We start from the raw sequence: 57,671 nt of genomic DNA on the forward strand, positions 1-57,671 counted from the left end.
CGTGTAATACCAGTTAATTCAGGATTTTTCCAAAATTCAGCAGTAGCCTCATTATGCTTTAACATATTTTCTCTTGGAAACTTTGCCCAATCATCTCGATGAGTAGTTGGCCAATCAGGAGCTGATTTTACACTATTTTTAACATTTTCGATATGACGCTTTTTAATTGCTTCTAATGTACTACCCGTAGCAATATAAACCTTCCAAGGTTGTGAATCTACCCAAGAAGGGGCGTGCTGCGCTAATTCAACTATTTTTTCTAAGCTTTTTTTAGAAATTTTGTCGTTTGGATTAAAAAGACGAACTGCATGCCTCGTTAAAATTGCTTCTTCCACTTCCATGTCTTTCTACCTTCTTTATTAACTCGATAATCTAATTCTAATACTTTTTCTTCATAAATAAAAAGCTACAACCATTTCTGATTGTAGCTCAACATGATCTAATGAAGAAAAATAAATTGTTACACTTCTTAGGAGGAGAAGTTTCGATCAGTTACTTATATCTTAGTTCAATTATTGCTATTTGTTAAATCGTATCTTAAGACGTTGAAAGATCAATCTATTATTTAGAAGACTTATTTGCTTTAGAACTAACCTTGATTAAATCGGCAATTTGATTAATATCAGCATTATTTTGGGCAGTAATCAAATCTTTATTAGATCTAGGATAATCAATAACTTGCCCATGATTTGCAGCAAAAGCCTGCAAGAAAAGTTTACTGCTTCTACCATTTCCCTCTCTAAAGGGATGCAAATAGTTCAACCTATCAAGTAAAAAAGCATAGTCAGTATTTTCAAGTTCCTTTTTGCTAGCTAATTGTTTCATTTTTTCATCTATCTCTTCAATTCCAAATTTTATGCGGGAATATTCTAAAAATTCAGTCTCACCTTTTGTTAACTCATAATCTCTAATTTGACCAGCCCAATTATATAACCAACCAAACATAATTTTATGAATTTTCTTCAGGTCTTCAACACTAGTAATCTTTTTATTTTTTCTCAAAAAAGCAAGAGCACGAACAGCAGACCCTCTATACTCTCTTTGGGCTAATTCAGTCGGATCAGTAATATTAAGCTTATTTTTTAGCGTTCCGTTTGGATACAAAAATTTCTTGCGATACCATTCTGTATCTCTCACTTCTTCATTCATCTTCCTCACCCCAAATCTGATTAATTTCAGTTTGAAGTTCACTAGAAGGATTAATAGCCTCATCGAGTAATCTTAAAACATCCTCTTCATCTGGCTGCCAGCCTTCTAAGTGTTCACTTTCGATAACAAATCTAACTTGTTCGTAAATTTCTGGATCCTCAATATAAATTCCTTGAATCATTTGATTAGAATCATTAATTTTCAAAGAATAAACTGGATCAAGTAATTCTAACAAATCTCCTGGACGCATGTTTAAAGAAGATGATAAGGCAGATAAAACTGAACTTGACCAATTATTAGGATTTTCATGAAATGCATTTTTTAAGTCTTGTTCTCTTAAATCATTTTTTTGAGAAATATCTTTTAAAGTAAGTTGATGGTTCGTAAGTAAAATTGATATTTTTGATAACATGATTTTCCTCGTTAATCTTTAACCTACTCTTATTTTAAATCAAAAGTATTTATTTTCATCAAAAAATACTTAAATCGAAAAAATAGCGAAACAGTACTATTAAATATACTGATCCGCTATTTTCATTATTTATTTGAAATTTTATTCAACCGTAACACTCTTAGCTAAGTTACGAGGTTTATCTACATCTAAACCTTTATCCTTAGATGCATAGTAAGCAAGAAGTTGGGCAGGTACAACCGTTAATAAGGCTGACATGTAGTAGTTAATTTCTGGTAAAACTACATCATCACTTTCTCTAGCAAAATCTTTACCAACAATCGTAATAATATTAGCTCCACGAGAAACAACTTCTTGAATATTCCCGCGAGTTAAATCAGCGGTTGCAGGATCGTTGATTAAAGCAATCACTGGAGTTCCCTTTTCAATAAGTGAAATAGTACCATGTTTTAATTCTGCTGCTGCAAAACCTTCAGTTTGAATGTAAGAAACTTCTTTAAGTTTTAATGCACCTTCAAGTGCAACTGCATAATCAATTCCACGTCCAATATAAAATGCATTACGAGAATTAATTAAGTACTTATCTGCAATTTCTTTTAATTTCTCTTTGCTATCAACAAGTTGTTGCATTCCTTCAGCTGCAATTGCTAAATCATGTTTCAAATTCCAGTTTTTAGCTTCTTCTTTATTAAGAGCTTCCCCTAATGCTTTAGCTAATACAGCTTGTACAGCAATTTGAGCAGTATAAGCCTTAGTAGAAGCGACAGCAATTTCAGGACCAGCTTCCAATAACATTGTGTAATCGGCTTCTCTAGATAAAGTAGAACCCTCTACATTCGTAATTGTTAGACTTGGAATATTGCGTTTATTCACTTCTTTTAAAACAACCCGGGAATCAGCAGTTTCTCCTGATTGAGTTAAAAAGATAAAGAATGGATTTTTACTCATCATTGGGAAATGATAGCCCGCTTCAGAAGCTAGACCCACCTCAGTTGGAATGCCAGTGTAATGCTCTAATAATGTTTTACCTACTAAACCAGCATGATAACTAGTTCCAGCTGCATAAATATAAATACGATCTGCTTTTGAAATAGAATTAATAATTTGCGGATCAACTTTTACAGCTCCATTTTCATCAAAATAAGTTTGAGAAATTTTACGCATTACACTTGGTTGTTCATCAATTTCCTTAAGCATGTAAAATTCATATGTTCCCTTTGAAGCAGCATTAGGATCAATATTCAATACGTGAGGTTTACGTTCAACTTTTTCGCCGTCAACAGTTTCAATAGTATAAGAATCTTTGGTAATATCACCAACATCACCATCTTGTAAATCGACAAAAGTCTTAGTTTGGTCTAAAACAGAAATTGCGTCAGAAGCAATGATGTTAAAGCCATCGCCAAGACCTAACATCATTGGTGATTTATTTTTAGCAATAAAAACATGGTCCGGTTCAGTATTATCAACTAAGAGGAAAGCATAGGAACCTTTAACAAGCTTTAAAGCTTCCTTAAATGCGGAAAAGCCGTCTAAACTTTTTTCACGAGCAATTTTACCAATTAATTGAACAACTACTTCAGTATCAGTATTTGAGCGAAATTTAACATCTTGTAGGTACTTCTCTTTTAATTCAGCATAGTTTTCAATCACGCCATTATGAACTAAATAAAAACGTTTGCTTTCATCAAAATGAGGGTGGGCATTATCTACAGTTGGTTTTCCATGAGTAGCCCAACGAGTATGACCAATTCCAACTAAGCCCTGCTCATCTGGAGTTAATTTTTCTTTTAAATTAGAAATTCTACCAACTGCCTTGGTTAAATATTCATTTCCATTTAAGTCATTTAAATATATACCTGCTGAATCATAACCACGATATTCTAGGTTAGTTAAGCCATTTAAAATAATATCTCTAGCAGGTTTTCCAACCACACCGACAATTCCACACATAAGTTTTTCTCCTTTGGTATAGTTCATTTAAAATAAATGGACTATCTTTAATTCGTTGTTGTATTAGTAATAATAACCCTATAATTCAAATTGGTCAAGAAGTTTTATTTGCAATTGGTCTATATCAAAAAGAAGGAAAATTGTACAAAAAAAGACGCTCCATACGGAGCGTCATATCAGTGATTTGGGTGAGATTCGAACTCATGATTATACATATTATTATATATCTAATTTTGATATAATTATTTTTGGCAACTATTACCTCCCATCGAAAGGAGGTGAGCGTCTTGAAAGACTTCCTTACTTCGGTTGTCGCCCCTATCCTTGTGGGGATAGTGCTTGCACTATTCGGTCACTGGTTAGATGATCGGCATAACAACCGTAAACATTAATAGTTGCCTTTCTACCCTCAACGCTTAGCAGGTTGCACTAAGCGATAAAAAAAGCATTACCTTTTGTGACGACTAGGTAATGCTTTTTGAGTGCTTGAAATATTAACTTCCTTACTTCGTTGCAAGTAAAGTATAACATGTTTGAAACTTGTTATACAACTTATTAATTAACCTATCGCAAAAAATACTACTACAGAAAAATATGCTTGGGGGGCATTTTGAGAGTCTGGAGGTAAAATAAAAAATTGCACAAAAAAAGACGCTCCATACGGAGCGTCATATCAGTGATTTGGGTGAGATTCGAACTCACGACCCACGGTTTAGAAGACCGTTGCTCTATCCAGCTGAGCTACCAAACCAATTCCTTAACAGAACATATTCTAGTATAGGGAAAAGGATGGTAGATGTCAATTATTTTTCGAAAAATTTTTTATTTTTTCGAAAAATATCTTATTACTATTTATATCAACTTATAATGCATACTGGCATTGTATATTCCATCTTTATTAATATCAGTAGTTACATAGTCTGCGATTTGCTTAACGTGCTCTTCTCCATTACCCATAGCAACTCCAACTTTAACAGCTTTAAGCATCTCTAAATCATTTTCACCATCACCGAACGCCATTGCATCATCTAAAGTTTGATTCTGTAGCTCAAGATACTTTTTAATACCAGCCAACTTACCACCATTTTTTGAAATGATATCTACTGCATATTCATTCCACCAACTTAATTTACAATTAGGCAATTCATCAACCAAAGTCTTTAATTCATTGCGATCTCCGTAAGCAATAAACTGATAGACTTCTTCACCATGATATTTGCCAATTGGCGCAACTTTACTAGAAACTGCCTTTTGAGCAGCAACGACTTGATCAGTTACAAAATTAATGTATGGTCCTTCTTTACCAATAGTAGTAATAGGGACCCTTTTTTCTTTAATTAATTCAATCATCTTTTCAGTATCTACTTCATCGATTGGATTACCAAAAAGTTCTTTTCCATTTTCATCTAAACAGAGCTGTCCATTCATCGTCACATAACCATCAAATTTTATATCTCTGACCGGCAATTTCTTTAATTGACTCATATCACGCCCAGTAGCTAGTACAAGTTTTACTCCATTTTCACGTAAAAGCTCCAGTGTCCTTTTAGTACTGGCTGGTACGCTATCTGTCTTATGAGAAACTAATGTCCCGTCAACATCAAAAAAGATTGTTTTTATCAAATTATGTCACCCCCCCTATTTCATAAATTATACCAAAAATGCGCTTTCAAAACTGAAAGCGCATCTTTTTGTAGATTTAATTTTTATTTTTAATCAACAGCCTTAGCAATTGCCTCATTAACTGCTGCTTGTTCTTTCTTAACTAAGTTCACTTTAGTTTCAATGACCTTAGTATCCATCTTAATTTCACGAGTTAAGCCTGGAGTATTAATCTTTGGTTCAAAGAAGTCTTTGAATTGATCCAATCTTTCTTCAGTATGGAACACATTTGCAGTAACAGTGATAAATGTTGCAAATTCCATATCGCCACCAACAGTTGCTTCAAGCCATGGCCACTCTAATCTAATCCAATTCCAAGCTTGTTCTTGACCAAATGGGTTAGCTAAAACATTACGGTACCATGCACGTAAATCTTGTGGCTTAATAATTTGAGCATCCTCAAAATCATCGACAATTGCATCAACAATTTCAGGCATCTTAGTTGAAGTAATACCAGCACAGAGATCTTGCTTCAAACTTGCATCTGAAGTTTCTTGATATTTCTTAAGCAATTTATCAAACAAAGTCATATTGCCAAAGTTCTTAACTTCATTAACTAAAACTGAACTTCTAATATCAGCCGAAATATTTTCTAAATTATCAGAATTTTCTGAATAAATCGCATGCAAGCCATCAATTGTATCATCGTTATCTGCATATAGCGAAGCTGCCACAACATATGGTCTAGTTAGGTTGTCATCATTAGATTCACCAGCTTTTGGAAGCAACCCTAAACGCTTAACTTGTTTTTCAGAAAGTAAATTATAAAGCTTCTTTAATTGCTTTTCTTCATCTGAACCTGGGGTTACAAAATTACGTAAAGTAGACATAATTCTGTATAAAGCATTATTAACAATTGGTGAAGTAGAATCTGCAAACTTAGGAAGAAGGGGAACAATATCTGCATAAGACATTTGACCACCTTCTGCTAATAATCTGAAGTCTTGCAATAATTGTAATTTATCAACTGCATCTAATTCATCGATATGACTTAGGATATCATCAAGCAATGTTTGATCATACTTAACAATGAAGTCTGAATTATTACCTACATTTAAACGGAATGGAACCCCATTATTAGCAAGTAAATCATTGTAGTCACCAACAACTAATTTTTCATCCTTCATGATCTTAGGGACAGCAGCATAGTTAGAATTCAAAGGAATTTGCCACTTACGACCTTCATCTTTGCCTTCACCGATAAAGAATTGTTTTTGAGTTAAAACTAACTTACCATCTTCAACTTTTGCGTTTACTACTGGGTAACCTGGTTGTTCAAGCCAAGAATGCATAATTGCACCAATATCTAAGCCACTTGCTTCACCAAGTGCCTTCCATAAATCGTCACCTGTTGCATTGCCATATTTATGAGCTGCAAAGTAGTTCTTCAGTCCTTCACGAAGAGCCTTATCACCTAATAAAGCACGTACCATGACCAACATTCTTGAGCCCTTTGCATAAACAATAGCCGAGTCAAACAAGGCATCGATTTCAGCAGGATCGTTAACCATAACGTGAACTGATTGAACACCATCAGTAGCATCTCTTTGAAGAGCAGCCGGAACTTCAGAAGTTTGGAACATTTCCCAGATCTTCCAATTTGGTTCTAAAGCGTCTATTGCTACATACTCCATCATATTAGCAAAACTTTCATTAAGCCATAAGTTATCCCACCACTTCATAGTTACTAAATCACCGAACCATTGGTGAGCTAATTCGTGAGCAATAACTGTAGCTACTAATTGTTTCATTTTTAATGAGGTGTTATCTGGATCAAGCAATAAGTATGCTTCACGATAAGTTACACAACCCCAGTTTTCCATCGCACCAGCTGAAAAGTCTGGAAGAGCTACTTGGTATGAATGCTCTAATGGATATGGTGTTTCATAGTAATCTTCATAGAATTCAATTGAACGCTTAGCAATATCTAGGGCGAAATCTAATTCTTTTGCTTGGTGTGCTCTTGTAGCAAAAACACCAATTTCAACGCCAGACTTAGTCTTAGTAAGTTTTCTTTGCATATCACCAAAGACAAAGGCAACTAAGTAGCTAGACATACGTACAGTTGGTTTAAAGTAGTGAACACCGTCTTTAAATTTTTCTTCTGGTTGATTAGAAATAATTGTTTCGCCAGGTTTTTCATCAAACTTAATTGCTAATGCAAAAGTAGCCTTAGCTTCTGGTTCGTCAACACATGGGAATGCTTGACGAGCAAAAGTAGTTTCAAATTGGGTACCTACTAATTGCTTCTTTTCACCATCAACTTCGTAATAAGAAGGATAAATGCCCATCATTGTATCAGTTAATTTACCTTCAAAGTCAACTTCAATCCTCATTTTGCCAACTTTTCCAGCTTTAATATTAACTACTTCATCTTTATCGTTATAGTCAAAATCAGCTTTCTTTTGATCTACTCTAACAGATGTGATCTTTAAGTACTTCTGATTTAATTTAACTAATTCTTCTTGAGCATCTCCGACTACAACAGTCTTACCGTGAAATCCCTTTTTTTCGCGACTAATATCCAAATAGATATCATAGTGATCAGGATGAAAAGTTTCATAAAAGCGTTTAACTTCTGCCATATTATGACCTCCAATTTTTTAACTTCTCAACTATTTATTATAAGAAATTAAAATCTTACTTACCAGTTTTTGGATTAAATTAAAAACAATTTAGGTGATTCAATATATTTTAAAATATTGTTTAATTCTTCTTTTATGCAATTAAAACTAGTAAAATAAAAATTAAGAGAAACAGAAAAAAGGAGTGTTCTTATATATATGAAATATAATCAATACGGCTATTTAAAAAACGATTTTGACCAAATGGTTAAAGAATTAGAATCTATTAACTTCTTACCTAATGATTGGAAAGAAAATAGTTTTTCTGACCTTTTAGCAACGCTAGTTGAAAACTCCATTGCCGAAGCCAAAACTTATGGTGCAAAAGAAGCTAAATTAGCAGAATTTGCAGTTAGTGATCATAAAAATTTAAAAGAATTTTTAGTTGAAAATCCTAATTCAATTTCACGTAACCAATTTTATAATGTTGGCTTGCAATTACTCGACTATCATGTTGGCTACGATTATGATTTAAATGATCCACTAGCACGAATGAAGGCTAATGCCCTTCCTTATACTGATCAAGAAGAAATTGATCGTAATGAATTAGTTAAAGTTTTCTACCGCCTACTTAACACTCGAGCTAAAAATGGCCAAACTTTCATTGATAATATGGCTGGTAAGGGTTACTTCACCCAGTTTTACGGTAATAATAAATTTATGTACTTTAATGGGAAGTCACTCCCAGTTTTTGATATGAGTAAGGTTATTCGTGAAGTGGTCTACGTTGAAAGTGATCTTGATACTGATGAAGATGGTAAGCCTGATTTGCTTCAAGTAACCGTCTTTCGTCCCTACCAATCAAACAACTTTAAGTTCCCTGCACTCTATACAGCTGATCCTTATTTTGGCGGAATTATTGCTAATGAAAAACGTAACCACAATGTTGATGTTAACTTAGAAGACGCTACTAAGAGCACTTACCCTAAATATGAATCAATGCCAACTGCTAAGGCCAAAAAGCCAGCTAGCGAAGATCAAGCAGCAACCGAAGAAGCAGTTCATAAAGCAGCTTACTCTTTAAATGAATACTTACTTGCACGTGGATTTGCAAACGTTTATGCAGGTGCAATCGGAACCCGTGGTTCAGATGGTTTAAGAATTACGGGAGCTCCTGAAGAAACTGAATCTGCTAAAGAAATCATTGAATGGCTTCATGGCGACAGAGTTGCTTATACCGACCGTACCAGAAAACACGAAACCAAAGCTTCCTGGTGTAACGGCAATATCGGAATGACTGGTCGTTCATACTTAGGAACACTTCAAATTGCAATTGCTACTACTGGGGTAGCTGGACTTAAGACTGTAGTTTCAGAAGCTGCTATTTCTTCTTGGTATGATTACTACCGTGAACATGGACTAGTAGTTGCTCCAGAAGCTTGCCAAGGTGAAGACTTAGATATGCTTGCTGAAACTTGCCAGTCTAATCTTTGGGATGCAGGCGACTATTTAAAGATCAAGCCTAAATTTGATGCTATGCAAAAACGTCTTTTAGAAAAATCAGACCGTGAAACTGGTCAATATTCTGATTTCTGGGAAGCTAGAAATTACCGTCACCATACAGACAATATCAAGTGTTCTTGGATCTCAGTTCATGGTTTAAACGACTGGAATGTAAAGCTAAAGAATGTTTACAAGATTTGGCAAAAAGTTTCTAAACTACCAATTGCTCATAAACTATTCTTGCACCAAGGTCCTCACTATAATATGAACAATCTTTTATCCATTGACTTCTCTGACTTAATGAACTTATGGTTCTGTCATGAATTATTAGGTATTAAAAACAATGCCTATAAGCAATGGGAAGATGTCATGATCCAAGATAATTTGCAACCAGATATCTGGCATGAAGAACCAACTTGGAATAATGAATTAGGAAGCAAAGAAATTTACTTCCCTGATAAAAAAGGTAACCTCTTAAAAGATGGCGGTGAAGATAATGATAAAGTTTCATTCACCGACCAAGGAGGTAAAGTATTTAAAGAAGCTAAAATTTCTGAAAGTAAATGGCAATATGACTTTATCTCTGGTGAAGAAAAATGGCTTAACCAACAATTACGTTTTGTAACCGATGAATTTATTCATCCAGTAACTGTAGTTGGTCGCCCTAAGATTAAGATGAGTGTTGCTAGCTCTCTTCCTAAAGGACAAATTTCTGTTGCCTTAGTTGATTTAGGAACCAGAAAACGGCTTACCCCAATTCCTAAGTCATTTAATGATCAAATTCAAGAATTAGGCTACCGTTTTGGTACTGAAGTAATGAAAGAATTTGTTCCTGACAAAGAAACAAAAGCTAAGTTAATCAGTAAGGGGCACATGAATGTTCAAAACTATGCTGATATGAAACATGCAGAAAAAATTGAACCTGGCAAATTCTATGACTTAGAATTTGAATTGCAGCCTACCTTCTATCGCCTACCAGCTGGTGCAAGATTAGGCTTGATTGTCTATTCAACCGATCAAGGGATGACTAAGCGTCCACTTGAAGATGAAACCTATACAATTGATTTAGATAATACTCAATTGATTTTTCATGAAATGTAAAAAAAGGAGATAATTTAGATGGAAACTTCAAGTTCAACCATGTATTGGATTCATTTTTAAGATAATAATTTAAAAAATATAATATATACAAAAAAGCAGCTAGTCTTCACACCTGAAAACTAGCTGTCTTTTTATCTCGTATTAAATTTAATAGTTAAAGAAAGATTTAGTAAAGTTACCAAAAATAGTTTGTGCCTGACTAATAACTTGATTCTTAAGAATTAAACAAACTACCCCTGCTACTACTAGCATAATTATCACATAGATAATAACACCCCAGAAAGAATCACGATTCTCTCCATGCCCTTCGCAAATAGAAACTGCCCCGGCAATTAAAAAGAGCAAGCCAGCAAATAAGGCTAAAAGACTAATAATTGAAATTAACCCTTTATAATCAATAAAGCTTAAAAGCGTTACGACTAAAACTACAATGGCATTAATATTACTTAATTGAACAATCTTATTGGTATAATCTAAAAATGCTGGACTTTTTTCATTAACAAATTTATGAGCAAAATATGATCCAACAACTACCCCAGCTCCTAGTAGGAAAATTGCTAAAAACAAATCAATTGTAAGGCTATGGAATACCTGGTTAAAGTTATTTTGAAATTCAGTATTGTTCGAGGTATTGATTCCAGTAATTTGAATTATGGCTTTCTTAATTCCAAAGACGGTTCCCCAGATGAAAAGAACCATTTCAATTAAAATAGTAACAATTCCATACCATTTTTCGCCTTTTTGATTGGCACTTGGCGTTTTCCAAGAAGTAAGAAACCAATTCCACAAGCTATCTTTATCAAAATTTTTAACTGCTGCTGTCACTCTTGAAAATGTTTCATTTTCTTGCAGTTTATTTACTGAATTAGACTTAGACGAATCCTTAGATTGACCGTTTAGATTCTCTTGATCGTTTGCCGCAGAAACATTTCTAAGATCTGTTCCACAAACAGTACAAAAGTTTACATCAGCTTCCATTTCAGATCCACAATTTGGACATTTCTTCACAATAAATCCCACTTTCTATTTTCTTAAAATATGTATGTCATTCCACTGTTTATTTTTGTATCTTTCAGCTTTAATCATCATTGTCTGAATCAGAATCACTATTGGTATCAGTATCATTACTACTGTCTCCAGTAGTCACTTTATGATCTTTAGTTAATTTACCTGTACCAATCTTTTTAATTTTAGCACCTGATTCATTTTTTTCATTAGTTAAAACGGCATTTGTATATTGCATTACTTGAACACGATCATAATCATCATGAACAAAAGTCCATTTAACGCTATAAGTTACTTCAGATGAATTATTATCATATGGCGTAATTGATTGAACACTTACTTCTGATTCAATATTACTAATATCATCTTGATCCTTATAACTATCAATCATCTTCTTCATTTCAACATAGTCGCTATTATCGCTACCATCGACGAATTGGTCTGGATCAGGAATATCAAAAGCATCACTTAATACGCTCTTTGCGTCATCCTTATTTACTAAACCTTTCCATTCAGGTTTAATTACATACTTATTACCATCTGTACTAATAGCATCAGTGCCATCAGACGCATAATCAAGACCTTCTGAAAGATTATCAATAGTTTTCGATTGAATAGTTCGATTATTTACGGTAGCACGAACATAAAGATTCATATTACCAGAAATTGGATATTCTTTCAGAAGTAATTTTCCCTTGCTATTTAATGTTCCAACTTTTTTATCATTTATGTAAACAATTCCATTGGGCAAACTTTTAATTTCAAGTGTTTCAGTCTTAATATTTAAATTGACCGTTTTATTAGACCAAATATCTGTTTCAGCAGTTGTAGAAAGTTTTCTTCCTTGAACTGTTGATTTAATTGAAAAGTTATATTGGCCTGGTAAAATAGGTTCCAATTTCTTTGAATAATCGCTTGCACTACCTGCTAGTTTACCAATGTTTTTACCATTCATTTTCACTTCTGAATTTGAATGGTTAGTACGGACTGTTGGTGCAAATGCTGGAACTTGCAACTTATATTTGGGAAACAACAAAAAATATCTGCCAGTTTGTTCAAAGTTTACACCATAACTATCAGTTTGATGCTCAAGCGCATAAATTGCATTATCTGCTTGTGTTTTATGATTAGAATAGTACCTTTGAAGTGGTTTAACATTTTCATCTGTAACCTTCAAATCAGGATCAGTAGAAGTAATATACTGACTTACCTTTTTATTTGGATCTTTCAAAGCAGAAACAATTCGTCTCACTTGATTATGTTCACTATAATAACTAGATCCCCATGCATAGAAACAAACAAATAAGACAGCAAGCACGCCAACAATGCTAAGAATAATTTTATTACGTTTACTCATTGGTTTCTTTTTTGAGTGCCGAATTTGCGAGCGAGTTTCATCCCCATTTTTCTGAATTATTGGCTGTGATGGTTTTGAAATCTTTTCTTTCTTTAATTTATAACCACAATTTGGACAGAAGTCTGCTTCTCCTTTTATTTCTTTACCACAATTTGGACAAAATTTTTCCATTTCTTACCCCCCTTTAGAAAAACACTTTAATCAAAATAATTTGATTAATTCCCACAGTATTTTCGTTAAAACACACCTTTTCTAATAAAACATAAGAATTAAAAAATGTACATACTTTTTTTAATTTAACACAAAAAAGCAGTCAGTCTTCAACAATGAAAACTAACTGCTTTTATTTTGCTAATCTTAAAATTACTGTGAAAACAATCATGTCATCTTTATGACTAACGTGAATCTTACCATGGAAAGTTTGTACAATCTCTTGTGCCATTGCTAAACCAATACCAAATCCAGACTTCTTTGAATTATGAGATTCATCTTCACGATAGAATCTCTCAAAGAAATGAGAATAATCTTTTCCCTTACCTTCTTTATACGTATTAGCAACTTTTAAAATTGCATTTATTCCAAGCTTACCTTTAACAAGGCTTATCCTAACTTCTCCATCTTTATCACAATACTTACGTGCATTATCGAGCAAAATATTTATCAATTCACTCAAGATATTACTTTCAGCTTTAATATACAAATCAGGCATAATCATCGCATTATACTTCAAGTCATTTTGCTGCATTACGGACTTAAAACTTGTAACGTTCTTTTTGACTATTTCAGAAAAGTTAACCCTATTTAAAACAACTTCTCCAGTTTCACCAGTCCTAGCTAAAGCAATTAAACGATTAATCAATCTAGTTAAGCGATCAACCTGCTCTTTTGTACTTTTATTCCATTCTGAATTATTCCCCAGCATTTCTTCCATTTCAGTATTAGCCGAAATAATTGCTAAAGGAGTCTTTAATTCATGTCCAGCGTTAGTGATAAATTCGCGCTGTTTACGATAAGTGGTAATAATTGGGCCGATTGCCTTCTTTGACACCAAAATCAAAATCAGAGCAAAAACAATCAAGGCAATGATTCCAAGTACAATTGATACCCTAACAAGTAAAGAAAAACGATGGTATATCAATGATTCATTTAAATAAACAATGAATTTATATCCTTCTTGACTCTTACCTACTCGATAAGCATATTGATTATTACCGATATCAATGGATCCGCTAGTCGATTTATCTTTAAAAATTTGCTTACTAGTTTTAAGAATCTCCGAGCGACCTACATCATACACGTTATCGTCATTTACAATACGAGGAGTATTATTGCGAGTATTAGCTACAGTAAAATAGCGATACTGAAAAACCGCTTCGGGATTATATTCACCAGATAAAAAATTTTTATTAATTGGGGCCTTTTGATTACCAAAAACTGGCTTAGCATTTCTAGGATTCAATTGACCCTGATTATTAACCAAAACTGTTAAAACGCGGTCAACTTCACTATGACTTTGTGTATAGCTAACCCCTAAAAGGGCACCTAAAGTTATTACTAAAACTACAAATAATGCAGCAATTGACATTCCAATAAACTTCCAGCGAAATTTTTGAATCATTAATCTCACCTACCTAATTAAGGAAAAACTACCACCTTTTTCACCAACGATTTGAGCTGTACTTTGAATCGATTGCAGCTTTTGTCTCAAGTAAGAAATATAAATCCAAACTGTATCTTCATTAGCGTCTTCATCATCTTTCCAGACATGAGCTAATAAATCAGAAGTTGAGAACTCTTTACCTTCATTAAGCATTAAGTAATTTAAAAGTTGCGTTTCTTTACTGCCCAGACGAATTGAATTATGACTTACTAATTCCTGTTCAGCAACATTTAAGGCAAGATCCCCCACTTCAACTTCATTGGGAGTATATTTATCATCTCGTCTTTCTTTTGAACGCAAACGTGCAAGAAGTTCTTTTAATGAAAAGGGTTTGGTTAAGTAGTCATCTGCTCCACTGTCTAAACCAGTTACTCGGTCATCAATTTCTGCTTTTGCAGTAAGCATTAAAACATAGGTCTTATCACCACTTTTGCGAATTTGTTTCAGCGCAGTGATCCCATCCATAATAGGCATCATGATATCTAAGACAATCACATCGTATGAATTCTTTTTAGCAAGCTCCACTGCATCTCGACCATTAAAAACTGCATCTACATCATAATTAACGCTCTGCATTGCTGCTACTAAAACACGAGATAATTGTTCTTCATCTTCTGCCAGCAAAATTTTCATTAAGTCAATCTTCCTCTCTAATCAAGTGACGCAAAGTTTGCATACTTACATCACAAGAAGCTAATTCATCTGCAACTCGCTTTAACTCTTTGCCAATCATTTCAGGATTCTTTATTTTGTGCTTATATTTCATTTCATGTTCTAAACTTGCCCAAGTATTCATCGCGATCGTTCTAAGCTGCACTTCGACAAAATAATGGCCTGGAGTATTGCCTTCAATATCTTTTTCTGCTCGTTCCACATCTAAAATCATATGATATGAACGATAACCATTTGGTTTAGCATTTGTAATATAGTCTTTTTGTTTAACAATTGTTACATCATCCCAATTATTAATTAAGTCAATGCAAGTATAAATATCATCAATAAAGTTACAAACTACGCGAATTCCAACACTATCCCGATTTACTTTCAAAGCCGATTCAGGAGTTACTGGAAGATCCTTTCTCTGACATTTTTCAATCATGCTTTTCGGCTGCTTAACTCGGCCAATAAGATGCTCATATAGACTGTCACCTGTTTTTTCTTGGTACAATTTGTTTTCAGTTCTAAAATATCCCAGCATCTGTTCAAGTAACTTATTTAAAACTGGAGTATAGCCTCTGTAAATATCCATATAGATCCCTCTTTATTGATTTACTAAATATTATAGCAGTCTATTCAAAATAATTATCAGCCAGTTACTTTAAAGAATTTTTGTTTTTTATATAAAATCCTAAGAAAAATACTAAATTCCAAATTAATAGGCAAATAGCAATTACTAATTCAGATCCTATTACAAGCCATAAGTAACTTACTCCTAATGCAAAAATAAGCAATAGGTAAAGAAAGTCTCGAATACCAAATTTACACTTGTTTTTGTTATATACCTGATTTATCACTAATGAAAAATAATACAATGCTATTGACCCAATAATTAAGAAAAATAAGAAGTTTTTATTTATATTTCTAATTTGTAGGTAAAGAATAGTACAGTTGTTAATAAGATTGATATGACAATCACAACATGACTATACACAATACAAAACCTTTACTAATCTGATAATGATTAATTAACTTATCTGATAAAATCACATAGCGTGCGAACATTAATACTAAAGATAAAAACAAAAAACTTAATTAACTTATATCTTGCCTTATATTTGCCAAAAAATCAAAAATGCTCCTAGTCATATTGACTAAGAGCAAATTATTTAAGCTTAATTTTCTAATTCCACATAAGTTTTAATACTTTGTGACACTGTCTGATAAACTGTTGAAACATGTAAAGTGTGAGATAAGAAATCTTGCTTTTCTTCTTGAGACATAGAGCTATCAAAAGAAACTGAAATTAACATTTCACTAACAACGGATTTTCCATGGCCCAATTTGGTAGTAATTGCTTGTGTTGTAACTTTGAAATTTCTTACATCTAAATGGTGGACATTTGCAATCATCCCTGCAGAAATTGAAATACAAGAATTAACTGCTCCTGCCAAATACTCTACTGGATTAGGAGCAACATTTTTACCACTAGCTGATTCATCAGCCATGAACTTATGCTTCTTAGTTCTATTTTCGATTTGCCAAGGAGTATCTGTTAACTCACTTTTTACTGTATATTTTGTCATAATTATACTCTTTTCTAAATTAATCCATGTTTTACTAAGTACTCATGAGCTACTTTAGCTGGTTTTTCATGCTCAACATTAACCTGATAATTCATTGCCTGCATTTCTTGAGTTGTAATTTTACCAGCTAATTTATTTAATGCTTTTACAATTTGCGGATTTCTTTCTGCAAACTTAGCTCTCATTAACGGGGCACCCTGATATGGCGGGAAGAATTTTTTATCATCATCTAGCATTACCAAATTATACTTCTTAATTTCTGCATCAGTTGTATAACCATCAACAACATTAGCTTGATTATTAGCAATTGCATGATAACGAATGCTCGATTCTGTACTCTTAATTGAAGCAAAATCTAGTTTATAAACATCCTTCAAACCTGGATAACCGTCTTTTAATGAAGTGAAGTCGGGATCAAATGCAGCATGAACTTTTTTATTTACTCGATTTAAATCACTCATCTTAGTTAGGTGATTATCTTTTGCAAACTTCTGAGTTGTAGCTAAAGCATAGCCATTTTGATATGTCATTGGCTTTAAGTACTCCATATCAAATTGACTCTTTAAATCACTTCGAGCTTCTGCATAAACCTGATTTGGATCATTTCCAGTCTTCTTACCCGTTTTAACTAGAGTCTGCAAAACTGTTCCAGTAAATTCTGGATAAATATCTATCTTGTCTGTCTGGAGAGCTTTAAATAAAAATGTCGTGCCACCAAAGTTAGGCTTCAAAACAACTTTAGTATTCGGATCATTCTTTTCAATTAATTCCTTATACATATTAATCAAAATTGCAGGTTCAGATCCCATCTTGCCGGCAATCGTAATAGTTTGCTTAGGTTCAGCAACATTCGTGGAACTAGTAGTAAAGTGTGAATATAAACTGCTTCCACCCCAAATTAACAAGCAAAGAGCAATCACCGCACTTCCCCACTTTAAGCGCTTATTGTTTTTTGAAATAAACTTCAAAATCCCACTAAATACTAATGCTAATAAGGCAGACAAAATTGCACCCATTAAAATTTCAGTATTATTATTTGAATTAATACCTACATAAATATAAGTACCTAGTCCGCCTCCACCAATTAAGGCTGCTAGAGTAGCTGTCCCAATAATCATTACAAGGGCAATTCTAATCCCAGCAAAGACCATCGGCATAGCCAGCGGAATTTCTAAACGTTGTAGTTTCTTCCATTTAGTTAAGCCAAAAGCAGTAGCTGCTTCCTCTAAATTTTCTGGAATCTCAGTCAATCCAGAGTAAGTATTTTGAAAAATCGGCATAATCGCATATAAGACTAGTGCAATAATTGCTGGAACTGTCCCAATTCCAACAAACGGTAACAACAAACCTAAAACAGCCAAGCTAGGAATTGTTTGAATGATTCCTGCTACCTGTAGAGTAAACTCTGCTGCCTTCTTATGTCCTTTCAAAATAAAGGCCAATGGAATGGCAATTACCATTGCAATTAATAAAGCAATAAGTGAAATCTTAATATGAACAAGTGTTGTAGCCCAAATTTGATCATGTTCAGTTAATAACATCTGCCATAAAGATTTAATCATGTCCAGCCACCCACTTTAAAAAGAAATTCCAAACTCGTTTTGGCTCAATTAAAAAATTGCCGAATTCAGTTTCTGCAATAAATAAGGCATCGGGGTGATTTGAACAATCTTTAATTAGATCTTCTACACTATCTACGTGATAACGAACTAAGGTGTCAACTTTCGGATAAAACCGAGGATCAACTCCCAGCTCACTCTTGAGCAAAGTTTCAAGATCAAGCTTTTGATTAATTCGATTTCCGGTAAAAAATTGTTGAACAAATTTGGTAGCTGGATGACGTAGAATTTCTCTAGGCTTTCCTACTTGCTCTAATACGCCATCATGCAAAACACCAATTGTATTGCCTAGTCGAATTGCCTCTTGCATATCATGAGTTACAAACATTACTGTCTTGTTAAACTGCTCATGAAGATTCATTAGTAAATCCTGCAATTGTTTTCTTACAACCGGATCAAGAGCAGAAAATGGTTCATCCATTAAAATAACTTCTGGATCAGCTGCTAAAGAGCGAACAATTCCAACTCTCTGTTGCTCTCCACCAGATAATTCATTTGGCAGGCGATCACAATATAACTTAGGATCTAAATCAACAGATTTTAATAATTGTTCTTGTTTCTGACGTCGTTCTTTTCGACTTACGCCCTCTTGTTCTAAGACAATAGTAATATTTTCACCAACCGTTAAATTTGGAAATAAACTAGCAGTTTGCAAAACATAGCCAGTTTTTTCTCTTAATTTGCGCAAATTATATTCTTTTATTGATTTATCATTGAGAAAAATTTTCCCTTTTGTCGGTTCAATGAGTCGATTAAACATCTTTAATAAAGTTGTTTTTCCACTTCCACTAGGACCAACTAAAACAAAAATATCTCCTTTTTTCACTGTAAAAGAAACATCTTTTAAAATTTCATGATCTTGATATTTCTTTGAAACATTCTTATATTCAATCATCATTTTACCCTTATAATAAAGAATTATTTATATTTTCTCACTTTTTATAAGAAGTTGGCAAAAAGATTACACTTTTTTACTAAAAAAGAAGTTATCAATATGATAACTTCCCTATAGTTTTTATCTAATTAGAATTATTTTTTCTTATTAGTATTTTTATCTTCATTTTGTAATTTTTGACCCATTGCAATGATGTACTTACGTAAATCATCTTTAATTTGTGGGTGAGATAAACCATATTCAATTGATGTTTCAAGGTAACCTTCCTTGTTACCAACATCGTGACGTTCACCGTTAAATACGTGAGCAAATACTCGTTGAGTCTTATTCATAGTATCAATAGCGTCAGTTAATTGAATTTCGCCACCACGACCAGGTTTTTGATGTGCTAAAATATCAAAAATTTCTGGAGTTAATAAGTAACGACCAATGATTGCGTAATCACTAGGAGCTTTATCAACGTCTGGCTTTTCAACAAAAGCTTTAACGTTAATCAAGCCTGGTTCAATTTCGTTATCTGGATCAATAACACCATACTTAGAAACTTCTTCGTGTGGTACAGGCATTACAGCAATAGTTGATGCATGAGTCTTATCATAACGATCAATCAATTGCTTAGTTAGTGGAACTTTGTCGTCCATTAAGTCGTCACCAAGCATTACAGCAAATGGTTCATCCCCAACGAAGCTACGAGCTCTTAAAATCGCATCTCCTAAACCAGCTGGGTGTGGTTGACGAGTGTAGTAAAGGTTAACACCTAAATTAGTAATTGATTGGGTCAAGTGTAAAAGCTCAGTCTTACCCTTTTCTTCCAAATCTTGTTCTAGTTCTGGGTTAGCGTCGAAGTGGTCTTCAATTGAGCGCTTGTTCTTACCAGTAACAATCAAGATATCTTCAATTCCTGATTTTTTGGCTTCTTCTACGATAAATTGAATTGTTGGTTTATCAACAATTGGTACCATTTCCTTAGGCATAGCCTTAGTTGCAGGTAAAAATCTAGTACCTAATCCAGCTGCTGGAATAACTGCTTTTCTTACTTTCATTTTATTCTCCTCACAAAAATAAGCTTTCCATAATATATTTTACCAAACTTACGTCAACTTATTTAGGTAATTCTTTGTTTTTTCTAAAAATTCTCAAAATCGGGCTTTGACTGTATTCAATCTTCCTACCTTTTAGTTCATCTCCTGCTGCATTAATACAAATACCAAGCAATAATAAGAATGAACCTACGTTAAGCCAAAGCATAAAGATAATGAATGAGCCTACAATCCCGTAATTCTCCCAGCGTGTCCCAAATTGTCTTAAGTATAAACCAAAGAAATATGATAAGGCACTCCAGCTTATTACAGTAAACCATACTCCTGGCCAAACCACACGTTTTTGAACTCGAATATTTGGAATTACATAATTAATGTACAAATTCACTATCACTGTCATTAAAATTATGATCGGCCAACGATAATTTTCTAATTTATAAACCCACCATAAGGATAGATTAAAAATTGGAGCCAAAAATTCCATAATTTGTCTACCAAATGTGAAAATGAAAATTATTACTGAAAATCCAACTACTAAAATTACTGATAAAGCAAAAGTAAAAGTTCTGGCCAGTAAATAATTCCACCATGATTTTCCCTTTTCTTGTTTATCAACACCGTAAATTTTATTTGCGGCCAAGCGAATCGAATTAACCAAACAACTCAATGACCAAATTGCAACTACAATACCCAAAGAAATAAATCCACTTGAATGCTTCTTCAATAAGGCATTAATAATCGGCATAACTAAGCTTGAAACTTGACTTGGAAAAATCAATTCTAAATAGCGAGCAATTGGCTTGGTATCAATACTAAATAAAGGTAAAACATTTCCAATAATAATTATGATTGGAAAAATACTTAACAATACATAATAAGCAATAATGATGGAATTTTGGTTTATTTCACCCTGGCTAATATATTTTGATAGTAATTGAATAAAATTTGCTGTACGGTTCCTAGTCTGATTGAGAAAAGATTTCATAAAATATTTTACTTATTAATCTTCATCTAAAAAATGAGGAAGATACTTTTCGTAGCCATCATATGGCTTTTGCAAAGTCAAAATCTTTGGACCATCTGGAGTGATAGCAAAAGTATGTTCAAATTGAGCTGACTTTGAACCATCTGGGGTTGCATAATAAACCCAATCATCGTTAGGATCAGAAACAGTCTTTTGTTCAATTCTCCAATCACCACCAGCTTCGACCATTGGTTCAACAGTAATTGTCATACCTTCACGTAAACGTAAACCGTGACCAGCCTTACCCCAGTGAGGCACTTCTGGGTCTTCATGAATAGATGGTTGAATTCCGTGACCAACTAATTCACGAACGTCTCCGTAGCCATTTTCATTTTCAACGTAGTTTTGAATAACGCTACCAATATCACCAATACGATTACCAACTACAGCTTGATCAATTCCCATGTACATTGCCTTTTTGGTAACATCCATTAACTTTTGATCTTCGGCAGAAATTTTACCAACACCATAAGTAGTGCAGGAGTCAGTTTCATAACCATCAACGTTACAAGTTACGTCAACGCTGACTAAGTCGCCTTCCTTTAAGATCTTATCTTTTCTCGGAATCGCATGGGCAATTTCATCATTTACACTAATACAAGTACCATATTTGTATCCTTCAAAACCTTGTTCTGAAAGACGACCACCATGTTTTTTCATAAAATCTTGAGCAAATTCTTCGATTTCCCAAGTAGAAATTCCAGGCCTAATAACATCACGTAAGCCTTCAAACATTGCTGCTAAAACGCGACCTGATTTTTGCATACCCTGAAGTTCACGTTTTGACTTAATTGTTATCATTAAAAAATCTCCTTTTTTAATATTTATATACTATTAGCATACCTTAAATAAACATAATTTAGTAGTCATTGAGAAAGTCTCAACCATTCATTATAAAGCTTTTCTTAAATAATTTCTCTTAAGATTTACAATCTACCCACCTTCTTTAGTATAATAGGAGAAAATGTTATAGAAAGAAGTTTTTTACATGAAAGCACAGATTGTCTTTGCCAGTATGACTGGTAATGATGAAGATATGGCAGAAATTTTAGAAGAGAATTTACAAGATGCAGGTTTTGACGTAGAAAATATTGACGTTAGTTTTGCAGATGCTTCTTCTTATCTTGATGCTGATCTTTGCGTAATGGTTACTTATACTTACGGCGAAGGTGTGATGACTGATGAATTAAAAGACTTTTATGACCAATTAGTTACTCTTGACTTATCGGGTAAAAAATTCGCCGTTATGGGGTCTGGAGACAAAACATACAAAGATCATTATTGTGAAAACGTAGATGACTTTGAGAAGGCATTTATTAAGTGTGGCGCAGTTGAAGTAGCAAAACCAGTTAAAATCGAAAACGCTGTTGATGACGAAGATATTGATTTAATTGATCAAGCTACTGAAGAAATAGTCGAGGCATTTAATGACTAAAAATCATCATAAAAGAAGGGGGCAAAAGATTACCCAAGTCCAGTTACGAGAGCTTGGAAGTAAGCTTGTTGCCAGGCACCGAAACTTTTATGTTTACGTTATCTTTGGTTTCTTAGCAGCAGTTATCAATATTGTCTGCTTTCTTTTATTTCATAATGCTTGGAAAATTCCAGTAATTTATGCCAACACAATTGCATTTATCATTTCCAACTTGGCCTCTTTTTCTTTTAATAAGCATGGCGTATTTATTCAAAATGTAGATAAAAAGCACGGCGTTGTCTACCAACTATGTTTATTTTTCATTTATCGGATAATCAGCCTGATTCCAGATAACTTAATTATGCTAGTTGGAATTTCGTGGTTACATTGGAATTCATTTTTCGTAAAAGTAATTGATCAAATCCTAGTAGGTATTTTTAATTACTTAACTACTAAATCGATTTTTCTTAATACTAGTAATAAATTTGCTAAAAAATTTAAAGATCATTTCAATAAAAGATAATCATATAAAAACTCCAGATATTACACAGTATCTGGAGTTTTACTTTATTTAAAATCTGTTGGTTTTTGATTATTTTCTTTATCAAAATAATAAGCAATTGCATCCATAATTCGATCAGAAGCCTTGCCATCGCCATAAGGATTTTTGGCATTAGCCATTTTACTATAAGCATTTTTATCTTCAAGTAGCCTAATCATCTCATCATGAACCTTATCTACTTCAGTTCCGACAAGTTTCAGGGTGCCAGCTTTAACACCTTCTGGTCGCTCAGTTGTATCACGTAACACTAATACAGGCTTTCCAAGAGAAGGTGCTTCTTCTTGCACGCCACCTGAATCAGTCATAATGAAATAGCTTCTTTTAGCTAAATTGTGAAAATCAACTACATCGAGAGGCTTAATCAAGTGGATACGTGAATCCCCACCAAGTACTTCATTTGCCACTTCTTGGACTCGTGGAGACAAGTGAACAGGATAGATAATTTCTACATCTTGGTAATTATCTACAACCTGCTTCATTACCTTAAACACGCGCCTCATCGGTTCTCCCTGATTTTCTCTACGGTGCATAGTAACTAATATCACTTTATTACCGGGCGTAATTTCGTCAAGAACATCATGATGATAATCCTTTTTTACAGTTTGTTTTAAGGCATCAATAGCAGTATTACCAGTAACATAAATATTTCTGGAAGAATGATTTTCTTTTATTAAATTATTCCTACTTAACTTAGTTGGTGCAAAATATAGGTCAGCTAAGTCATCTGTCATTTGACGATTCATTTCTTCTGGAAATGGGGAATATTTATTCCAAGTTCTAAGACCTGCTTCCACATGTCCTAAAGTTATTTGCTCATAAAAAGATGCTAGTCCTGCTGCAAAACTAGTAGTAGTATCTCCATGGACTAAAACAATATCGGGATTTTCCGCTTTAATTATCTGAGCCATATTGATCATTACTTTTGAAGTAATATCTTCTAAACTTTGATTTTTATGCATGATATTAAAATCATAATCAGGTTTAATTTTAAAAATATCTAAAACTTGATCCAGCATCTCGCGGTGTTGCGCACTGACTACCGTTACTTCATCAAAGCGTTCATCCTGCTTCAATTTTAGTACTAAAGGTGCCATTTTAATTGCTTCTGGTCGAGTACCAAAAACTGTCATTACTTTTATTTTTTTCATAGCATTATTTTCCTATTCTTCTTCGCTTATTATACTATATCTTAATTCAATTTTCTTTGGTACTATCTCTCTAATTACTTTATACTTAACTATATAACGAAAGTGAAATACATTATGTTTAGTTTTTTATCTTTAGCAGCAATTTTAATTACTATTATCATATTTTGTCTTGTCTTTCTATTAGGTAATTCCTATCCCAAAAAGACTAAGCATATTTTAATCAGTATTATTGCAATTTTACTAATCATTTTTCTTTGGGTGGTTTTAGAATTATTTATTAATCCATTGAAATATGTTTAATATCAAATTAAAAGCATTACCTTGTGAGTTAATCAGGTAATGCTTTTTTAATACTTAAAATATCACGTGGAGGGGTCATTTGGGGAACAAATTCAATTTTTGCTTATTTTTAATGTCCCACAAATGGCTCTATATCAATATGACCCCGGTGAGATTCGAACTCACCTCTACGGTTTAGGAGACCATTGTTCTATCCAGATGAACTACGGGGTCGAAACCAGTTTCTACTTTACCATAAAAACTGGTTTTTAACTATTAAAAATTTAATACTGTGGCAAATAAAAATTACGTTGATTATTATCTTGCTTGGCAATTTTATCTGCTGCAAAAACAAATGGCATCCAAATAAGAAGTGCAATAACCATATTAATAAGCGCTAAAACAATAGCTCGCCAGTCATAATTACATGCTAAAAACGGTCCAATAAGTGGCGGCATAACTGTTGGAACAAATATTTGAACCGGATTAACTAACCCTGCCTGTGTAGCCCAATAAGCAAGCGATACATTTACCAATGGTGCTACTACAAAAGGAATCAAATATACGGGATTAAATACAACAGGCAAGCCGAAAATAATAGGTTCATTAATATTAAAAATCCCTGGTGCGACTGCCATCTTTGCTATAGTTCGGTAATCTTTACGTTTAGAAAACATTAAAATAGCAATAATCAAGACTAAAGTTCCACCCGCTCCACCAAACCATGCAAAAACATTAAAGGAATCTCGTACCCAAATATAAGGGACATGATCGCTATTTCTAACTGCTGTAACGTTAATGTTTTCTGGCGTTAGCCATAAAGAATCCATTACTGGGGTTAAGACACTGATACCATTGATCCCAAAGAACCAAAATATTTGAACTAAAAATGTAACTAATAAAACCACTCCAAAACCCTGTCCTAAATTTACTAAAGGTCTTTGGATAGTAGTAAGCAGCCAATTTCCAAAGTAGGTTCCCGTAAGGCGTTGAAAGGCAAAATTAACAAATCCAACGATAAAGACTGAAAGCAAAATTGGAACTAAGGTGCTAAAGGCAACCCATTCTGCATGAGGCATACTACTATCAACTTTTAAACGAATTCTCGCCTTATAAAACATAATAAATAGCGCTGTCCCAATACAACCAAAAATAATTGCCGTAAATAATCCCATCGTTGAGAATTGCTTGATATCAAAGGCATTTTTAATATCAACTACATCCCCATCAATACGTAGTTTTACTGAATCACTAATACTCATTGAAAAAGCAACTAAAGACGCAATTGAACCAGCAAAGCGGTTTACCTCGTAAGTTTTAGCTAGATGATAGCCCCAAGATATCGCAAAATATACAGCAAATAGAGCGAACGTACCTTCCCAAACAATATTATCAATTGCCATTACTGGTTGCATTAAAGAATAAAAAGTATCCCAATGCATTTGCACTTTAGCTGCTCTAATAATGCTATTAAATAGCATTGCGATAGATCCAGCCATTGTAATAGGCAATAACGAAACAAAAGTATCTCGCATCGCAACTAACCAACGTACTTGTGCTAGACGAGACGCAGGTGGTAAAACATACGTTTCTAGCCATTTAACTAAAGATGACATTACTTATTTCCTCTATTCTTTCGAGGATGGTATCCCTTATTTTTTTTATTACGCCAACGTTTCTTCTTATGTTTTGATTTAACTTTGACTTCTTTAACTTTAGTTTTCTTTTCTTCCTTTTTTGAAAGTGGCTTCTCAGTCGTTAAGCTATAGCCTGCAAAATATGCTCTTTTAACTTCATAAGTACCATCCAACAATTTTTTAAGATTTCTAAAATCGTGATCGTCCCCCAGTGTCACAACAGTACCAGACTTATTCATTCTTCCAGTTCTACCGCTGCGATGAAGATAGGTATTAACTTCACTAGGTATTTCAAAGTTAATCACGTAGCTCACATCTGGTAAATCCAATCCGCGTGCTGCAAGATCAGTTGCAAACAAAAATTTAATTCGACCAGCTTTGAAATCACTAAGAATTTTTTCACGATTTTGTTTATTTGTTTCATTACTTAAAACTGCAAACTTGGTTTTACTGTGACTAAAAATTCTTGCAAATCTCATCTCAGTTTCTGTACTATCAAAGAATAAAATTCCTTTAAACTTATCTAGCTTTGCTAAACGTTGCAAGAATTGCATCTTATATTCATTTGAAACCTGCAAGAAATAATGTTTAACCTCAGATTTTTGTTCTGGGCGAACATCAATTAATAAAAATGTCCGTTTAAAAAGCTCATCCGCATCTTTAGTAATTTCTGATTCAGATGCTCCAAATAACAAAATCTGTGCAGTTGAAGATAAATTTTGTCCTAAAGAGCTTAATAAATCTAGCTTAGCAAATTCCAAAATATCATCTGCTTCATCAATTACTAAAGCATTAATATCCTGATACTTGATTCTATTTTCAGATAAGAAATCAAAAAATCTACCTGGCGTAGCAATTATAATATCTGACTTTTCTTTCTTTAAACGTTCTAACTGCCTTTTTCTATTACCAGCTCCAACTAGAGCAATAGTTTTTAAACCTAAAGCTTTGGCATATGGCAACAAATTATTTCTAGTTTGAATAGCAAGCTCAGTAGTAGGCTCTAAAATTACACCTCTACCACTAATTTCTGCAATTCTTCCCATTACTGGCAAACCATAAGCTAAAGTTTTTCCAGTACCAGTCTTAGCTAGCCCAACTACACTAGCACCATTATAGATAGCATCGTATGTTCTTTCTTGAATTAAAGTTGGTTTATCTTTATGTTCTCTTTCTAAAACTTGTGTAATTGCTTGTGAATACATTCTAATTCCTCTATTGTACTTTTTGTTGTCCATATAATTGCTCATACTGCGTATTAGTGCCAATATAAGCAAACATGGTTACATCACGATTAAGATTATCGATATTTTTTACTCTTCCATTTTGAGTGTAACACCAAAAGGCATAATGACGTCTATCTTTTAAACTTGCTCCAGTATACAAGAATCTAGTTTCTTCTGGAAAATATTTATGATAGTGATAATTTCCTGCAATCATTACCCTTTTTCCTAAATTATTAATCATTTGAGCGAATCTACCCATGCGTTGCCAATAAGTTTTAGTTAAATTGCTAGTTGCGGGAACAATCATTACTGGCAAAGTCCCGGTATTAGTTCCTACCTTATTCAGAAAATATTGATATTGTTCTTCATTACTTGTTTCATCACTATAAGAAATAATCGTTCCAAAATTTAAATTAGTTCCCTGAAGTTGATCGCGGTAAAGTAAATAATTATCATCAAAATAGGACTTTCCTTGTGTCGAACGCAAATAAACGAAAGAAATTCCGTTTTTTTCTAATTTATGTAAATCAATATAATCTTTGGTTTGATCTAATTCAATTCCAAGTACGCTCATATTTGAACCACGGGGCACGGTCGTATTTTTCTGCATATTAAAATATCCCCATATTAAGCCCAAAATAGCTAATACGAGCAGAATAATAATACTTGGAAAAGTATACTTATGTTGATACCGATGCACGATCATCCCTCCCATAGCTATTTTAACGAACTTCTGCTTTCCATACCACTTTCACTGTAATTTAGTATAAAATGATATCAATAATATACTTATCGTTAAAAATCGAAAGGAAAGCAATATTGAAAAGAGAAATTAGCTTTGGACAGGCTCTAGCCACAGTTGTCGGAACTGTAATCGGTGGAGGTGTCTTCTTTAAAATTGGAAGTATTAGTCACGAGACGGGGACTCCATCCCTAACTCTTTTTGTTTGGATCTTAGCTGGAATCGTCTCTATTGCGTCCGGCCTAACGGTTTCTGAAATTGCTGCTGCACTTCCAGTTACTGGTGGATCAATAAAATATATCGAATATACTTATGGAAAAGTTTGGGGATTTTTATTTGGTTGGGCTCAAATGTTAGTTTACTTCCCAGCCAATATCGCCGCTTTAAGCGTAGTTTTTGGACAGCAATTCGTTGTTCTATTTGGCATTCCAACTAAATATGCTACATTAGTAGCATTACTGCTCGCACTCTTTTTAATGGGGTTAAATCTCATTTCAACTAAATTTTCAACTAAAATGCAGTCTGCAATGACGATACTTAAAACTATTCCAATTGCCTTAATTGTACTTTTTGGTCTCTTTAATTCATCAAAAGTCACTGTTAATCTTCTTCCCTTAAGTTCTGGTCATAATATTTCTTTCTGGACTGGCTTGAGCGGTGGTTTATTAGCTGCCTTATTTGCTTATGACGGCTGGATCAATGTAACAAATTTAGCGGGAGAAGTTAAAAAACCAGAAAAAAATCTATCAAGAGCTATTATTATTGGACTATCCGCAATTACTTTAATCTATGTATTAGTAAACTACGCTTTCCTAACTACTATTCCTTTTAAAGAAATTATTGGAAATCAAAACACAGCATACCTCGCTTCATTAAAACTATTTGGCAGTTTAGGCGGCAAGTTAATTACTATTGGAATTTTGATTTCTGTTTACGGAGCAATTAATGGATTTATGTTAACTGGGATGAGAATTCCATATACTCTAGCTAAAGATAAAATGTTGCCATTTTCACACAAAATCGGTCGAACTAACGTTAACACAGGCGTCCCAACAATTAGTGCACTAATTATTCTTGGTGTATCTTTAATCATGATCTTACTAGGAACTTTCGATCTATTAACCAATATGCTCGTTTTTGTAATGTGGACTTTTACAACACTAATTTCAATTGCAGTTGTAATTTTGCGCTACCGCGAACCTAAATTAAATCGCCCTTATGTTGTTCCCTGGTATCCAATCATTCCCATCGTCTCAATCGGTGGTGGTTTATTTATCGTAATTAGTACAATAATCAACGAGTTTTGGTTATCTATCACTGGAATTGGACTAACAGTATTAGGTTTACCAGTTTACTATTACATGAAAAAACATAACAATAATTAAATAATAAGAAACATTAGAAAAAGGGTTGAAAATTCTCGCTACATAGCGAACAATTTTCAACCCTTTTATAATTCATTAATAAGTTTATCTAATTAACGATTTAAGTTTGCTTGGATAACTTCAGGTTTTAAAACTCCAACGTAAGGTAAATTACGATAAGCATTCAAGTAATCTAGACCATAACCAACCACAAATTCATTCTCAACTTCTGAACCATAGTAATCTACAACTACATCATCTTCACGACGCTCAGTCTTGTTAAGTAATGCGCAGCACTTAACACTCTTAGCACCACGTTCAATTAATAGATCTTTCATAAATTTTAAAGTATGACCAGTATCAACAATATCTTCAACTAATAATACATCTCTGCCCTTCACCTCTGCTTGAACATCAATATCTAGTCTCACTTTACCTGTTGATTCAAAACCATCACCATAACTAGAAACATCCATGAAGTCATTTTGCATTTTTACATTCATGTGGCGTGTTAAATCAGTCATGAAGTAAACAGCACCCTTTAATACTCCAACAACTAATGGAAACTTGCCAGCATAGTCTTCAGTTAATTGCTTACCAAGTCTTTGACAGATTTCTTCAATATCATCTTGACTAAATAAAACACGATCAATAATGTTGTCAATATTATCACTATTTTGCATCTTAACCCTCTATATCTTCTACAAATGCTTTGTTATTAGTAGAATTATAACATTTACTGACTAAAAAAAGCACCTATCTTAGGTGCCTTTTTCCGATTATTCATCTTTTTCTTTACTATTTTGATCGCTATCTTGCAAATTAGCACTGTTACTATCTTTATCTAGCTTAGAAACAATAAACCAACGCATGAAACCTTGTTCAATATTCACTAGCTTAAAGTTAAAGCCTTCTAATTCTACAGACTCGCCCTTCTTTAAGTTAGGATAGTGTTCCATCATATAGCCACCGATAGTGATAATGTCGCTATCTTCAAAAGCCTTGAGCTTGGTATGGAAGTAACGTTCAAAATCATACAAAGTGGTTTTTCCAGAAACGTGGACTTCACCATGATCATCGCGGACAATGTATTCATCAGAAACATCATCAATCTCATCTTTAATAGATCCAAAGAGTTCTTCGTAAATATCTTTATCCGTTACAATTCCGCTCGTACCACCATATTCATCAACAACCAAAACAATTGGTGTATGCTTTTTAATCATTAACTTCAAGATATCTTGAATTAGCATTGATTCAGGCACAGTGATAATCGCTCTAATAATTCTAGTAATTGGTACATCAGGATTTTCTTGGTCTTGACTAACAATATCATAGGCATAAACATATCCAACGACATCATCTTTATCATTATCACGCACAACTGGAAAACGACTGAAACCATCTTCAATATATTTCTTTAAAGCAGTCTTAACATTATCAGTTGCATTCAACACTTGAAGTTGTGTACGGTCAGTCATAATATCTTTAGCAACCTTATCATTTAATTCAAAGGCACGCTCCATATACACAAGATCATCCTTATCAAGGGAGCCTCCTGTTACGGCATTACGTGATAACCGTAAAATTTCTGACTGTGAATAAACTTCGCTCTCTTCATCTGCTGATTGCATTCCTAATAAATGAAGCAAACCATTAGCACTGTGGTTAAGTAACCAAACAAATGGATACACCACGGTATGGAAAACAGCTAACGGAGTAACAACTGCCATTAAACACTTAACTGGCATATCAATGGCAATATTTTTAGGAACTATTTCAGTTACAACAACCTCTAAGTAAGTTAACAATACAACACCTAGAGTTGCGCCTAATACTCCGCTCGTTTTTGCACTAAACCAAGGTGTCATTTTAAATACATCAGTCAATAACTCTTCAATCGTTCCTTGACCAATCCAACCTAAAATAACACCAACTAAAGTAGTACCTACCTGTGTAGTAGATAATGATTCATTTAAGTTATGAACCATGTGCAAAGCACGCTTTAATTTCTTAGGATTTCCTTGACCATTGGCCAGCATATCTTCTAGCTGACTAGATCTAGTCTGCACTAAAGCAAATTCAGCAACAACAAAGAAAATCGCAATTAAAAACGTTATGAAAATAACAATTAAATTAGTAGTTATAGTACTTGTAGACAAGTGATTTTCACCTTTTTATATATTAAATAATTACATCTCTATTTTAGCATTATTTCTCCGAATCAGGGATCCAGTTTGCAACTAATCCAGGATGATTATAATTTTCCTCAATATTTTTTGATACTTTTTTATTATAAACCTCTCTAGGCAACTCCACTTTATCACGTAAATTATGTTTTAGATCAATAAAACCTAATTTCATAAATTTTTTATTCCTTAATTTAAAATGATATCCTGTAAAGTACGCCTTACTACCAGGGATCTTTTTACAATCAGATAAGCTGAATTTCATCACCACATTATCTAATTTCACAAAGGCGTAGTAGTCATTCTTACCAAGATAGGTAACTTCTTGCTTAACTGGTATCTTTTTATAAATGGATGGCAAATGAGAGGGAGTATTAATATCAGCAATATATTTAAAGCTCTCTATTTCATCTGGATCATAGTATTTATTAGAGAAAATTTGAGCATCATATTCTCTAACCATAGCTGTCAAATAATGATTTTCTCTTACATATTCGGTTGATTCCTTATTTTTAAAATAAGATATCCCAAGAAAAGTTACCAAAACTAAAGTTGTTACACCAAATAAAATATAAGTTATTTTTTTACGTACACATAAAAATGGAATTAAACCAACAAATAAAAAAATTGTTCCTAAAATTAAAATATAACCTGGCAAAGTATAATTGAACCATTGATCCCAATTAGCCCATTGCTCTGGAGAAACTAATAGCGTCATCTTCTTATTTATCCTTTCTCTATTTTTATAATTATGCCATATTTTAATTTTATTTTAAACAAGTATATAAAAAACTCCTAAAAAGTTTAAAGCTAATAAATTAGACTTTATCTCTTCAGGAATTTCAAATTTAGATATTCTTTTTAATTTTTAAAATTTCATCTAAAGATACACGTTTAGACTTATAGTTATTAATTGTAGCTTTTTTGTTAGGATATCCTAATCCAATACCAATACCAATTGATTCATCTTCTGGTATATCTAAGTACTTTCTAATTACATCCGGATATTTAACAAAAGCCTGTGCAGGCATTGTACTTAAACCACGATTATTTGCTGCCAACATCAATGTCTGAGAAAATGCACCAAGATCAAAAATTGACCAAGCTGGAGATTTTTTAGGTATAGTTAAAAAGACAATTATTGGAGCATTGAACAATTTTAATTGAGCTCGATCAAAATCATCTGATTCCCCACGTAAGAAATAATCTAAAGTTTCACTCATTGTTGCCATATTCTTACTTGGAAATGTATTCCATTCGACTTTTAGCAAAGAAGCAAAGTCTTCGTGTGGTTCTTCATTAGCTAAAGTCTTTTCTTCATGTTCTTGTCTTATTGCCTTTGCTACTTCACCCTCAGCCACATATATCCGCCAAGGTTGTGAATTAAGTAAGGATGGAGTTCTTTGTGCTTCTTCTAACACCTTAATAATAGTCTTTTCACTTACTCTTTGATCAGTAAACTTTCTTGTTGCATGTTCGCGCGCTAAAACATCTTTAAATTCCATCCAATCATCTCTTTCTATAAAATTCCTTACAAATAAAATTACACTTACATTTTACAAAACCATTATAACAACAAACAGCTTAGTAAGCATAGAGCGAATTTTCAATAGCTTTAATCAAAAAAGACCTAAACTCAATTAGGTCTTTTTGAAGAATTATTCTAATTTTATTTCAAGCCTTCCCATTGCCAATCAGTAACTTCCGGCATATCTTTACCATTATCACGAATATATTGGTGATGTTTAGCAAGTAAAGTATCCATTTCGTCAATAAAGGCAGCATTCTTTTCACTCAATTCAGGGACGCTTTCTACTACCTCTTTAGCTAAATTATAGCGATCAATATGGTTTAAAACACGCATATCAAATGGAGTAGTAATATCACCATTTTCTTCGTAGCCATGAATGTGAACATCATCTTTACCACGTCCACGGTCAAACCAAATCGATTCCATCATTGATTTAAAGCCGTGCCAAGCAAAAATTACTGGTGTACCCTTTGGGAAGAGACGATCAAATTCTTTATTGCTGATTGCTTCTGGATTCTTTTCAGGTGACATTAACTTCATCACGTCAATAACATTAATATATCGAATCTTTAAATCTGGAAACTTCTTATGGAGCAAATCAATTGCTGCTAAAGTTTCAATTGTTGGTTCAGTACCAGTTGAGGCAAAGACAACATCAGGTTTTGCGCCTTTATCAGTTGATGCCCAGTCAACATAACCAAGTCCCTTGTCAACTAACTTCTTTGCCTCTTCAATTGAGAACCATTGAGGACGAGGTTGTTTAGAAGTTACTAAAACGTTAATGCATTCACGATCTCTAAACGCCTTATCAGATACTGCAAGAAGCGAGTTTGTATCAGCTGGTAAGTATTCATGGATTAAATCTGGACGATTCTTCTCATAAAGGTGAGTAAGCATACCCGGATCTTGGTGAGTATATCCATTATGATCTTGTTGGAAAACAGTTGAAGTATCAACCAAATTTAAAGCTGGATAATCATGTCTCCAGGCTTGTTCTTTAGCCTTTCTAAGCCACTTCATGTGTTGAGTAAGCATTGAGTCAACTACACGACCAAAGGCTTCATAGGTAGCAAAGAATCCATGACGGCCGGTCAAAACATACCCTTCAAGCCAGCCTTCATCTTGGTGCTCAGATAATTGTGAGTCAATTACGCGACCTTCACGAGCCAAGTTTTCATCATTTGGAGTATGAATATTTTCCATCCATTGACGCTTTTGATTGTCTAAAAGTTGGAATAAACGGTTAGATTTTGTTTCGTCTGGACCAAAACCACGGAAATTATTTGGATTTAGTTCAGCCATCTTATCAAGATATTTAGCCCATTCAGCCATATCTTGCTTTTCAACAGAACCAGGCTTATCAAATTCAACGGCAAAATCACGATAGTCCGGCATATTCAATACCTTAGGATCAATTCCGCCATTAGTTATCGGATTCATTGCCATTCTTTGATCGCCAGATAGCGTATTTTCTTTAACAATGTCTTTTGGCGAACCATCTTCGTTAAATAATTCTTCAGGCTTGTAGCTTTCCATCCAATCAGTAAGCATTTCCTTATGAGTCATGTCGCCTTGAGCAACAGGAATTGGAATTTGGTGAGCACGGAAACTATTTTCAATTGGATTTCCATCTAAATCAAACTTAGGTCCAGTCCAACCCTTAGGTACTCTGAAGACAATCATTGGCCATTTCACTAATGAATCATCATTATTTTCACGAGCATGCTTTTGAATAGCCTTAATTTCTTCAACTACTTCATCCATGGTCTTAGCCATTTCTTGGTGGACTTCCATGTGGTCCTTATAACCATTAAATTCACCATCTTTATATGCAGAAACAAAGTAAGGCTTCCAGCCCATTCCTTCGAAATATTTAGTCAGATCTTCATCGCTCATTCTAGAAACGATAGTTGGATTGGAAATCTTAAAGCCATTGATTTGTAAAATTGGAATGACAGCACCATCTTTAATTGGGTTAATGAACTTACTTGAGAACCAAGAAGTAGCAAGTGGACCAGTTTCTGATTCACCATCACCAATTTCAACAGCTGCAATTACAGCTGGATTATCTAAAATTGCACCAACACCATGAGAAAGTGAGTAACCTAACTCTCCACCTTCATGAATTGATCCTGGAGTTTCTGGTGCAGCATGAGAAGCAACACCGCCTGGAAAACTAAATTGCTTAAATAATTTAGCCATTCCCTTTTCATCTTGAGTAATTTCTGGATAACGTTCAGTATAAGAACCATCTAAATAAGAATTAGATACCATTACCTGACCGCCGTGACCAGAGCCTTCAATATAAAACATATTTAAATCATATTTTTTAATTGCACGATTTAAATGCGCATAAATAAAGTTTTGTGGAACGATTGTGCCCCAGTGACCAATTGGCTTAGGTTTTACGTCTTCAGCCTTTAATTCACCCTTTAAGAGGGGATTATTCATTAAAAATAATTGACCAACTGATAAGTAGTTAGCTGCACGCCAGTATGCATCAACACTCTTTAAATATTCTTGAGAATCGTAATTTACTGCCATACCAAAATATCTCCTTGAAATAGTTTTCATTGCTTATTACAGTACTAATCATAGATTATTCAATCCAAAAATTCAATCTTTTAGATTATTGGGACGGTCCAATTCTAATTGCTTAATAATATCTTTAAAAATTATCTATTTCTTTGCTCTTCTACTAGCACTTCAGGAATCTTAATATTTTTTCTAAGGTACTTTCGATATTGAGATTTTAACTTATTATCCCTAATCAATATATCGGCCTAGTCGCAATCCACCACTTTATATGGTGAAGAAGGATCTTCTTTAAATTTATATTTTTCTGCTAGTAAAATAACTGTTTTGGTTCGTTGAATAACTTCTCTTTTAATTTGTGCATCAGAATGATTAACTACAAAAACACCATTTTTATTAACTGAAGATGTCTCAATTACTGCTATATCAAATTCATATTGATCAATTTCTTTCAAACAATTTTAAAAGTTATAGTCAAAGCCCAAGATCATGATGACGCAGCTGTCACCAGTTGATGATAGTTTACAATTTGATTAAACTATCTTATTTATCAAAAAAGACATCGCTTCTCTCAATCCCCCGAGAAAAACGATGTCTTTATTTTTATTCTTGACTTAAATTAACAAAGGTATTGTATTTCATATATTTGTAGTGGATACGCATATTTGAAACTTCAAACGGCGTTCCATCATCTAAAAAGAAAATCCCTTCCATCACACCCACTGGTTCATTAGGAGCAAGCATCAGCTTTGATTGATCTTCTAATGTTGAAGGTTCAACAGTAATCGTTAAGAATGATCGTGTTACTGTTTTGTTTTGTGTGTCTTCTAAATAATTGAACAGCGATCCCTTTAAAATATCTGGATTTAATTCTGGTGTAATCTTAATTGGGATAAAACCAGTTTCAATCAAAAATGGTTGATCATCCAATAAACGCAGCCTCTTAATTTGGTAAACAAAATCTGATTCTTTTAAAAATAGATCTTGTCTTAAATCTTCATCAGCCTTAATTACTTGATAGTCTAATAGCTCAATACTTTGTTTTTTACCAGGAACGCTAAAAGAATCCGTAATACCTAGATTTGAGCCCTCATATTTAAAGAGAGCTTGATTCTTTAAGTAAAGAGGATTAATAAAAGTGCCACTGCCCCTTTTTTTGAAAACTATTCCCTGCTGAGCAAGTAATCCTAAAGCTCGCTTCATAGATGAACGGCTTACATGGTAATAGTCGCTTAAACTCCGTTCATCTGGTAAGCGCATATCTTCATATTCATTATTAAGTATTTTTTGTTTAATATCACGCATTACTGAGCGATAGACTAAATCAGTCATTATTTTCTCCCATTATTGGCAGCTTGGATACTCTGAATGAACCAAGTCGCAAACTTCTCTGTATCGACGTCGGTTGCAATTTGTGCATTATGTTTTTCACTTAAGAAATCCATTACGCTAGCGCCATATGTATAGCGTCCAGCTAATTCAATCTCAACATTGGCTGGTTTTAAGGTGAAAAATTCAGGATGAAGCATAATTCCTACGGCAGTTGGATCATAAATCTTAATTCTAGTATCTCCATCAGGTTCATGAATATGTGAAAACATTGAATACAGCATATTTCCAACTTCGCCACATTTTTTAATTTTATCCATTTGATCTTGGGTCAAATGGGCCTTGTCTCCAATTTCTAACGGTGCAACATAAACGGGCAAACCTGAATGAAAAACAATCTGCGCCGCTTCTGGATCTCCAGCAATATTGTATTCTGCAAACGGGCTATGATTTCCATGACCAATATTTCCACCCATAATATAAACTTCAGCAATATTCTCTACTACATCAGGATATTGCTTAAACAAAAGTGCGAAATCAGTTAAGGGACCAACACCTAAAAGAGTTACTTTTTCAGGACTATTTTTTATTACTTCATACATCTTAGTAGCAGCAAGTCCTTTTTCAAGCAAATCATCATTTGCAGTTTCAAATTCAAAACCAGCGATCCCTGTTTTACCATGAACAGAAGCTGCACTAATGGCTGGACGCACTAGTGGTTGATTAGCACCTTTAACTACAGGCACTTTAGTATGTAAAAAGTTCTCTAAATCAAGAGTATTTTGTAGGGTATGCTCTAAAGAAACATTGCCCCAAGTTGGTACAATCATCTTAACATCTAATTCATCTGCAAATAAACTTACTGTCATTGCAGCAACATCATCGATTCCAGGATCTGTACTAATAATCAAGGGCTTTTTTGACATAAAGGTCCTTCTTTCTAAAATTACGTATCATCTTTATTATGAACTAAGATTAACAACAAAAAAAGACTTGAAGTGGTCAAGTCTTTAAAAGTTAAAATATTTTTTGATTTTCAATTTTCTTTTTAACAAATCCATACTTATCAAGGAGCGCATCATTTATATGATGCGCACTTTCAATAATTGTTCCGGGTACTTGATATATTAGTTCTCTAATCTTCTCACTATTCTTATCATCTAAAGCCGCAGTAATTTCATCAAGTAAAACAATAGATTTATTTCTTAAAAGTGCACGAGCTATTATTAATCTTTGCTTTTGTCCGCCCGAAATATTTTCCCGCGTTGGATTTATTTCTTTATTAAGGATATTTTCTCCTAATTCTGCTACTAATCCTACTTTTTCCAAGATTTTCATTAGCTCTTTATCAGAATAGTTTTCGCCTAAAGATAAATTATCCCTGATTGTTCCCTCAAAAATCCACGGTGTCTGCGCAATATATGTTACATCAGCTAAACTTGGCTTTCTTTTGTCAATCAACACTTTTCCTTTATTAGGCTTAACCATACCAGCTATTAAATTCAGAAAGGTACTCTTCCCTGCTCCTGATGGACCTTGCAATAATATTTTACTTCCATAAGGAATATTTAAACTAAGATTCTGATAAATTTGGTGCTCATTATAATTCACTTCAACATTTTCTAACTCAATATTAGAATGACTTAAACTATTTTCTTGTAAATCAAGCACCCTTTGATTAATGCTTTTAATTTTTCTCAAATTAGTTGTTCCTGTTACTTTTGACCAACATTGCATCAAAATACGAAAATTTTGAACTACACTATTTGCAGAAAGAGTTAAGGAAAGAAGTGCACTAATAGTGACACTAAATAAATTATTAATAACAAAGTAAAAACCAATTGCCCATGGTCCTATTAAAGCTAAAATTGTAAATAATAAGTTTGCATATTGAACAAGCCATTGCAAATTTTCTTGTTTTAGAAGAATAGTTTCATTTTGATCAATAGAAGTAGAAACACGTTTAAAAAATAATTTTTGAGCATTATATTGCATAATATCTCGAAATCCGCGTAGCCAGTCACCGGCAGTGTGCATTACTTTAGTATTGCTTCTACTCCATTCTTCTCCTAATCTTCCAAGTTTTTTCTTACCAAAAAGCATTGGAATTAAACTTAAGCAAGAAAAAGCTACAAAAATAATTCCCATTAATATATTAACCTGTAAAACATAAATTGTTGAAATTACAGCAGCCACGGCAGTAGATAAAATCTCCGCAATTAGAGAGAAATAATTCTCATCGATCTTTGCAGCAACATTACTAATTTGATTCAACCCTTTTTCTGGTTCTTGATAATTTGAAAAACTGCTTAGAAGCATCTTCTTTTTAAGAGAAACTCTTAAAATTTTCCGTGCATAATTTAAGAGTATATTTTTCAAAACTAAAGCTGTATAGACAATGAAAAAGATGATAGTGCTTTGAATTAAAAATAAGATTAATTTATTTGAAGACACACCAACTAAATTAGGAAATTGTCCTAAAATAATTCCATTTACTACACCTTCAAAGCCACCAGCAATTAAAAATATTAGAATCAGTAATATCAACCACCCAGGAAGATTTTTAACTATCCACTTAAAGTTGATCCTCATAGTTTTTTCTCCTGAAATATACAAAATAAGAATGCTATCACTAACATTCTTATTGTCAAACAACTATATTTTACTAATGAATCACAGAACAACCACAACTTAGACTACTTGCAAAATGATTATGTTCTATTTTCTAATCAAATTAATATCCATTATTTTCATTCTTATCATCTCATTTCTTTAATTTATTTATAGTGGATAGCACGGAATAAACATATAATTAACCACATTTCTATTTTTAATTAACTTTATATGTTCATAATAAACATAGTTTTTATAAAAAAATGAAAGTGTTAAATTTAACACTTTCATTTTTTGTTTTTGAATATTCCTTTCATTCCACTATCTTTCATAACGCCAATAATTTCATCAATTTTTTCTTTGTTTCCAGTAAAATACTCTCGATAATATAAAGTCATTATTTTTGCGAAACAATTATCGGGTTCTCCATTTAAATTATCTAATACTTGAAACACTTTCTTGATCAATTGAGTATCTGAATTTTGAACTTTAACAGAATAAGATAAAAAGTTTACTAGTATTGCGGATAAAACTAACCTAAATTCCTTTTCTTCCAAATTCAAATTAAAATGGCGACTAATAATGGATTTTACCACCGAATTCAATTCAGAAATATCAAAAAGTGATATAGCAATCGCAAATAGCCTTAAATCTTCTACTTGCCATTCATCATTACTAAAAATAATCTTTTTAATATTTTCTTTTGACTTATCCGATAATGTATTAATACTATTTGTAAGGTAAGCTTTCAAAAGAGATGCTTGTGCCTCTAAGTTTTTTAATTCTGGTGTTTGGAGTTGTTTATTTTTTAATTTACTACTAGTTTGTTCAATTTTCTTAATATTTCTCGTGTAATAAGCTGCATGAAGCTGTGCTAAATAGGCTTTCGTATTTTCTTCTTGATTAGTAACAGAAATCTTTTTAAAAAATTCAACCACATCAATGTTATGTAAATTTAAAATTGTTAATAAATCATTTGTTCTAATGTCAAACAAGCCACGTTCAATTTTTGAATAATGTGATTTCGTTATTAAATTTCCTGTCATTTGAGACTGGCTTAATCCCAATCTCTTTCTTTCTGCTTTTAAAGCTTCTCCAATTGTCATTTTTATACCTTGATTACTACTTGATTAAACAAATAAGGACTCATTTTTTTCAATGAGTCCAAATAATTACTTTCTCTTCTTATCTTCAATCGTACCATCGCTATGAGCAATAATTACTTCGTCGCACATATCAAGGAACAATCCATGTTCAACAACACCAACTGTATGATCCAAATAATCAGCTAAACCATGTGGTACAGGAGTTGGATCAGCAGCTAAGTCAATAATGTAGTTGCCATAGTGCGTTACATAACGCTCGCCATTCTCATCTAAACGCCATTGCGGCTTTAATCCTTCTTCAAAACGCTTGAAATTCTGTTCTGCAGAAACAGGTAGAACTTCAACTGGAAGCGGAAAGCCACTTAAATGATGAACAAGTTTTGATTCATCAACAATCCAAATAATCTTTTTAGAATTAATAGCTACGTTCTTCTCTAAAGTTAAGGCACCACCGCCACCTTTGATTCCATCAAGATTATCATCTACTCGGTCAGCTCCATCAACCGTTAAATCAGCTTGATCAATATCTGCTAATTCATCAACTTTAAAGCCGAGTTCTTCAAGTTGTTTCTTACTACGATTAGAAGTGGTAACAATATGCTTTAAGTTAAAGTCCTCTTTTTCTTTACGTTCACCCAACGCATCGATAAAGAATGCAACTGTTGAGCCAGTTCCAACCCCCAACACGGAATTAGATTTTACCACTTTAGCAGCCTTTGTAGCAGCTTCTTTTTTTAATTGATCTTGTTCAGTCTTATCCATTGCTTAATCCTCTTTTAAAGCTCTTTCAACAACATCTCTAGTAGGAATAGATGGGAAAGCTCCTACCTTTTGTACTGTAAATGACGATGATTTAGACGCATAAACCACGCTATCTTTTAAGTTACTTATATCAGCTTTTAACTCGCTAGCTAAAGCTCCTAAGAAAGTATCGCCAGCGGCGGTTGTATCAACTGCTTTTACTTTAAATGCCGGTACTACTTCCTCAATATCTTTATAAGAAATAAAGGATCCACGTTCACCAATTGTAATGATTACGCCTTTAATACCCATCTGATGGAAAATTTCACTGCTCTTTTTCATTGATTCTTCACTATCAACCTTAATGCCAGTGATACTTTCAGCTTCCGTTTCATTAGGTGTAATAATATCCGTTAACTCTAATAATTCTTGTGGAATATCAGTGCGTGCTGGCGCTGGGTTTAAAATAGTGGTTTTCCCAGCATTTCTTGCTATTTTAAAAGCTTCGATAGTTGCTTCAAGTGGAGTTTCAAATTGAGCAATTACAAACTCACTGTCTTCAATTTGATCTTTAGCATTTCTAACATCTTCAGCTGTTACATCAAAATTAGCACCGTGCTGAATAATAATCGAATTTTGTCCCGTTTCTTGAAGTAAAATATAGGCTTGACCTGTTTGTTGATTGGGAATTACAACTACATGCTCAACATTAACTCCATTATCCTCAAATTGTTCAAGCATAAAACGGCCATTATCATCATCACCAACACGGCCAACAAAGATTGTCTCATTTCCTGCTCGACTGCTTGCTACAGCTTGGTTTGCACCCTTTCCACCAGCAGCTTTGGAAAATTCCGACATAGCAATTGTTTCTCCTGGTTGAGGAAGCTTTTTAATGTGCATAATATTATCAACATTAATTGATCCAACAATCGTAACTTTATTCATCGCCTTTTCCTTTCACGTACGATCTTTTTCTTTTAATTATAGCAAAAAGAACCATTCATTATTTGTCTAAAACTATAAAGAAATTGATTTATAAAAATCATCCGCTTGTACAACAACAATTTGTCGATTCATTTTATTTTCTGATTCTTTTTTAAAATAATAGTAAGTCATGATTAGTTTATTTACAGTATTTTTCTTTATATCATAATTGATCGATGGAATTGCTGCCATAGGATTACTTGTGTTACCGATGATGAACATAAAAGCTTTATCTGATTACGATAACTTCTTAATTGCCTCTTCAACTTGCTTTGTACTATTAACTTGTCCTGGCTTGTATGCTAGATGATAATCATACCTTGCTTTAATGGCAGCATCCCTAGTTTGCTGATAATTAAACAAATCCATTCTTATACCTAAATTTTCTATCTTATTTTAAAATACTGCAGTCCACAATCAATAAAAAAGGAGCACATTAATTTCGCACTCCTCTTTAAGCTTCAAAATTTATTCACCTTCACCTGGACGTTGACCAAGTTCAGCTGACATCATCCAGATTCTCTTTTCAACAGCTGTATGATAGGCGATAAGTAAATCATTAGTAGAGTCATCGCCCTCATCTTCACTAATTTTTATACCACGTTCATAGTCATCACGCAGTTGCTTATAAGCATTCACAATTAATTGAAATCTTTCTTCGATTGATAAATCCCAGCTACCTAGTTGATCAGGAACATTTGTCTCTTCTAATACCTCTTCATAAGTAGAAATTGGACTACCATTAATTTCAATTAGTCTTTCAGCAACACCATCTTGCTGTTCTGCCAATTCATCCATTACTTCATCTAAGTATGGATGTAATTTCAAAAATCCACGTCCTAGCATATACCAATGATGTTGATGTACAAGCATATGAGTTTGAGTTAAATCAGCAACAATTTCATTCATAATCTTTTTAGTTTTTGGATAAGTCATAATATAACTCCTTAAAAAATATTAAACACTGATTACACGTAAATCATATCTAGAAACGTTTCTAAAAGCTATTTATTTGCTTATTAATAAACAACTAAGCCAATAGCTAGGAAGGCTAAACAAATACCAAATTCAATCACTAATAATTTCCAGCAGAATTTAAACCACTTGTTAAAACCAATATTTACCATCATTAAACTCATTAAGATAAGACCTGTTGGGGCTATTAAACTAATAAAGCCTTGACCCCAGTTATAGGCATCAATAATGCTTGCGCGGTCAATTCCAACTACATTGGCTAAAGGAGCCATAATCGGCATTGATAGAACAGCTAAGCCAGATGACGATTGAATAAAGAAGCCTAATACAACATAGACCAAGAACATAAACCAAATAAATAAAAGTGGTGGCATTCCGGATACTTGTTGACTAAAGAAATTCATAATCGTATCGCTTGTATGACTTTCTTCCATCACAATTGAAACAGCCCGTGCTAGGCCAATTGTTAAAGCAACTCCTAACAAGTCTGCCGCACCATTCACAAAGCTTTCAACAAATTTATGCTCATTCAAACCAGAAATAAAGGCAAAAATATATCCAGTTGCCAAAAAGACAACCGCAATTTCAGTAAAGTACCATCCTTTTTGTTGCACACCCCAAATCATCACAATAAAAGCAATTGCAAAAACTAGCAGAGTTAACTTCTGACGCCAAGTAAATTTCTGCTCTTTTACGGTGTCTTCTTGATTCAAATACTCCTGATCTTCTTTAACAAAATCATTATAAACATATGACGCTTTTGGATTCTTTTGAACTTTTTTAGCATAGACAATAACATAAATCATCCCTACAATGACACATGTTGCCCACATACAAATGCGAAGTGGTAAAGCGTCAGTAAAGTTCACACCAGCAGTATTAGAAGCAATCACAGTTGAAAAGGGATTGATAGTTGATGCCATCGTACCAATACTGGTTCCTAGAAAAATGGTCGCTACTACCGTCATCCGATCAAATCCAGCAAGTAAGAAGACTGGAATTAATATTGGATAAAAGGCCATTGTTTCTTCTGCTAACCCAAAGGTCGTTCCACCAATAGCAATTAAGCCCATAACGAGGACAATTAATAATATTTGCTTACCCTTAATCTTTTTAGAAAGTGCCTGCATTCCAGCATCAATTGCACCATTAGCATGTACTACACCGATACAGCCACCTAAGATTAAGACAAAGGCAATAATATCAATACTTTGTGCAATCCCATTTATCTGAGAGGACAAGAATTCATAGATTGCTCCAGCAAGCCCAGGCTTTTTCTGATCAATCTTTTTATATGAATCAGGAATCGCTACAGGTTTATAAATTGTACCATTAGTAAACTTCTTAACATCAATTTTGACTTTATATTTATCCAAAGTCTTCTGTGTTGCAGCTTCTTTATGTTTACTTCCATCAGGTTTTGTAATCACAAATTCTTTACTTGGTTGATCATACTCAAGCGTTGTATAGTTACCGGATGGTATAAAAAACGTTAAGATTTGCACCAATAACAAAACGATAATAATAACTGTATATGCTGTCGGAAATTGATGCTTTTTCTTTTTTTGAATTATATTACTCATAATTTCTCCCAATCAATACTACAGTTTAATTTATAACTCTATTATAAATTTCTTTAGTAAAATTTGCACGCGCTTACATCTGAAGATAAAAAATAAGATGACTAGTATTTTCGGTCTAGTCATCTCATTATCAAATATAAATCCTATAATTCAGTCATTTCATCAGTATCTTTAGTATTTAAATCTACTAATTCACCTGATAATTTATAAATAACCCACTGTGCTAAGTTCACTACGTGATCCCCAATTCGTTCAAGTAAACGAATTACCATAAAGTAACTTGAAGAAGCAACGGCTGCTTCTGGATCCTGCTTAATTCCAGTAATAATTAAATTACGTGCCTTAACGTATTCTTCGTCTACTTCGTCATCTTTTTGTGCAACTTCACGAGCCAATTTTTCATCATCCTGCACATAAGCCTTCAAAATTTGATCAAGCATAAAGTTAACCTTTTTAGCCATTGATTTAATAATTGCTTCAACTTCTGGAATACGAGGATTACCTTTAACGCGAATTGTTTCCCAAGCAATTGAATTGGCATTTTCACCAATACGCTCTAAATCTCCAGTAGCCTTTAAAATACTAATTACATTTCTAAAATCACTAGCAACAGGCTGTTGCAGCGCCATTAATTTTAAAGTTCTTTTTTCAACTTTTGTAGCTGCGCGTGAAACTTTTTGATCATCTTTTACCAAGCTTTGAGCCAACTTTTTATCGTGTTCAACAAAAGCCTGAGTTGCTTCTTCAATTGCTTCACTAACGTCAATCCCCATACCCATAAAACGAGTATTTAACTTACGTAATTCATCTAAAAAAATTTCATGCATCTTAAAAAATCTCCTTATTAACCAAAACGTCCATTCAGATAATCACTAGTAATTTGCTTCTTAGGATTCATGAACATATCTGCTGTCTTACCATATTCGATCAAGTCGCCATTCATTAAGAATGCAGTGTAATCACTGATTCGAGAAGCTTGTTGCAAGTTATGAGTAACCATGATGAAAGTAAACTCATGTTTTAATTCAAGCAAAGTTTCTTCAATTTCACTACTTGAAATCGGGTCTAGTGCACTCGTTGGCTCATCTAACAAAACTACTTTTGGTCGAACTGCTAAAGCTCGAGCGATACAAATTCTTTGCTGCTGACCACCAGAAAAGGCCTGCGCATTTCGATCTAAGTTATCCTTAGTCTCTTTCCAAATTGCCGCTTGCTTCAAGCTCTCTTCAACGCGGTGATCAATTAATTCTTTGTCCTTTATTCCTGCAATTCTCAGGCCATAAGCAATATTATCGTATACAGAAAACGGAAATGGACTTGGTTGTTGAAAAACCATTCCAACTTCCTTACGTAATTCTACTAAATCCATCTTAGAATCATAAATATTTTGGCCCTCAAATTTAATATCGCCAGTAATATGAATATTAGGAATATCATCATTCATTCTATTTAAGCAACGTAAAAAGGTTGATTTTCCGCATCCTGATGGTCCAATAAGAGCGGTCAATTCTTTTTCTTCAAAATCTAAACTTATTCCATGTAAAGCTTCAACATTTCCGTAGCTTAAGTGAACATCCTTACTTGTAATAATATCTTCCACAATAGCTCCCTTATCCAAAACTTCCGCGAATATAATCTTCCGTAATTTCACCTTTAGGATTAGTGAAAATGTTTTCGGTAGTATCGTACTCTAAGACGTGACCCAAATGGAAAAATGCAGTATAGTCACTGATTCGACTAGCCTGCTGCATATTATGCGTAACCATAATCATAGTGTAATCTGTTCGAAGTTGCTTAAGAGTATCTTCAAGCTTAGAAGTCGACACTGGGTCAAGCGCGCTGGCTGGTTCATCAAGTAGTATAATTTCAGGCTTTATTGCCAAAGCTCGAGCAATACAAAGTCGTTGCTGCTGGCCACCAGACATGGCTAAGGCACTCTTATCAAGCTTATCCTTAACTTCATCCCACAAAGCAGCTGCTCTTAAACTTTCCTCTACAATCTGATCTAGCTTTTGCTTATTCTTTTCACCATTTGCTTTTAATGCATAGGTTATATTTTCTCTAATTGATTTAGGAAATGGATTAGGTTTTTGAAAAACCATCCCAATATTTTTTCTCAATTGATAAACATTAATATTATTCTTATTGATGTCTAAATCGTGATACCAAATTTCACCATCAACGCGTGCTACTTTATCATTCATTCGATTAAGACAACGTAAAAAAGTTGATTTTCCGGAGCCCGATCCTCCGATTAAAGCTGTAATTGTCTTTTTCTTAAATTGAAGACTAGCATTGAACAGTTTTTGAACTGTACCACCATAAAAAACGCTAAGATCTTGAGTTGAAATTATTTGATCGTCTTTATTGAATTGATGAATAAAAGTAGGTGCTTCATTTACATTTTGCATAAAGTTCTCCTTATGACTTAGCAGCAGTTAACTTGCGGTATAAATGATTACCTAAAGCACGTGCTCCAAGGTTAAACAAAATTACTACTATGATTAATAATGCAGATGTTGCAGCTGAAACAATAGTTGCATCTGGAATAATTCCTTCAGTGTTAACTTTCCAAATATGAACTGCTAATGTTTCTGCTGGACGCATTATATTTAAGAAACTAGTTGGGCTAAGTGGGTTCCAGTTACTATAATCAATTGTTGATCCACTTTGTCCAGCTGTATAAATCAAGGCTGCTGCTTCACCAAAAATTCTACCTGCACTCAAGATAATTCCTGTTAAGATACCAGGCAAAGCTGCCGGTAACACGATGCCTCTAATTGTCTTCCAATTAGATAGACCCAAAGCAAGGCCAGCATCTCTTTGAGCTTCAGGTACTCCCTCAATAGCTTGTTCAATATTACTTGTTAAAGTTGGTAAGTTAAAAAATGTTAAAGCTAAAGCACCAGAAATAATGGAAAATCCAAATCCAAATTGAACTACAAATAGCAAATAACCAAATAAACCAACAACAATTGAAGGAAGTGAACTCAAAATTTCGATTGTAGTTCTTATTAAACTAGTAAACCAATTATCTTTTGCATATTCAGCTAAATAAATTCCTGCTCCCAATGCAATTGGAAGTGAAATAATTAGAGTCAAAACTAGCAAATATAAAGAGTTAAATAATTGATCTCTTACTCCTCCCCCAGCTTGATAAGAAGAAGCCTCAGAAGATAAAAAATGCCATGAAAGATGCGGTACACCTGAAACTAAAATATTGCCTAAAATTCCAAAAAGAATAATTACAACAATACTCACTAAAGTATATATACCCGTTGTAGCAATTTTATTACGAGTTTTTGCATTCATTATTATTTCTGTCCTCTCTTTCCAATTAAGCGGACTAAGAAGTTAAAGACTAATGACATAATCAATAGTAATAATGCCAAAGACCAAAGTGCATTGTTTGGCAAGGTTCCCATAACCGTATTACCCATTTGACTAGTTAATTGACTAGTCAAAGTAGCTGATGGACTTACTAGGTTAGCTGGCATTAAGACTGCATTACCAATAACCATTTGTACAGCCAAAGCTTCACCAAAGGCCCTAGCCATCCCAAAAATTACTGCAGTCATAATTCTTGGTGAAGCAACTCGCAAAATCACCTTATAAATTGTTTGCCACTTAGTTGCCCCTAATGCTAAGGAAGCCTTTCGATAATCAGAGGGCACAGCTTTCAAACTATCAACAGTTAAAGAAGTAATTGTCGGCAATACCATTACAAATAAAACTAAAGTAGCTGACAGAATACCAAATCCAGTTCCACCAAAAATATTTCTAATAAACGGAACAATAACTGTTAATCCCAAAAATCCATAAACAACAGACGGAATACCTACTAATAATTCAATAACCGACTGTAAAAAACGAGCGCCCTTTTTAGAAGAATACTCAGTCATAAAAAGTGCCACTGCAATTGCAAATGGAGTAGCTACTAAAGCTGCTAGTAACGTTACGGCAAATGAAGTGACAATCATCGCAGCTGCTCCTACATGATTTTTACCTTCACCTGGATCCCAATCGCTTGAAGTTAAAAAATGAAAGATATTTACATGATCTTTAGTAAAAGTTTCTAAACCATGAAATCCAATAAAGCCAATAATTGAAGCAACTAAAATAATAATTAAGATAATGGCAAAATATGTTAAACCTTTACCCCAATATTCTTGTCTTGTTTCTTTTGAAGGTTTAGTCAAACTAGCAACGTCAACCTTGCTAGCACCAATCTTCCTTAATTTAACATGAGGTACTTTTTGCTCATCTAAAGCAGATTCAACTACTTTTTTTAGATCTTTGTTATTCATCCAAACATCCTATTCTTTATTTCTGAACAATATGATTATTACTATCACGTTCGACTTTCATCTTATTAATGCTAATATAGCCAAGCTTTGGTACTAAATCATTTTGCACCTTACTGCCAAGCATATAGTCAATAAACTTTTGAACATTTTTATTAGGTTTACCCTTAGTATACATATGTTCATAAGACCAAAGATGCCAGCGATTAGTCTCTACATTTTTATTCGTAGGCTTTATTCCATCAATGCTCAATTTTTGAATATTTTCATCATTAGCATATGGGAAGGAAATATATGAGATTGTCCCTGGAGTAGAGCTAACAATCTTACGTACAGTACCATTAGAATCTTGTTCTTGAGCTTGGATCGGCTTTTTTCCATTCAAAATTAAACCTTCAAAAGTTCCACGAGTACCACTACCCTTAGAACGATTAATTACGGTGATATTTTGATTTTTTCCGCCAACTTGCTTCCAGTTGGTAATCTTACCAGTAAAAATATCGCTCAATTGTTGTTTAGATAAATTTTTAACACCAGCACTCTTATTAACAATTGGTACAATGCCAACTACGGCAACTAAGTGATTTTGTAGTTTTTTGGCATCAATCCCCTTTTGAGTCTCGGCAAAAACATCAGAAGTTCCAATTTCAACGGCACCAGCCTGTACTTGGCTAAGACCAGTTCCAGAACCTCCACCTTGAACCACAATATTACTGTCTGGATGAGAAAGACGGTAGTCATTTCCTGCTTGTTCTGCAAGTAACTGCATGGCACTAGATCCAACAACAGTAATCTTATTGCTATTATTGTTAGCACAGCCTGTAAGTCCGATTAAAATAGCTAACAATCCACAAAATGCTGCTATTTTAAATTTAAAATTTGTTCTCATCAATTTCTCCATGTAATTTACAGTATTTAACAAGAATATTCTAACATAATACTATGTGTCAACAGAATGCCTAAGCCTAACAAAAAAGCTAGGTTTTTCAACCTAGCTAAAAAATTACTTAGTCTCTGACATTTTCATAAACATATGAAATTTCATTTGGACGATAGACTCCATGCAACTCGCCCACTTTAGTAAAGTTCATTTTATCTATTAAATGTTGCATGGCCGTGTTGTTTTCGTGAGTATCAATGCGAATACTATCAATATCCTTACGATTATCACGAATGTAATCAATCACTTCAGTTAACAGCTTAGTTGCATAACCGTGACCAGCATGCTTAGAATGAATGGCAACGCGGTGAATGACAACATACTTATCTGTATCAAGTAACCATTTACCATGTAATTGGTCATACGAATGATCCGGTGCCTCAACAATTGAAATTGCTCCGACTGTTTCGCCATCAGCTGAAACTGCCAAGTAAGCAAATCTCTTTTCAATATCTTCTTTAATTTGATCTGGAGAAGGATATTCCCCTTGCCATTGATCAACACCACGCTCAGCTAATTGGTTAGCTCCATCCTTCAAGATAGTCATGATTTGATCATAGTCATTTATTGTGGCTTGTCTAATCTTCATTAAACTCATCCCTTTCCAACTTTTTTTATCAAGAGAACATTATAAATGAAAAGCACTCTCCTTGTAAAAAGAAAGTGCTTATTTAAAAGAATTATTAGTATTTACAAAACCTTAGAAAGGAAATCTTTGGCACGCGGACTTTGTGGATTTTCAAAAATTTGTTCAGGACTACCTTGTTCTTGTAGATATCCATCTGCCATAAACCAAACTTCATCAGAAACTTCACGTGCAAAACCCATTTCATGAGTAACAATGACCATTGTCATTCCAGAATCAGCTAAGTCTTGCATAGTTTTTAAAACTTCCCCAACCATTTCTGGATCGAGCGCACTTGTCGGTTCATCAAAAAGCATTACTTCTGGATCCATCGCAAGTGCTCGAGCAATTGCCACACGTTGCTGCTGACCACCAGAAAGACTAGAAGGATATTGCTTAGCGCGATTTTTTAAACCAACTTTATCAAGGAGTTCTAAAGCCTGCTTTTCAGCTACTTCTTCACTTACCCCTTTAACCTTCATTGGTGCAAGTTTAATATTTTCAATTACATTCATATTTGGAAAGAGATTAAAACTCTGGAAAACCATTCCCATTTTTTCACGTAAAACGTCCAATTCTTTCTCACTAATATGAGTTAAATCTTGACCATCAAAAATAATTTTGCCACTAGTTGGCGTCTCAAGCACATTAAGACAGCGTAAAAAAGTACTCTTTCCTGAGCCAGACGGACCAATAATACTAATGACCTTTCCCTTATCAACATTTGCGGAAATATCTTTTAAAACTTCTTTTTTACCAAAACTCTTTTTTAAGTGTTCAACCTTAATCATTACTGTCATTACGTTTCATCCTCTTTTCAAAGTGGTTCAACAACCTCGTTAATGAGAAAGTTAGAATAAAGTAGATAATCATGGCAATGAATAATGGCAATACACCCTTATAAGTTGAAGTCTGAACTAATTGCGTTTGGTACATTAATTCAGCAACCCCAATTACTGAAACTAGGGAACTATCCTTCAATAAAGTAATAAATTCATTGCCTAAAGCTGGCCAAATGTTCTTAATTGCCTGCGGAATAATGACATATCTAAAGGCTTTTTGACGGCTTAAACCAAGTGAGCGAGCAGCTTCCATCTGTCCCTTTGGTAAAGAATCAATTCCTGACCTAATATCTTCAGCCACATAGGCTCCCGAATTAAGTCCAATAGCAATAATACCTGCAACCAAAGCGGAAAGATTAGAAATCAAATATCCAATTCCAAAGTAAACAAATAAAATTTGTACCATTTGTGGCGTACCACGGATAAATTCAATGTAACAAACCGCAAGCCAATGTAAAATTGGATTCTTTGACAAACGCATTAAGGCCAAAATAATTCCTAGAACTATTCCAATTACAACTGAAAAGACTGTAATTACAATCGTATACCAGATTCCCTTAAAGAAATATGGAATATATTTAGCAAAAGTATTGCTCTTCTTCTCAGTCTTCATGTACTTAGCTGCTGCCGGAAGATATTCTTTATTAATCAAATCTTTTTTCTGAACATGATCAATAGTCTTATTAACTTGTGCAACTAAGTCATCTTGTCCCTTAGCAATTGCCACTGCATTGCCGGCTTGTGTTTCTTTCAAATTAGAACGTACTGCAGCTAAACTACTATTATTTTCGGCATAAGCTTTAGCTATTAATTCTTCAACAACAACAGCAGAAACTTTACCTGATTGTAAAGCTAAAACTAAGTTATTAATTTTTCCAAGACCCTTTAGTTTAGAATCTTTCATTTGAGTCTTAACTAAATTATATTGGTTGCTTCCAGTTTGAGCTCCAACGGTTTGTCCCTCAAGGCTTTGAATACTGTTGTACTTGTCTTTATCTCTTTTATTTACTAAGAAATATTCACCACTTGGTTTGTAGTAGATTTTTGAAAAGGCTACACTCTGCTTTCTTTCAGGCGTAGGAGTCATAGCAGAAATTACCATGTCTACCTTACCTGTCTCAAGTGCAACTAACAATGAGTCAAAAGACATATTCTTAATAACAAGCTTTACACCCAAGTCTTTAGCAATGTCTTTTGCTAATTCAACGTCAACTCCAACGTACTTAGTCTTGCCATTTTCACTTGTTGTAAATTCTAATGGTGGATAATCAGCAGATGTACCGACTACTAATTCTCCACTCTTTTTAATCTTCTTCAAGACACTACCTTCTGCTACTTGCTTTTGGCTAGCCGCTTGAGCTGGCTTGATAAACGTAGCATCGAGTGAGAAAAACATCAAAAGTGCAAAGAAAAAGCTTAGCAGCTTTGTTTTTTTCATTACATTCATTCCCTCTATAATTGCTATTAAAAAACTGAAAATTTAAGCTTTTGTTAATTATAGCGAATGAAATGTAATCTAGACAAGTCATTCAAGAAGATTATTCACTCAAATAAGTTTTTATTGCTTGTAAATTTTTCTTAGCTTCTTTTACACCGATTTGGTATACGCGCCTCAATTCTTGAGGATCTTTCTCCATTGTGCCAATTTCTAAAGGATAAGGTGGTCTGATAACCAACATTTTGCCTTGTACTTCTTTTTTTCTAATGTAATTAAGCACATCATTATAATCTTTTGCTCTTGTCTTTAATTTTTTCAAGACTGCAGGATATTTATGTAGGATCAATTCTAAAGCTGGATATAATTTGCTTGCTTCTTTTTTATAAGAGAGCGGCTGCGTCAAAATGACAACGTTCTTGTTGTAGCCAATTTTTTCAAAAAATTTAATGGGAATTGAATCACTAATTCCACCATCCCAATACTTACGACTCCCAATTTCAACTGGCCGAGCAAAAACTGGAATGGATGAAGAGGCGCGAATCCATTCTAAGTCCGCTTCCTTACCAGACAATAATTTATGGTATATCGCTTCTCCATTATTAATATCAGTTGCCACACACCAAAAATCCATTGGATTTTTTTGAAAAGCGACTGTATCAAAAATATCAAGTTTACCTGGTAACTCATGATAACAAAAGTCAGCTCCATATAAATCACCAGTCTTTAGCCACGATTGCCAACTAGATAGACGTGGATCACTAGCATATTTTACGTTATAGCGCAGAACTCTTCCGATTTGTCTTGACTTATAATTGCAGCCAAAAGCAGCTCCAGCTGATACACCTATTGTACCATCAAAATCAATGCCTGCTTTCATGAGAGTATCGATGACTCCAGCAGTAAACATGCAGCGCATTGCGCCACCTTCCATTACTAAACCTTTTTTCATACTTCGCCACCTCCGTATTTTTACTATTTTAGCAAGAAAAAACTGCTAGTTAAAACTAGCAGTTAAAGTTTATTTATTTTTTGACTCTTTTCTTAAAATTCATTTTCTTAACTCGTCAATTAAAATTAATGGTATCGGAATACATACTAATCTAATCCAATCATGTGCATTAAGCGGCTCCGTACCCAAAAATGACTGAAAGACTGGTACATATGAAATGCATAATAGCAAGACAATTTCCATAACCTTATATACTTCAGCTCTTGATGGGTGAATCCATCATAACGGTTAATCCTAAGAAGGTGAGATCTCTTCCAACTGTATCAATTGTTGCAAGATCTAAATCATCCATTATCTTTTGATCAAGATTACGGCCGGCAACTGCTAAGACGCGCAAATCATCTTTAGCATAGCCGTCATTTGCTCTCATAATCTTATCTTTTATTTCCTGGGTAATAGGTTGAATTTTCCCATCACATAAGTAAGATGTACATTTATCGACTACACAATTTGGTGCACCCTTAGTATAAGTATTAAAGCGATGTGTGCCATCTGAGCTTTGAATTACTGTCATCATTTTTCTGCTTGAATCGAATGGTAACTCTTTAACACGTGGCGTTTTTTCTACTTCTGCTTCAACATCTATCTTTCCTTTTCTTGCAACAACTTCAAGACAAGCTTCAGTTGGATCACCTAAAATTTGATAACGTAAATGATGTTTATCGGGCTTTTGAATCCTTGCGTTATCTGCAAAAACACCTCCAAGTAATACTTCCTTCAAAGTATCGTTATCTTTTGCAAAGATATGGGTTGGGCCTTCTTTAATATGGTCTCAAACTGCATAATCTTCTCCTAAAACATGATAACTTTTTTCTAAAGTCCAGAGTTCTTTTACAGTCATTTCGTTCTTAGTTAAAGTGCCTGTTTTATCGGAACAAATGACAGAAGTTGACCCTAGCGTTTCAACACTAGATAAACGCTTAATCCAGGCATGCTTTTTTGCCATTCTTTGAACTGCTCCGGCCAAAGACAATGTGACAGTTGACTCTAATCCTTCTGGAATAAAAGCCACAATCATCCCTAAAGCAAAGACAAAAGCTTTTACTAACGGGTAATGTGCAAAGAAAGTTGCAACTAATATGCACATAAAGCTAATATACTAAAAAAGGAGCAGTCTTTCGACTACTCTTCATTCTTTGATAGATTTTGCTTTTGATATTTATATTCTTCAAAAATCCCTTCCAGAATAATTACTTCTAAAACTAGCAATCCAAATACGCCTTGTTCTGAAGCTGAAAAGATATTCGTACCAATATTAATCCATAAGCCAACGCTTCCAATTAAAGCCAAATAAACAACTGGTGAAACCCAGATAAACTTATGAAGCTTAACTGAAGTAAAAATATATGCTGCAATTACAGTTACTGCTAAAGTTGGTATTGCATAATAAAAAGCCTGCATTTTCATTCCTACTTTCCAGGCCAAGTATTAGTCGTGTTCCAGCTATTCAAGCCACCAATCCAGCCTTTACTCATTGAAATTTCTTTAATCTTTTCAAGCAATGCTTCTTCATCTTTGTCTAAATGGAGATGGTTTACTAAACAAATTGTATTCACATTTTGATAAGTTGCCCGTGCTTCATCAATGTCATCTTGAACATTATGTTCTAACTTGTCTAAGGCAACTTCAAGTTGTTCTAATAAGTATTCGTTGCCTTTTCTATCATAATAAGTCTTAGCAAGTGAAATAAAGTCATTTAACACTTGTTCCAATTCATTTTTCATATTTTTGTCCTCCAAAGAGTAGTTTTGTTTCCAAATATTATCATTTATTCATTAATTTTACTATCATTTTTTTGTAAAAAATAAAAATGGAATAATTTCGCATATTTTATGACCGATCTGGTATTTTTTTATTATCTCCTTCGAAAATATTGAATAAGCATGCATAAAAGGCTTCCTCCTCCAAAGAAAGATAAAAATAATATCGAATACCAGACATGTGTAGAATTATATAAATTGCCTAGGAAAAAAGTCGGTAAAATAATTAGCTCACCGATCCACTGAGCTCGTTTATACTTTTGATTCCATTCTAATAAGTTCTTCGTAGACGTAAATATACGTAAATATAATAGAAGAAATTAGCAATAAAACAACTAAAATTAAAGCCACTACCTGATTAAAACTTCGCCAAGAAAATCCATAACTGTAGATATCACCTAGAAATACAACCAACCTAACTGATGTAATAATCTACGATAAAATTCTAAGACCAATAATTTTTTCTTTTTTACTCATGAATATTTTTCTTACTCTTTAAACGTTGTTGGATCCTATCTTTGCCATAATAATACGTGATCGAAAACACACTCATACTTATAATTCCGACAAAAAAGCTTAGCATAATGCTGTCACTATTTGTTACATATAAAAACAGCTTATTCATGCAAAAGGCAAAGATCACACTGAGTGTAATTATCGTCCATTCTTCTGTATTTGTATCTTTATTTTGACGTGTTTTACTCAATTTTACTTATATCCTTCCTTCTCATCTGCCTTAGCTTCACAAGTTTGAACATTAAATAGCCCAAGATCATCCCCCAGAGAATGTTTCCAAGAATTATATAAATAGTTAATGTGCTCCCTACTACTAGGTCTATTACAGTTTCAAGAGTAAAAATAATTGTCCCAACCAGAGTACTAAGAATAATTAATTGTCTATTATTTAGCCGTTTTTTCATCTTTACCATCTTCTACTTGTAAGTGATATTCATCATAAAATTCTTTCAAAACAACAATACTCATAAAAACAGTTGCTATTGCTGAACTCCAAGAAAATGAACTTAAATCTTTCAAAGCAAAAATAACCATTGCTACTATCCCAAGTATTAAGATATTTGAGACATCAGACGTTTTTACTAGCTTATGTAATTTTAGCGAAGCAATGATATCAACTAAAACTATTAATAAAAGTAAAATAATTGGAATGTATCCTACTGGCATTCTATTCTCCTCCAAAATCTTTGCTATGAACCAATTCTATCATTTAGAAAGTTCTCAAAAATAAAAAAGACTTATTCGGTCTTTTTCGTAACAAATTCGGTACTTATTGAGTGGCTTTATAGCAAACTATCTAATAAAATAACTCCATATTGCATTATATAATCTTTTCGAATTTTCATCCTGCTTAATAGTAAATTTAATTAAAGCAAAAAATATCAATCCAACACTAAAAACAATGGTTTTTACCACTGATTCCATAAACTACTAATCATACAGATGGCTATACCAACATAGGTTGCTAAAAATGTGCCTGCGGATAGCCCTAATCCTGCACTTAACCTCCTAAGTTATCTTCTAACTTTTCTAACCATTTTTTAATATCGTTTCTGAAGTAATAGTATCCGCATTCAAACACATACATAC

The 57,671-nt window shown here is 33.6% G+C and carries 57 protein-coding genes, 2 tRNA genes and 2 pseudogenes (2 of these 61 cut by a window edge); 5 read left to right on the top strand and 56 right to left on the bottom strand.

Annotation, left to right across the window (positions count from 1 at the left end):
* From FD18_RS05165 to glmS, 4 genes are all read right to left on the bottom strand, one after another.
* Positions 1–341 carry the 5' portion of a nitroreductase gene (locus FD18_RS05165; protein WP_057718936.1) on the bottom strand. It extends 322 nt beyond the left edge of the window, so only the first 341 of its 663 coding nucleotides appear in the window; it begins with the start codon at positions 339–341; its stop codon lies beyond the left edge, outside the window.
* Positions 342–561: 220 nt separating this feature from the next.
* Positions 562–1,149 (bottom strand): Fic/DOC family protein, encoded by a 588-nt coding sequence (locus FD18_RS05170; RefSeq protein WP_057718937.1) that lies wholly within the window; start codon positions 1,147–1,149, stop codon positions 562–564.
* Positions 1,142–1,561, bottom strand: coding sequence for a helix-turn-helix domain-containing protein (locus tag FD18_RS05175; RefSeq protein WP_057718938.1), 420 nt, complete (start codon positions 1,559–1,561; stop codon positions 1,142–1,144). Before FD18_RS05175 ends, FD18_RS05170 begins: the two co-directional genes overlap by 8 nt.
* A 141-nt stretch (positions 1,562–1,702) precedes the next feature.
* Positions 1,703–3,514 carry a glutamine--fructose-6-phosphate transaminase (isomerizing) gene (gene glmS / locus FD18_RS05180; RefSeq protein ID WP_057718939.1) on the bottom strand — a complete coding sequence of 604 codons (1,812 nt, stop codon included), beginning with the start codon at positions 3,512–3,514 and terminating at the stop codon, positions 1,703–1,705.
* 278 nt (positions 3,515–3,792) lie between these two features.
* Here glmS and FD18_RS10340 point away from each other — a divergent pair, with 278 nt between their 5' ends.
* Positions 3,793–3,906 (top strand): type I toxin-antitoxin system Fst family toxin, encoded by a 114-nt coding sequence (locus FD18_RS10340; protein WP_143464491.1) that lies wholly within the window; start codon positions 3,793–3,795, stop codon positions 3,904–3,906.
* Positions 3,907–4,191: 285 nt separating this feature from the next.
* On the opposite strand, the gene FD18_RS05185 is transcribed toward FD18_RS10340, so the two are convergent.
* The 3 genes from FD18_RS05185 to FD18_RS05195 all read right to left on the bottom strand — a co-directional run bounded on the left by FD18_RS05185 (position 4,192) and on the right by FD18_RS05195 (position 7,761).
* Positions 4,192–4,265, bottom strand: a tRNA-Arg gene (locus tag FD18_RS05185).
* 101 nt (positions 4,266–4,366) lie between these two features.
* A complete protein-coding gene (locus FD18_RS05190) occupies positions 4,367–5,137 on the bottom strand; it encodes a Cof-type HAD-IIB family hydrolase (protein ID WP_057718940.1) in 771 nt (256 codons plus the stop codon).
* A gap of 89 nt (positions 5,138–5,226) precedes the next feature.
* Positions 5,227–7,761, bottom strand: a complete 2,535-nt coding sequence (locus FD18_RS05195) for a M1 family metallopeptidase (protein WP_057718941.1) — start codon at positions 7,759–7,761, stop codon at positions 5,227–5,229.
* 198 nt (positions 7,762–7,959) lie between these two features.
* On the opposite strand from FD18_RS05195, the gene FD18_RS05200 reads away from it, so the two are divergent.
* On the top strand, positions 7,960–10,344 hold the full coding sequence (locus FD18_RS05200) for a Xaa-Pro dipeptidyl-peptidase (protein ID WP_057718942.1): 2,385 nt from the start codon (positions 7,960–7,962) through the stop codon (positions 10,342–10,344).
* Between the two features lie 147 nt (positions 10,345–10,491).
* Here FD18_RS05200 and FD18_RS05205 read toward each other — a convergent pair whose 3' ends face one another.
* From FD18_RS05205 to map, 11 genes are all read right to left on the bottom strand, one after another.
* Positions 10,492–11,352: a zinc ribbon domain-containing protein gene (locus FD18_RS05205; protein WP_057718943.1), complete on the bottom strand. Its 861-nt coding sequence runs from the start codon at positions 11,350–11,352 to the stop codon at positions 10,492–10,494.
* Positions 11,353–11,422: 70 nt separating this feature from the next.
* Entirely contained in the window at positions 11,423–12,877 is a 1,455-nt protein-coding gene (locus FD18_RS05210) for a zinc ribbon domain-containing protein (protein ID WP_057718944.1), read from the bottom strand.
* A 172-nt stretch (positions 12,878–13,049) separates the two neighbouring features.
* A complete protein-coding gene (locus FD18_RS05215) occupies positions 13,050–14,324 on the bottom strand; it encodes a sensor histidine kinase (protein WP_057718945.1) in 1,275 nt (424 codons plus the stop codon).
* 9 nt (positions 14,325–14,333) lie between these two features.
* Positions 14,334–14,999, bottom strand: a complete 666-nt coding sequence (locus FD18_RS05220) for a response regulator transcription factor (protein ID WP_057718946.1) — start codon at positions 14,997–14,999, stop codon at positions 14,334–14,336.
* A gap of 4 nt (positions 15,000–15,003) precedes the next feature.
* Positions 15,004–15,615 carry a GTP pyrophosphokinase gene (locus FD18_RS05225; protein WP_057718947.1) on the bottom strand — a complete coding sequence of 204 codons (612 nt, stop codon included), beginning with the start codon at positions 15,613–15,615 and terminating at the stop codon, positions 15,004–15,006.
* 583 nt (positions 15,616–16,198) lie between these two features.
* Positions 16,199–16,609 carry an OsmC family protein gene (locus FD18_RS05230; RefSeq protein ID WP_057718948.1) on the bottom strand — a complete coding sequence of 137 codons (411 nt, stop codon included), beginning with the start codon at positions 16,607–16,609 and terminating at the stop codon, positions 16,199–16,201.
* A 14-nt stretch (positions 16,610–16,623) separates the two neighbouring features.
* Complete coding sequence (locus FD18_RS05235; protein ID WP_057718949.1) at positions 16,624–18,171, bottom strand: ABC transporter permease/substrate-binding protein; 1,548 nt, start codon at positions 18,169–18,171, stop codon at positions 16,624–16,626.
* Entirely contained in the window at positions 18,164–19,126 is a 963-nt protein-coding gene (locus tag FD18_RS05240; protein ID WP_057718950.1) for an ABC transporter ATP-binding protein, read from the bottom strand. The genes FD18_RS05235 and FD18_RS05240 overlap by 8 nt, the downstream gene beginning before the upstream one ends.
* A gap of 131 nt (positions 19,127–19,257) precedes the next feature.
* Positions 19,258–20,166 (bottom strand): UTP--glucose-1-phosphate uridylyltransferase GalU, encoded by a 909-nt coding sequence (galU, locus tag FD18_RS05245; protein WP_057718951.1) that lies wholly within the window; start codon positions 20,164–20,166, stop codon positions 19,258–19,260.
* 58 nt (positions 20,167–20,224) lie between these two features.
* A complete protein-coding gene (locus tag FD18_RS05250; RefSeq protein ID WP_057718952.1) occupies positions 20,225–21,148 on the bottom strand; it encodes a YihY/virulence factor BrkB family protein in 924 nt (307 codons plus the stop codon).
* 15 nt (positions 21,149–21,163) lie between these two features.
* Positions 21,164–21,988, bottom strand: coding sequence for a type I methionyl aminopeptidase (gene map, locus FD18_RS05255; RefSeq protein ID WP_057718953.1), 825 nt, complete (start codon positions 21,986–21,988; stop codon positions 21,164–21,166).
* A gap of 187 nt (positions 21,989–22,175) precedes the next feature.
* On the opposite strand from map, the gene FD18_RS05260 reads away from it, so the two are divergent.
* Both FD18_RS05260 and FD18_RS05265 read left to right on the top strand, forming a co-directional pair.
* Positions 22,176–22,622 carry a flavodoxin gene (locus tag FD18_RS05260; RefSeq protein WP_003649178.1) on the top strand — a complete coding sequence of 149 codons (447 nt, stop codon included), beginning with the start codon at positions 22,176–22,178 and terminating at the stop codon, positions 22,620–22,622.
* Positions 22,615–23,124: a GtrA family protein gene (locus FD18_RS05265; RefSeq protein WP_057718954.1), complete on the top strand. Its 510-nt coding sequence runs from the start codon at positions 22,615–22,617 to the stop codon at positions 23,122–23,124. The genes FD18_RS05260 and FD18_RS05265 overlap by 8 nt, the downstream gene beginning before the upstream one ends.
* A 44-nt stretch (positions 23,125–23,168) precedes the next feature.
* Here the strand turns inward: FD18_RS05265 and wecB are convergent, their stop codons facing one another.
* From wecB to FD18_RS05295, 5 genes are all read right to left on the bottom strand, one after another.
* Positions 23,169–24,311 (bottom strand): non-hydrolyzing UDP-N-acetylglucosamine 2-epimerase, encoded by a 1,143-nt coding sequence (gene wecB, locus FD18_RS05270; protein ID WP_057718955.1) that lies wholly within the window; start codon positions 24,309–24,311, stop codon positions 23,169–23,171.
* 440 nt (positions 24,312–24,751) lie between these two features.
* A tRNA-Arg gene (locus FD18_RS05280) sits at positions 24,752–24,824 on the bottom strand.
* A 50-nt stretch (positions 24,825–24,874) separates the two neighbouring features.
* Positions 24,875–26,206, bottom strand: coding sequence for a PTS sugar transporter subunit IIC (locus tag FD18_RS05285; RefSeq protein WP_057718957.1), 1,332 nt, complete (start codon positions 26,204–26,206; stop codon positions 24,875–24,877).
* Entirely contained in the window at positions 26,206–27,432 is a 1,227-nt protein-coding gene (locus FD18_RS05290) for a DEAD/DEAH box helicase (protein WP_057718958.1), read from the bottom strand. Before FD18_RS05290 ends, FD18_RS05285 begins: the two co-directional genes overlap by 1 nt.
* A gap of 10 nt (positions 27,433–27,442) precedes the next feature.
* Positions 27,443–28,159 carry a GH25 family lysozyme gene (locus FD18_RS05295; protein WP_083486758.1) on the bottom strand — a complete coding sequence of 239 codons (717 nt, stop codon included), beginning with the start codon at positions 28,157–28,159 and terminating at the stop codon, positions 27,443–27,445.
* 113 nt (positions 28,160–28,272) lie between these two features.
* On the opposite strand from FD18_RS05295, the gene FD18_RS05300 reads away from it, so the two are divergent.
* On the top strand, positions 28,273–29,580 hold the full coding sequence (locus FD18_RS05300; RefSeq protein WP_057718960.1) for an APC family permease: 1,308 nt from the start codon (positions 28,273–28,275) through the stop codon (positions 29,578–29,580).
* Positions 29,581–29,672: 92 nt separating this feature from the next.
* Here the strand turns inward: FD18_RS05300 and hpt are convergent, their stop codons facing one another.
* The 33 genes and pseudogenes from hpt to FD18_RS09635 form a co-directional block, all read right to left on the bottom strand.
* On the bottom strand, positions 29,673–30,242 hold the full coding sequence (gene hpt / locus FD18_RS05305) for a hypoxanthine phosphoribosyltransferase (protein ID WP_057718961.1): 570 nt from the start codon (positions 30,240–30,242) through the stop codon (positions 29,673–29,675).
* Between the two features lie 96 nt (positions 30,243–30,338).
* A complete protein-coding gene (locus FD18_RS05310; RefSeq protein ID WP_057718962.1) occupies positions 30,339–31,721 on the bottom strand; it encodes a hemolysin family protein in 1,383 nt (460 codons plus the stop codon).
* A gap of 49 nt (positions 31,722–31,770) precedes the next feature.
* Positions 31,771–32,466 carry a hypothetical protein gene (locus FD18_RS05315; protein ID WP_057718963.1) on the bottom strand — a complete coding sequence of 232 codons (696 nt, stop codon included), beginning with the start codon at positions 32,464–32,466 and terminating at the stop codon, positions 31,771–31,773.
* A 130-nt stretch (positions 32,467–32,596) separates the two neighbouring features.
* Positions 32,597–33,253, bottom strand: coding sequence for a nitroreductase (locus tag FD18_RS05320; protein WP_057718964.1), 657 nt, complete (start codon positions 33,251–33,253; stop codon positions 32,597–32,599).
* 164 nt (positions 33,254–33,417) lie between these two features.
* On the bottom strand, positions 33,418–35,823 hold the full coding sequence (locus FD18_RS05325; protein WP_057718965.1) for a phosphoketolase family protein: 2,406 nt from the start codon (positions 35,821–35,823) through the stop codon (positions 33,418–33,420).
* Between the two features lie 131 nt (positions 35,824–35,954).
* Positions 35,955–36,275: pseudogene (locus FD18_RS05330) on the bottom strand (DeoR/GlpR family DNA-binding transcription regulator); the annotation flags it as partial.
* A 142-nt stretch (positions 36,276–36,417) separates the two neighbouring features.
* Entirely contained in the window at positions 36,418–37,146 is a 729-nt protein-coding gene (locus FD18_RS05335; protein ID WP_003647599.1) for a GntR family transcriptional regulator, read from the bottom strand.
* Entirely contained in the window at positions 37,146–38,069 is a 924-nt protein-coding gene (locus FD18_RS05340; RefSeq protein WP_057718966.1) for a nucleoside hydrolase, read from the bottom strand. Before FD18_RS05340 ends, FD18_RS05335 begins: the two co-directional genes overlap by 1 nt.
* 91 nt (positions 38,070–38,160) lie before the next feature.
* Positions 38,161–39,735 carry an ATP-binding cassette domain-containing protein gene (locus FD18_RS05345; RefSeq protein WP_057718967.1) on the bottom strand — a complete coding sequence of 525 codons (1,575 nt, stop codon included), beginning with the start codon at positions 39,733–39,735 and terminating at the stop codon, positions 38,161–38,163.
* A gap of 308 nt (positions 39,736–40,043) precedes the next feature.
* Positions 40,044–40,862, bottom strand: a complete 819-nt coding sequence (locus FD18_RS05350) for a helix-turn-helix domain-containing protein (protein ID WP_057718968.1) — start codon at positions 40,860–40,862, stop codon at positions 40,044–40,046.
* A 66-nt stretch (positions 40,863–40,928) separates the two neighbouring features.
* The gene (gene rpiA, locus FD18_RS05355) at positions 40,929–41,624 is read right to left on the bottom strand and encodes a ribose-5-phosphate isomerase RpiA (RefSeq protein ID WP_057718969.1); all 696 of its coding nucleotides are present in this window, start codon (positions 41,622–41,624) and stop codon (positions 40,929–40,931) included.
* 3 nt (positions 41,625–41,627) lie between these two features.
* Positions 41,628–42,551 carry a ribokinase gene (gene rbsK / locus FD18_RS05360; protein ID WP_057718970.1) on the bottom strand — a complete coding sequence of 308 codons (924 nt, stop codon included), beginning with the start codon at positions 42,549–42,551 and terminating at the stop codon, positions 41,628–41,630.
* A 276-nt stretch (positions 42,552–42,827) separates the two neighbouring features.
* Entirely contained in the window at positions 42,828–42,959 is a 132-nt protein-coding gene (locus FD18_RS10345) for a hypothetical protein (protein WP_256978390.1), read from the bottom strand.
* 99 nt (positions 42,960–43,058) lie between these two features.
* On the bottom strand, positions 43,059–43,526 hold the full coding sequence (locus tag FD18_RS05370) for a Dps family protein (RefSeq protein WP_057718971.1): 468 nt from the start codon (positions 43,524–43,526) through the stop codon (positions 43,059–43,061).
* 83 nt (positions 43,527–43,609) lie between these two features.
* Complete coding sequence (locus tag FD18_RS05375; RefSeq protein WP_057718972.1) at positions 43,610–45,148, bottom strand: YfcC family protein; 1,539 nt, start codon at positions 45,146–45,148, stop codon at positions 43,610–43,612.
* Between the two features lie 143 nt (positions 45,149–45,291).
* Positions 45,292–45,975, bottom strand: coding sequence for a phosphate signaling complex protein PhoU (gene phoU / locus FD18_RS05380; protein ID WP_057718973.1), 684 nt, complete (start codon positions 45,973–45,975; stop codon positions 45,292–45,294).
* 17 nt (positions 45,976–45,992) lie between these two features.
* Positions 45,993–46,748, bottom strand: coding sequence for a phosphate ABC transporter ATP-binding protein PstB (gene pstB, locus FD18_RS05385; protein WP_057719021.1), 756 nt, complete (start codon positions 46,746–46,748; stop codon positions 45,993–45,995).
* Positions 46,749–46,758: 10 nt separating this feature from the next.
* A complete protein-coding gene (gene pstB / locus FD18_RS05390) occupies positions 46,759–47,559 on the bottom strand; it encodes a phosphate ABC transporter ATP-binding protein PstB (RefSeq protein WP_057718974.1) in 801 nt (266 codons plus the stop codon).
* Positions 47,560–47,569: 10 nt separating this feature from the next.
* Positions 47,570–48,460, bottom strand: a complete 891-nt coding sequence (pstA, locus tag FD18_RS05395; RefSeq protein WP_057718975.1) for a phosphate ABC transporter permease PstA — start codon at positions 48,458–48,460, stop codon at positions 47,570–47,572.
* Positions 48,461–48,462: 2 nt separating this feature from the next.
* A complete protein-coding gene (gene pstC / locus FD18_RS05400) occupies positions 48,463–49,455 on the bottom strand; it encodes a phosphate ABC transporter permease subunit PstC (protein WP_057718976.1) in 993 nt (330 codons plus the stop codon).
* Positions 49,456–49,471: 16 nt separating this feature from the next.
* Positions 49,472–50,341: a phosphate ABC transporter substrate-binding protein gene (locus tag FD18_RS05405; protein WP_057718977.1), complete on the bottom strand. Its 870-nt coding sequence runs from the start codon at positions 50,339–50,341 to the stop codon at positions 49,472–49,474.
* A gap of 118 nt (positions 50,342–50,459) precedes the next feature.
* The gene (locus tag FD18_RS05410) at positions 50,460–50,981 is read right to left on the bottom strand and encodes a GNAT family N-acetyltransferase (RefSeq protein ID WP_057718978.1); all 522 of its coding nucleotides are present in this window, start codon (positions 50,979–50,981) and stop codon (positions 50,460–50,462) included.
* A 101-nt stretch (positions 50,982–51,082) separates the two neighbouring features.
* Positions 51,083–51,817: an amino acid ABC transporter ATP-binding protein gene (locus tag FD18_RS05415; RefSeq protein WP_057718979.1), complete on the bottom strand. Its 735-nt coding sequence runs from the start codon at positions 51,815–51,817 to the stop codon at positions 51,083–51,085.
* A complete protein-coding gene (locus FD18_RS05420) occupies positions 51,801–53,297 on the bottom strand; it encodes an ABC transporter substrate-binding protein/permease (RefSeq protein WP_057718980.1) in 1,497 nt (498 codons plus the stop codon). Before FD18_RS05420 ends, FD18_RS05415 begins: the two co-directional genes overlap by 17 nt.
* 100 nt (positions 53,298–53,397) lie before the next feature.
* Entirely contained in the window at positions 53,398–54,246 is an 849-nt protein-coding gene (locus tag FD18_RS05425) for a patatin-like phospholipase family protein (protein WP_057718981.1), read from the bottom strand.
* Between the two features lie 99 nt (positions 54,247–54,345).
* Positions 54,346–54,489, bottom strand: a complete 144-nt coding sequence (locus tag FD18_RS10420; protein WP_083486761.1) for a cation transporting ATPase C-terminal domain-containing protein — start codon at positions 54,487–54,489, stop codon at positions 54,346–54,348.
* A gap of 25 nt (positions 54,490–54,514) precedes the next feature.
* Positions 54,515–55,387: pseudogene (locus tag FD18_RS05430) on the bottom strand (HAD-IC family P-type ATPase); the annotation flags it as partial.
* 41 nt (positions 55,388–55,428) lie between these two features.
* Positions 55,429–55,707: a hypothetical protein gene (locus FD18_RS05435; protein ID WP_235499887.1), complete on the bottom strand. Its 279-nt coding sequence runs from the start codon at positions 55,705–55,707 to the stop codon at positions 55,429–55,431.
* Between the two features lie 8 nt (positions 55,708–55,715).
* Complete coding sequence (locus FD18_RS05440) at positions 55,716–56,030, bottom strand: bacteriocin immunity protein (RefSeq protein ID WP_057718983.1); 315 nt, start codon at positions 56,028–56,030, stop codon at positions 55,716–55,718.
* Between the two features lie 131 nt (positions 56,031–56,161).
* Complete coding sequence (locus tag FD18_RS10475) at positions 56,162–56,365, bottom strand: LacI family bacteriocin immunity protein (RefSeq protein ID WP_162257034.1); 204 nt, start codon at positions 56,363–56,365, stop codon at positions 56,162–56,164.
* The gene (locus tag FD18_RS10480) at positions 56,319–56,498 is read right to left on the bottom strand and encodes a LacI family bacteriocin immunity protein (protein ID WP_479680691.1); all 180 of its coding nucleotides are present in this window, start codon (positions 56,496–56,498) and stop codon (positions 56,319–56,321) included. Before FD18_RS10480 ends, FD18_RS10475 begins: the two co-directional genes overlap by 47 nt.
* A 468-nt stretch (positions 56,499–56,966) precedes the next feature.
* The gene (locus FD18_RS05455; protein ID WP_057718985.1) at positions 56,967–57,248 is read right to left on the bottom strand and encodes a hypothetical protein; all 282 of its coding nucleotides are present in this window, start codon (positions 57,246–57,248) and stop codon (positions 56,967–56,969) included.
* A 334-nt stretch (positions 57,249–57,582) separates the two neighbouring features.
* Positions 57,583–57,671 carry the 3' portion of a hypothetical protein gene (locus tag FD18_RS09635; RefSeq protein WP_157053607.1) on the bottom strand. 70 nt of this gene lie beyond the right edge of the window, so only the last 89 of its 159 coding nucleotides appear in the window; its start codon lies off the right edge, out of view; its stop codon occupies positions 57,583–57,585.

The sequence above is a fragment of the Lactobacillus taiwanensis DSM 21401 genome (assembly GCF_001436695.1).
GTDB lineage: Bacteria > Bacillota > Bacilli > Lactobacillales > Lactobacillaceae > Lactobacillus > Lactobacillus taiwanensis.

Excerpts from the sequence above, each read along its gene's own strand:
- FD18_RS05170 (WP_057718937.1), bottom strand. The coding sequence starts at position 1,149 with ATGAATGAAGAAGTGAGAGATACAGAATGGTATCGCAAGAAATTTTTG.
- FD18_RS05175 (WP_057718938.1), bottom strand. The coding sequence starts at position 1,561 with ATGTTATCAAAAATATCAATTTTACTTACGAACCATCAACTTACTTTA.
- glmS (WP_057718939.1), bottom strand. The coding sequence starts at position 3,514 with ATGTGTGGAATTGTCGGTGTGGTTGGAAAACCTGCTAGAGATATTATT.
- FD18_RS05195 (WP_057718941.1), bottom strand. The coding sequence starts at position 7,761 with ATGGCAGAAGTTAAACGCTTTTATGAAACTTTTCATCCTGATCACTAT.
- FD18_RS05200 (WP_057718942.1), top strand. The coding sequence starts at position 7,960 with ATGAAATATAATCAATACGGCTATTTAAAAAACGATTTTGACCAAATG.
- FD18_RS05210 (WP_057718944.1), bottom strand. The coding sequence starts at position 12,877 with ATGGAAAAATTTTGTCCAAATTGTGGTAAAGAAATAAAAGGAGAAGCA.
- FD18_RS05215 (WP_057718945.1), bottom strand. The coding sequence starts at position 14,324 with ATGATTCAAAAATTTCGCTGGAAGTTTATTGGAATGTCAATTGCTGCA.
- FD18_RS05220 (WP_057718946.1), bottom strand. The coding sequence starts at position 14,999 with ATGAAAATTTTGCTGGCAGAAGATGAAGAACAATTATCTCGTGTTTTA.
- FD18_RS05225 (WP_057718947.1), bottom strand. The coding sequence starts at position 15,615 with ATGGATATTTACAGAGGCTATACTCCAGTTTTAAATAAGTTACTTGAA.
- FD18_RS05230 (WP_057718948.1), bottom strand. The coding sequence starts at position 16,609 with ATGACAAAATATACAGTAAAAAGTGAGTTAACAGATACTCCTTGGCAA.
- FD18_RS05235 (WP_057718949.1), bottom strand. The coding sequence starts at position 18,171 with ATGATTAAATCTTTATGGCAGATGTTATTAACTGAACATGATCAAATT.
- FD18_RS05240 (WP_057718950.1), bottom strand. The coding sequence starts at position 19,126 with ATGATGATTGAATATAAGAATGTTTCAAAGAAATATCAAGATCATGAA.
- galU (WP_057718951.1), bottom strand. The coding sequence starts at position 20,166 with ATGAAAGTAAGAAAAGCAGTTATTCCAGCAGCTGGATTAGGTACTAGA.
- FD18_RS05250 (WP_057718952.1), bottom strand. The coding sequence starts at position 21,148 with ATGAAATCTTTTCTCAATCAGACTAGGAACCGTACAGCAAATTTTATT.
- map (WP_057718953.1), bottom strand. The coding sequence starts at position 21,988 with ATGATAACAATTAAGTCAAAACGTGAACTTCAGGGTATGCAAAAATCA.
- FD18_RS05260 (WP_003649178.1), top strand. The coding sequence starts at position 22,176 with ATGAAAGCACAGATTGTCTTTGCCAGTATGACTGGTAATGATGAAGAT.
- FD18_RS05265 (WP_057718954.1), top strand. The coding sequence starts at position 22,615 with ATGACTAAAAATCATCATAAAAGAAGGGGGCAAAAGATTACCCAAGTC.
- wecB (WP_057718955.1), bottom strand. The coding sequence starts at position 24,311 with ATGAAAAAAATAAAAGTAATGACAGTTTTTGGTACTCGACCAGAAGCA.
- FD18_RS05285 (WP_057718957.1), bottom strand. The coding sequence starts at position 26,206 with ATGTCATCTTTAGTTAAATGGCTAGAAACGTATGTTTTACCACCTGCG.
- FD18_RS05290 (WP_057718958.1), bottom strand. The coding sequence starts at position 27,432 with ATGTATTCACAAGCAATTACACAAGTTTTAGAAAGAGAACATAAAGAT.
- FD18_RS05295 (WP_083486758.1), bottom strand. The coding sequence starts at position 28,159 with ATGATCGTGCATCGGTATCAACATAAGTATACTTTTCCAAGTATTATT.
- hpt (WP_057718961.1), bottom strand. The coding sequence starts at position 30,242 with ATGCAAAATAGTGATAATATTGACAACATTATTGATCGTGTTTTATTT.
- FD18_RS05315 (WP_057718963.1), bottom strand. The coding sequence starts at position 32,466 with ATGACGCTATTAGTTTCTCCAGAGCAATGGGCTAATTGGGATCAATGG.
- FD18_RS05320 (WP_057718964.1), bottom strand. The coding sequence starts at position 33,253 with ATGGAATTTAAAGATGTTTTAGCGCGCGAACATGCAACAAGAAAGTTT.
- FD18_RS05325 (WP_057718965.1), bottom strand. The coding sequence starts at position 35,823 with ATGGCAGTAAATTACGATTCTCAAGAATATTTAAAGAGTGTTGATGCA.
- FD18_RS05335 (WP_003647599.1), bottom strand. The coding sequence starts at position 37,146 with ATGACTGATTTAGTCTATCGCTCAGTAATGCGTGATATTAAACAAAAA.
- FD18_RS05340 (WP_057718966.1), bottom strand. The coding sequence starts at position 38,069 with ATGTCAAAAAAGCCCTTGATTATTAGTACAGATCCTGGAATCGATGAT.
- FD18_RS05345 (WP_057718967.1), bottom strand. The coding sequence starts at position 39,735 with ATGAGGATCAACTTTAAGTGGATAGTTAAAAATCTTCCTGGGTGGTTG.
- FD18_RS05350 (WP_057718968.1), bottom strand. The coding sequence starts at position 40,862 with ATGACAATTGGAGAAGCTTTAAAAGCAGAAAGAAAGAGATTGGGATTA.
- rpiA (WP_057718969.1), bottom strand. The coding sequence starts at position 41,624 with ATGGATAAGACTGAACAAGATCAATTAAAAAAAGAAGCTGCTACAAAG.
- rbsK (WP_057718970.1), bottom strand. The coding sequence starts at position 42,551 with ATGAATAAAGTTACGATTGTTGGATCAATTAATGTTGATAATATTATG.
- FD18_RS10345 (WP_256978390.1), bottom strand. The coding sequence starts at position 42,959 with ATGGATTTGTTTAATTATCAGCAAACTAGGGATGCTGCCATTAAAGCA.
- FD18_RS05370 (WP_057718971.1), bottom strand. The coding sequence starts at position 43,526 with ATGACTTATCCAAAAACTAAAAAGATTATGAATGAAATTGTTGCTGAT.
- FD18_RS05375 (WP_057718972.1), bottom strand. The coding sequence starts at position 45,148 with ATGAGTAATATAATTCAAAAAAAGAAAAAGCATCAATTTCCGACAGCA.
- phoU (WP_057718973.1), bottom strand. The coding sequence starts at position 45,975 with ATGCATGAAATTTTTTTAGATGAATTACGTAAGTTAAATACTCGTTTT.
- pstB (WP_057718974.1), bottom strand. The coding sequence starts at position 47,559 with ATGCAAAATGTAAATGAAGCACCTACTTTTATTCATCAATTCAATAAA.
- pstA (WP_057718975.1), bottom strand. The coding sequence starts at position 48,460 with ATGAATGCAAAAACTCGTAATAAAATTGCTACAACGGGTATATATACT.
- pstC (WP_057718976.1), bottom strand. The coding sequence starts at position 49,455 with ATGAATAACAAAGATCTAAAAAAAGTAGTTGAATCTGCTTTAGATGAG.
- FD18_RS05405 (WP_057718977.1), bottom strand. The coding sequence starts at position 50,341 with ATGAGAACAAATTTTAAATTTAAAATAGCAGCATTTTGTGGATTGTTA.
- FD18_RS05410 (WP_057718978.1), bottom strand. The coding sequence starts at position 50,981 with ATGAAGATTAGACAAGCCACAATAAATGACTATGATCAAATCATGACT.
- FD18_RS05415 (WP_057718979.1), bottom strand. The coding sequence starts at position 51,817 with ATGACAGTAATGATTAAGGTTGAACACTTAAAAAAGAGTTTTGGTAAA.
- FD18_RS05420 (WP_057718980.1), bottom strand. The coding sequence starts at position 53,297 with ATGAAAAAAACAAAGCTGCTAAGCTTTTTCTTTGCACTTTTGATGTTT.
- FD18_RS05425 (WP_057718981.1), bottom strand. The coding sequence starts at position 54,246 with ATGAAAAAAGGTTTAGTAATGGAAGGTGGCGCAATGCGCTGCATGTTT.
- FD18_RS10420 (WP_083486761.1), bottom strand. The coding sequence starts at position 54,489 with ATGGAAATTGTCTTGCTATTATGCATTTCATATGTACCAGTCTTTCAG.
- FD18_RS05435 (WP_235499887.1), bottom strand. The coding sequence starts at position 55,707 with ATGCAGGCTTTTTATTATGCAATACCAACTTTAGCAGTAACTGTAATT.
- FD18_RS05440 (WP_057718983.1), bottom strand. The coding sequence starts at position 56,030 with ATGAAAAATGAATTGGAACAAGTGTTAAATGACTTTATTTCACTTGCT.
- FD18_RS05455 (WP_057718985.1), bottom strand. The coding sequence starts at position 57,248 with ATGCCAGTAGGATACATTCCAATTATTTTACTTTTATTAATAGTTTTA.